Annotated in this window: 44 protein-coding genes (2 of these 44 only partly in view); 22 read left to right on the top strand and 22 right to left on the bottom strand. The window is 70.9% G+C overall.

Going from position 1 to position 57,671, the window contains the following annotated elements:
• The 6 genes from PPSIR1_RS03640 to PPSIR1_RS03615 all read left to right on the top strand — a co-directional run.
• Positions 1 to 764, top strand: partial view of a DUF6603 domain-containing protein gene (locus PPSIR1_RS03640; RefSeq protein ID WP_006969631.1) — the 3' portion only. Its footprint begins 9,718 nt before the window's first position; 764 of the gene's 10,482 nt are visible here — the last part of the coding sequence; the start codon falls outside the window, past its left edge; the stop codon is at positions 762 to 764.
• The gene (locus PPSIR1_RS03635; protein WP_006969630.1) at positions 761 to 2,392 is read left to right on the top strand and encodes a hypothetical protein; all 1,632 of its coding nucleotides are present in this window, start codon (positions 761 to 763) and stop codon (positions 2,390 to 2,392) included. The genes PPSIR1_RS03640 and PPSIR1_RS03635 overlap by 4 nt, the downstream gene beginning before the upstream one ends.
• A gap of 27 nt (positions 2,393 to 2,419) precedes the next feature.
• Complete coding sequence (locus PPSIR1_RS03630) at positions 2,420 to 3,688, top strand: hypothetical protein (RefSeq protein WP_006969629.1); 1,269 nt, start codon at positions 2,420 to 2,422, stop codon at positions 3,686 to 3,688.
• Positions 3,688 to 8,526 carry an OmpH family outer membrane protein gene (locus tag PPSIR1_RS03625; RefSeq protein ID WP_006969628.1) on the top strand — a complete coding sequence of 1,613 codons (4,839 nt, stop codon included), beginning with the start codon at positions 3,688 to 3,690 and terminating at the stop codon, positions 8,524 to 8,526. Before PPSIR1_RS03630 ends, PPSIR1_RS03625 begins: the two co-directional genes overlap by 1 nt.
• A gap of 323 nt (positions 8,527 to 8,849) precedes the next feature.
• Entirely contained in the window at positions 8,850 to 9,680 is an 831-nt protein-coding gene (locus tag PPSIR1_RS03620) for a hypothetical protein (protein WP_006969627.1), read from the top strand.
• Between the two features lie 30 nt (positions 9,681 to 9,710).
• A complete protein-coding gene (locus tag PPSIR1_RS03615) occupies positions 9,711 to 11,690 on the top strand; it encodes a M61 family metallopeptidase (RefSeq protein ID WP_006969626.1) in 1,980 nt (659 codons plus the stop codon).
• 5 nt (positions 11,691 to 11,695) lie between these two features.
• Here PPSIR1_RS03615 and PPSIR1_RS41725 read toward each other — a convergent pair whose 3' ends face one another.
• The 4 genes from PPSIR1_RS41725 to PPSIR1_RS03595 form a co-directional block, all read right to left on the bottom strand.
• A complete protein-coding gene (locus PPSIR1_RS41725; RefSeq protein ID WP_232296426.1) occupies positions 11,696 to 12,469 on the bottom strand; it encodes a response regulator in 774 nt (257 codons plus the stop codon).
• A gap of 126 nt (positions 12,470 to 12,595) precedes the next feature.
• Complete coding sequence (locus PPSIR1_RS03605; protein WP_269744682.1) at positions 12,596 to 14,005, bottom strand: cytochrome P450; 1,410 nt, start codon at positions 14,003 to 14,005, stop codon at positions 12,596 to 12,598.
• Positions 14,006 to 14,273: 268 nt separating this feature from the next.
• On the bottom strand, positions 14,274 to 14,936 hold the full coding sequence (locus PPSIR1_RS03600; RefSeq protein WP_006969623.1) for an SDR family oxidoreductase: 663 nt from the start codon (positions 14,934 to 14,936) through the stop codon (positions 14,274 to 14,276).
• 4 nt (positions 14,937 to 14,940) lie between these two features.
• Positions 14,941 to 15,801: an SDR family oxidoreductase gene (locus PPSIR1_RS03595; RefSeq protein WP_006969622.1), complete on the bottom strand. Its 861-nt coding sequence runs from the start codon at positions 15,799 to 15,801 to the stop codon at positions 14,941 to 14,943.
• Positions 15,802 to 15,896: 95 nt separating this feature from the next.
• On the opposite strand from PPSIR1_RS03595, the gene hemH reads away from it, so the two are divergent.
• From hemH to PPSIR1_RS03570, 5 genes are all read left to right on the top strand, one after another.
• Positions 15,897 to 16,991 (top strand): ferrochelatase, encoded by a 1,095-nt coding sequence (gene hemH, locus PPSIR1_RS03590; protein WP_006969621.1) that lies wholly within the window; start codon positions 15,897 to 15,899, stop codon positions 16,989 to 16,991.
• Between the two features lie 150 nt (positions 16,992 to 17,141).
• On the top strand, positions 17,142 to 18,227 hold the full coding sequence (locus PPSIR1_RS41720; protein WP_157595164.1) for a hypothetical protein: 1,086 nt from the start codon (positions 17,142 to 17,144) through the stop codon (positions 18,225 to 18,227).
• A 75-nt stretch (positions 18,228 to 18,302) separates the two neighbouring features.
• Positions 18,303 to 19,115, top strand: a complete 813-nt coding sequence (locus PPSIR1_RS03580) for a hypothetical protein (RefSeq protein ID WP_006969619.1) — start codon at positions 18,303 to 18,305, stop codon at positions 19,113 to 19,115.
• Positions 19,112 to 22,396: a TAXI family TRAP transporter solute-binding subunit gene (locus PPSIR1_RS03575; RefSeq protein ID WP_006969618.1), complete on the top strand. Its 3,285-nt coding sequence runs from the start codon at positions 19,112 to 19,114 to the stop codon at positions 22,394 to 22,396. Before PPSIR1_RS03580 ends, PPSIR1_RS03575 begins: the two co-directional genes overlap by 4 nt.
• A gap of 164 nt (positions 22,397 to 22,560) precedes the next feature.
• Positions 22,561 to 26,349 carry a serine/threonine-protein kinase gene (locus PPSIR1_RS03570; RefSeq protein WP_006969617.1) on the top strand — a complete coding sequence of 1,263 codons (3,789 nt, stop codon included), beginning with the start codon at positions 22,561 to 22,563 and terminating at the stop codon, positions 26,347 to 26,349.
• A gap of 27 nt (positions 26,350 to 26,376) precedes the next feature.
• Here the strand turns inward: PPSIR1_RS03570 and PPSIR1_RS03565 are convergent, their stop codons facing one another.
• The 3 genes from PPSIR1_RS03565 to PPSIR1_RS03555 all read right to left on the bottom strand — a co-directional run bounded on the left by PPSIR1_RS03565 (position 26,377) and on the right by PPSIR1_RS03555 (position 29,111).
• Positions 26,377 to 27,225, bottom strand: a complete 849-nt coding sequence (locus tag PPSIR1_RS03565) for a hypothetical protein (RefSeq protein WP_006969616.1) — start codon at positions 27,223 to 27,225, stop codon at positions 26,377 to 26,379.
• Positions 27,226 to 27,377: 152 nt separating this feature from the next.
• Positions 27,378 to 28,115, bottom strand: coding sequence for a sulfite exporter TauE/SafE family protein (locus tag PPSIR1_RS03560; RefSeq protein ID WP_006969615.1), 738 nt, complete (start codon positions 28,113 to 28,115; stop codon positions 27,378 to 27,380).
• Positions 28,116 to 28,121: 6 nt separating this feature from the next.
• Positions 28,122 to 29,111, bottom strand: a complete 990-nt coding sequence (locus tag PPSIR1_RS03555) for a sulfotransferase family protein (protein WP_006969614.1) — start codon at positions 29,109 to 29,111, stop codon at positions 28,122 to 28,124.
• 203 nt (positions 29,112 to 29,314) lie between these two features.
• On the opposite strand from PPSIR1_RS03555, the gene PPSIR1_RS41715 reads away from it, so the two are divergent.
• Complete coding sequence (locus tag PPSIR1_RS41715) at positions 29,315 to 30,316, top strand: GH12 family glycosyl hydrolase domain-containing protein (protein ID WP_006969613.1); 1,002 nt, start codon at positions 29,315 to 29,317, stop codon at positions 30,314 to 30,316.
• 95 nt (positions 30,317 to 30,411) lie between these two features.
• Entirely contained in the window at positions 30,412 to 31,983 is a 1,572-nt protein-coding gene (locus PPSIR1_RS41710) for an eCIS core domain-containing protein (RefSeq protein ID WP_006969612.1), read from the top strand.
• A 9-nt stretch (positions 31,984 to 31,992) separates the two neighbouring features.
• Here the strand turns inward: PPSIR1_RS41710 and PPSIR1_RS03540 are convergent, their stop codons facing one another.
• Positions 31,993 to 32,589 carry a hypothetical protein gene (locus PPSIR1_RS03540; RefSeq protein WP_157595163.1) on the bottom strand — a complete coding sequence of 199 codons (597 nt, stop codon included), beginning with the start codon at positions 32,587 to 32,589 and terminating at the stop codon, positions 31,993 to 31,995.
• Between the two features lie 9 nt (positions 32,590 to 32,598).
• Positions 32,599 to 33,174: a hemerythrin domain-containing protein gene (locus tag PPSIR1_RS03535; protein ID WP_086000979.1), complete on the bottom strand. Its 576-nt coding sequence runs from the start codon at positions 33,172 to 33,174 to the stop codon at positions 32,599 to 32,601.
• 88 nt (positions 33,175 to 33,262) lie between these two features.
• On the opposite strand from PPSIR1_RS03535, the gene PPSIR1_RS03530 reads away from it, so the two are divergent.
• The 4 genes from PPSIR1_RS03530 (at position 33,263) to PPSIR1_RS03515 (ending at position 38,570) form a co-directional block, all read left to right on the top strand.
• Complete coding sequence (locus PPSIR1_RS03530) at positions 33,263 to 33,763, top strand: hypothetical protein (RefSeq protein ID WP_006969609.1); 501 nt, start codon at positions 33,263 to 33,265, stop codon at positions 33,761 to 33,763.
• Positions 33,764 to 33,783: 20 nt separating this feature from the next.
• Complete coding sequence (locus PPSIR1_RS03525) at positions 33,784 to 35,097, top strand: radical SAM/SPASM domain-containing protein (protein WP_006969608.1); 1,314 nt, start codon at positions 33,784 to 33,786, stop codon at positions 35,095 to 35,097.
• A gap of 567 nt (positions 35,098 to 35,664) precedes the next feature.
• Positions 35,665 to 37,461 carry a thiamine pyrophosphate-dependent enzyme gene (locus PPSIR1_RS03520; RefSeq protein WP_086000978.1) on the top strand — a complete coding sequence of 599 codons (1,797 nt, stop codon included), beginning with the start codon at positions 35,665 to 35,667 and terminating at the stop codon, positions 37,459 to 37,461.
• 2 nt (positions 37,462 to 37,463) lie between these two features.
• Positions 37,464 to 38,570, top strand: coding sequence for a 3-oxoacyl-ACP synthase III family protein (locus tag PPSIR1_RS03515; RefSeq protein ID WP_006969606.1), 1,107 nt, complete (start codon positions 37,464 to 37,466; stop codon positions 38,568 to 38,570).
• Positions 38,571 to 38,595: 25 nt separating this feature from the next.
• Here PPSIR1_RS03515 and PPSIR1_RS03510 read toward each other — a convergent pair whose 3' ends face one another.
• A complete protein-coding gene (locus tag PPSIR1_RS03510) occupies positions 38,596 to 40,164 on the bottom strand; it encodes a hypothetical protein (protein WP_157595162.1) in 1,569 nt (522 codons plus the stop codon).
• A 56-nt stretch (positions 40,165 to 40,220) separates the two neighbouring features.
• A complete protein-coding gene (locus tag PPSIR1_RS03505) occupies positions 40,221 to 40,601 on the bottom strand; it encodes a hypothetical protein (protein WP_006969604.1) in 381 nt (126 codons plus the stop codon).
• A gap of 324 nt (positions 40,602 to 40,925) precedes the next feature.
• Here PPSIR1_RS03505 and PPSIR1_RS03500 point away from each other — a divergent pair, with 324 nt between their 5' ends.
• The 3 genes from PPSIR1_RS03500 (at position 40,926) to rarD (ending at position 43,695) form a co-directional block, all read left to right on the top strand.
• Positions 40,926 to 41,621 (top strand): CoA transferase subunit A, encoded by a 696-nt coding sequence (locus PPSIR1_RS03500; RefSeq protein WP_006969603.1) that lies wholly within the window; start codon positions 40,926 to 40,928, stop codon positions 41,619 to 41,621.
• A 3-nt stretch (positions 41,622 to 41,624) separates the two neighbouring features.
• Positions 41,625 to 42,293, top strand: a complete 669-nt coding sequence (locus PPSIR1_RS03495) for a 3-oxoacid CoA-transferase subunit B (protein ID WP_006969602.1) — start codon at positions 41,625 to 41,627, stop codon at positions 42,291 to 42,293.
• 472 nt (positions 42,294 to 42,765) lie between these two features.
• Positions 42,766 to 43,695, top strand: coding sequence for an EamA family transporter RarD (gene rarD, locus PPSIR1_RS03490; RefSeq protein WP_006969600.1), 930 nt, complete (start codon positions 42,766 to 42,768; stop codon positions 43,693 to 43,695).
• A 46-nt stretch (positions 43,696 to 43,741) separates the two neighbouring features.
• On the opposite strand, the gene PPSIR1_RS03485 is transcribed toward rarD, so the two are convergent.
• The 3 genes from PPSIR1_RS03485 to PPSIR1_RS03475 all read right to left on the bottom strand — a co-directional run bounded on the left by PPSIR1_RS03485 (position 43,742) and on the right by PPSIR1_RS03475 (position 46,684).
• On the bottom strand, positions 43,742 to 45,427 hold the full coding sequence (locus tag PPSIR1_RS03485; RefSeq protein WP_006969599.1) for a tetratricopeptide repeat protein: 1,686 nt from the start codon (positions 45,425 to 45,427) through the stop codon (positions 43,742 to 43,744).
• A 136-nt stretch (positions 45,428 to 45,563) separates the two neighbouring features.
• Complete coding sequence (locus tag PPSIR1_RS03480; protein ID WP_006969598.1) at positions 45,564 to 45,953, bottom strand: VOC family protein; 390 nt, start codon at positions 45,951 to 45,953, stop codon at positions 45,564 to 45,566.
• Between the two features lie 62 nt (positions 45,954 to 46,015).
• A complete protein-coding gene (locus tag PPSIR1_RS03475) occupies positions 46,016 to 46,684 on the bottom strand; it encodes an NAD(P)-dependent oxidoreductase (RefSeq protein WP_006969597.1) in 669 nt (222 codons plus the stop codon).
• A 131-nt stretch (positions 46,685 to 46,815) separates the two neighbouring features.
• Here PPSIR1_RS03475 and PPSIR1_RS03470 point away from each other — a divergent pair, with 131 nt between their 5' ends.
• Positions 46,816 to 47,754, top strand: coding sequence for a LysR family transcriptional regulator (locus PPSIR1_RS03470; RefSeq protein ID WP_006969596.1), 939 nt, complete (start codon positions 46,816 to 46,818; stop codon positions 47,752 to 47,754).
• Here PPSIR1_RS03470 and PPSIR1_RS03465 read toward each other — a convergent pair.
• Genes PPSIR1_RS03465 through PPSIR1_RS03455 form a run of 3 tightly spaced genes read right to left on the bottom strand, consistent with a single transcriptional unit; the run spans position 47,751 to position 49,217 of the window.
• Positions 47,751 to 48,161 carry a hypothetical protein gene (locus PPSIR1_RS03465; RefSeq protein ID WP_006969595.1) on the bottom strand — a complete coding sequence of 137 codons (411 nt, stop codon included), beginning with the start codon at positions 48,159 to 48,161 and terminating at the stop codon, positions 47,751 to 47,753. The genes PPSIR1_RS03470 and PPSIR1_RS03465 overlap by 4 nt on opposite strands.
• A complete protein-coding gene (locus tag PPSIR1_RS03460) occupies positions 48,162 to 48,773 on the bottom strand; it encodes a hypothetical protein (protein WP_006969594.1) in 612 nt (203 codons plus the stop codon). It lies immediately after the preceding gene.
• A gap of 18 nt (positions 48,774 to 48,791) precedes the next feature.
• Entirely contained in the window at positions 48,792 to 49,217 is a 426-nt protein-coding gene (locus PPSIR1_RS03455; protein WP_006969593.1) for a hypothetical protein, read from the bottom strand.
• Positions 49,218 to 49,417: 200 nt separating this feature from the next.
• Here PPSIR1_RS03455 and PPSIR1_RS03450 point away from each other — a divergent pair, with 200 nt between their 5' ends.
• Positions 49,418 to 50,653 (top strand): DNA polymerase beta superfamily protein, encoded by a 1,236-nt coding sequence (locus PPSIR1_RS03450; protein ID WP_006969592.1) that lies wholly within the window; start codon positions 49,418 to 49,420, stop codon positions 50,651 to 50,653.
• A gap of 59 nt (positions 50,654 to 50,712) precedes the next feature.
• Here PPSIR1_RS03450 and PPSIR1_RS41705 read toward each other — a convergent pair whose 3' ends face one another.
• The 5 genes from PPSIR1_RS41705 to PPSIR1_RS03425 form a co-directional block, all read right to left on the bottom strand.
• Positions 50,713 to 51,981: a sensor histidine kinase gene (locus PPSIR1_RS41705; protein WP_006969591.1), complete on the bottom strand. Its 1,269-nt coding sequence runs from the start codon at positions 51,979 to 51,981 to the stop codon at positions 50,713 to 50,715.
• Positions 51,982 to 52,069: 88 nt separating this feature from the next.
• A complete protein-coding gene (locus tag PPSIR1_RS03440; RefSeq protein ID WP_006969590.1) occupies positions 52,070 to 55,039 on the bottom strand; it encodes a serine/threonine-protein kinase in 2,970 nt (989 codons plus the stop codon).
• Between the two features lie 75 nt (positions 55,040 to 55,114).
• Entirely contained in the window at positions 55,115 to 56,923 is a 1,809-nt protein-coding gene (locus PPSIR1_RS03435) for an ABC transporter ATP-binding protein (RefSeq protein WP_006969589.1), read from the bottom strand.
• Positions 56,924 to 56,974: 51 nt separating this feature from the next.
• Positions 56,975 to 57,547, bottom strand: coding sequence for a SpoIIE family protein phosphatase (locus PPSIR1_RS03430; protein WP_006969588.1), 573 nt, complete (start codon positions 57,545 to 57,547; stop codon positions 56,975 to 56,977).
• 3 nt (positions 57,548 to 57,550) lie between these two features.
• On the bottom strand, positions 57,551 to 57,671 hold the final stretch of the coding sequence (locus tag PPSIR1_RS03425; protein WP_006969587.1) for a PAS domain-containing protein. Its footprint extends 773 nt past the window's final position; only the last 121 of its 894 coding nucleotides appear in the window; its start codon lies off the right edge, out of view; its stop codon occupies positions 57,551 to 57,553.

Genomic DNA, 57,671 nt, shown 5'->3' with positions numbered 1-57,671 from the left:
CCCAGGCCGCGATGCTCCACAACCCGCGCTCGCAGCTGGCCAACCTCCAGGGCGCGAAGCTCATGGCGAACGACCCGCGCAGGGCCGCGATGCTGGCCGAGCTCGCCCGCAAGCAGCAGCTCGCCGCCACGGTGCAAGGGAACCTGGCCAACGCCGCGGCGCAAAAGCAAAAGCCCATCAACCTCGGGCTGCCTCGCGGCCGCGGCCAGGGCATCTTCACCAGCCGCTACGCGCGGCGGGACGTCGCCACCGTCGGCTTTGACGAGGGCTCGCGCCTGGTCCGAGTCACCGGCCGGACCTTCCTCGCGCGCGGCTCCACGGTCCAGATCCTCGACGGCACGCCGCGCCTCGAGGCCCTGCAGGCCGGGCAGGCTCGCAAGCTCCTGCACGCGGCCAAGCGGGTGCGGGTGACCATGCCCGCCTCGGCGACCACGCTGATCGTGCTGAGCACGAGCTCCCTGACCGGCCACAGCCGGCTCAGCGACGGCATCCGCGTCGAGGCCGAGGGCGCGAAGCTGGGCAAGGCTCAGCTCGTGCTCATGCCCGGACAGGGCGCCCTGGTGTTCCCCGTCCAGACCAAGTCCGACTACAGCGTCGACATCACCATCGCCCGCGGCTTCCGCATCTTCGGAGTCGTCGGCGGTCCTGGAAACAACCGCGAGTGGGCCCAACGGCTCGCCTCCATGGGCGAGTGGGACATCGTCGAAGACGGCCCCCTCTCGTCCACGGGCACCACCCACATCCGCCTGGAGGTCCTGAAGTGAGCGAAGAAAACCCCAACCAGCCCCTCGATCGCGGCGAGATCCAGCTGTTCGAGAGCGCGATCCCGGACCTGCAAGCGGGCAAGTACACCGCGAAGATCGAGCAGGTCGTCGAGAGCATCACCGACACCAAGCTGATCACCCTCGCGGACGAGTTCGAGTTCGAGGTCGTCGGCCCGCGCTACCGCCTGTCTCCCCGGGACGTGCTCGGCGTGTTCCCGGCCGCCGGCGCCAAGGAGGCCAGCAACCTCCGCATCCCCCACATCGCGCTGCGCCGGCGGACCCTGCCCTGGGAGCGCCGGGTGCCCAAGGGCGTCGACGACGATCCGTGGATGATGCTGCTCCTGCTCGAGGTCCCCGAGCAAGACTACGACCCCAACGCCGACAAGCCGAGCCTGGCCCTCGAGTTCGGCTCGCAGCTCGTGCGCAACCACAACTTCCCCGGGGGTCGGGGCGACGTGCTGAAGATCAGCGGCACCGCGCTCCGGCGCATCGCCCCCAAGCGGAGCGAGCGCAGGCTGCTGACCCACGTCCGCCGAGTCAGCCTCAAGGACACCGAGGGTGAGTTCGCGGGCGACGACGACGGCTACGTCTCCATGGTCCTCGGCAACCGCCTGCCCCGGGTCGGGCTCAACTACGTCGCGGCCCTGGTCAGCATCGAGTTCGCGGGCAAGGAGAACACCGCCTCGGCGAACGGCGCGACGAACAACGACTGGGGCCTCGAGACCACCTACGAGCTCCCGGTGCTCCACTACTGGAAGTACAAGACCGCAGATCTGGGCGGCGACTTCCAGGCCTGGGCCCAGGCGCTGCACTACAACGGCGGCGTCCACCTGCTCGGCCAGATCCCCAACGAGGACCAGGCCGCCGCCGGCCCCGAGACCGACGGCCTCGGCGGCGTGAGCCTCGACCACCGCGAGCGCGACGGCCAGCCCGAGCGCGGCCACTACCACGGCCCCGCCCTCGCCGTGCCCATGCACCGCTCGGACGAGATCATCGTCAACGCCGACGCGGCCCGGGCCATCGTCGGCGGCAAGTACGACGTCAGCTACGCCGCCGCCTTCGAGCTCGGCCGGCTGCTGGCGATGAGCGACCGCGGCATCCTCCAGGCGCTCATCGCCTTCCGCCGCTCCCAGTTCACCATCGAGCGCGAGAGCCTGTTCCTGCCCCAGGCCCTGCCCGTGAAGGACTTCATCGAGCAGATGCCGCACAAGCTCGAGGAGCTGCTCGCCAAGATCAACGGCGACTGGGTGATGCAGCGCATCCTCAGCAAGCAGGACATCCTCATCAACCCCGTGCGCGACATGATCAGCCTCGAGCACGGCTTCCACCACGACCCCTCGGGCCTGATGCACGAGCTCGCGGGGCTCGAGGGCATGGGCTTCGATCGCTTCGAGGCCCTGGGCCTCGAGGGCCTGCACGAGTCCATGCACATCCCCGGGCTGCCCGGGCACGCCAACCACGAAGGCCTCGGCGGCCTCGGCGGCCTCGACTTCGAACACCAGCTCGAGTTCGAGAACATGGTCGACATCGTCGGGGGCAACTTCCTCGACGCCAACGTTCACGTCATCGAGGGGGCCATGGGTAGCCTCGTCATGGCCAACGACATGGCGATGCTGGACAAGCCCTGACCTCCACCCAACCGCGGGACGACTACCATGGCCAAGAACGACTTCTACATCGACGCCACCACGGTGCTGACCACGCTCAAGGACAACCGGGCTCCGGCTGGCTCCCTGGCGCGCTCGAACATCGCTGCGATCGGTCAGAACACCACACGCAAGGTCCGCGAGCTCGACGACGACCTGCGCAACTGGCTGCTCGGGCTCCAGCTGCTCGAGCGCGTGCCCTTCCACTACATCGTGCCCGACGCCCGCATGCTCCCCCCGGAGAGCGTGCGGATGTTCTACATCGACCGGACCTGGACCGATCGCCTGGTCCAGGGCGCGATCTCGGCAGGCGCCGTCAGCAACGGCGAGCTCAAGCTGACCATGGAGGCCGCCGTCGGCATCCGCAACCAGCTCGACAAACACGGCGGCCAGGGCGACCAGGTCACCGGCATGCTGCTGCGCTCGATCCTGGTCCGCCGCTGGCCCCGGATGGAGATCCGGGCCTTCCGCAACAAGCAGCGCCTGACCAACCTGAGGGTCGCGCGGATCTCCGAGGGCATCCTGCTGGTGCTGTGGCACGGCGTCCCCAACCTCGTCGAGATCGAGGAGCCCAAGCACGGCGTCCAGTTCGGCATCAACGCCGACCCCTCGCTGCCCGCTCCGACCCGCGAGGACCCCTACGCCGGCGGCTACGTCGAGCCCCGCGATCCCGACACCGGGGACACCACGACCCTGCGCGACGCGGAGCCCCGCGCCAACGTGATGTGGCGCGTGCCCCCGGCCACGCTCATGTCCAAGGTCGAGATCGACCGCGATCGCTTCATGCACCTGGTCAAGACCAAGAAGAAGGACACCGTCGCGCACGACAACGTCCTCGACATCGACGCCCTCGCCCGCCAGCTCGCCGCGGACTTCGAGGTCCCCTCCTCGGTCAACGAGAACAAGGTCCCGGCCTCGGTCGATGAGCACATCGACTCTCGCTACATGGCCATGGCCCTGCAGCAGTTCCCCTTCGTCCAGCCCTTCCGCTCGGACGCGAGGGCCAGCACGGACGAGCGCGAGCACTACCCGCCGCTGCCGCCCAAGCCCAAGGACCACACCATGTCGAAGGGCCTCATCGCCGTCATGCCCCTGCTCAAGACCTACTTCGACAACCCCACGGACGAAGAGGTCCAGATCAAGTTCATGGCCAAGCCGCAAGCTGACGTGGCCGTCGCCGCGCAGCTCGCCCTCCAGGGCGGCCTGAACGCGATCAGCGCGACCACGGCGATGCTCCTGGCAGCCAACAAAGACGACAACGACGGAGAAGACAGCTGATGGCCAAGGCGCTCAAGGTCCCCATTCACCTGGACGCGCTGCTGATCGAGCAGCGCTCCTCCCAGGGCTTCGCCCCGGCCTTCCGCGTGTCCGACCAGGGCAAGCTGTTCCAGGTCGACAGCAACGGCCTCGCCCCCGGCGTGCACCTGCACTGGGCCCTGCCCGACGCCCTCACCCAGGCGCACGAGAGCATCGACGGCTCGCGCACGGAGTTCATCGGCGTCCCCGATCTGTGGCTGGTGTTCCGCTACCTCCCGCCCAAGGCCAACCAAAAGCGCAAGCTCGTGGTCTGGGCCATCGACTCGGTGTCCGGCGCTCGCTACCTGCTCCAGGGCCCCAACACCGCGCCGCGGAGCTCGACCAAGAAGAGCCAGGTCGTCCGCCCCAACGTCCACGCTGGCGGCAAGCGTGCGCCGCTCTCGGCCGACCAGCGCACCGCCCTGCTCGCCCTCAGCAGCGACCAAGAGCAGAGCAAGGTCCAGCTCAGCGGACAGCAGCACCAGCTGATCAACCTCGCCAACAACCGGAACTGGCAGATCTCCGCGGGCCACCAGACCGTGCTCGAGCAGCTGCTCGAGAACTTCAACCCGCTGTGGTCGCTCGGGACCCCCGTCGGGGACCTCCAAGAGGTCCTCACCAAGCGCGACGAGGTCCCCCACCGGCTCACGGCCGCGGGCTTCCAGGCCGCGGACGGCAGCTTCCCGGAGCCCGAGCCCCACGAGCCCGCCCCCGGCCCGGCGTGGGCGGCCTACTACCCCAACGCCCGCAACCGCTTCGGCATGCACGATCCGCTCTCGGATCTGAAAGACGGCGAGGGCCCCGTGTCCTACCTGGTCGTGGGCTACTACCTCGACGCCGAGGACGACCCCCTCAACACCAGCAGCTCCCTCAAGCGCGACCAGTTCATCCGCGCGTGCAACTGGGACTACCCCATCCCCAAGTCCCCCCGGACCGTCCCGTGGGTGTTCGAGACGACCCCGCGCATCCGGGACTTCGACCACTACACCGAACGCATCAACCGGATCCTCGACGAGATCACGCCGGACGAGCTGTTTGAGGAGATCTTCCACGGCACGACGCCCGGCGTCGATCCGCGGGTCACCACGCCCGAGACGCTCCCGGGCGACATCCTCGACGAGTTCCCCGAGCTGCCCACGGACGTCGTCACCCAGCCGGACCACGGCGCTCGCTCGCGCCAGCCCGACTTCGTGCGCATCGGCGCCGAGACCCACGAGCTGGCCGTGGGCCAGGGCCGGGTGCTGACCGAGCACATCCTCTCGAACCACCTCCAGTCGAACCACCTCCAGGCGGGCATCCACGACGCCCACCTCGCGGGCAAGCAAGTCCGCGGCGGGCCGCGGCTGCTCGGCGGCAAGCCGACCATGGCCAACAAGGCCGCCAGCGCCCAGCTGCGCGGCGGCAACCAGGCCGACATCCTGCGCAAGCGCCAGGCCCTGCTCCGGCGTCAACAGCTGCTGCGCAAGCAGCAGACCCTCCGCAATCAGCAGGCCCTCCGCAACCAGCAGCTGCGCAAGCAGCAAGAGCTCGCCAAAAAGCAGGCGCTCGGCGAGAAGCAAGCGCTCGCCAACGAGCAGGAGCTCGCCAAAAAGCAGGAGCTGAGCAAGCAGCAAGAGCTGCGCAAGCAGCAAGAGCTCGCAAAAAAACAGGGCTCGCTCAACCCGGGCGGCGGCTTCCCGCGCAAGGGCGCCGGCACCAACGCGGCCGCCCTCGAGCACAAGGCCAACCGAACCATGGCCAGCGGCACGCGCACGGCCGCCCTCGCCAACGTCATCGACACCAAGACCAGCATCCTGCGGACCACTGGCGTCGACTCCCGGGAGCTGCTCGGGCAGGTGTCCGAGCTGGACATCCAGCTCGAGCGAGCCCCCAACGTCATCGACATCCTCGTCGGCTCGCTCGGGGCCCGGCACAGCGCCCCGAACCGAATCGTATGCCACGGCGCGGTCCTCGGCGTGCCCGTCAAGGGCAGCGACGGAGGCATCTACACCGGCGCGAGCAAGGGCATCTGGGAGAACAAGTCCGCCGAGACCGTCCTCGGCACGACCTACGCCGCGACCGTGGCCGATCTGCTCGGCCGTGACCAGAGCAGCTCGGCCCGCGCCGTGCTCGAGCTGCTCCACTCGGGGCAGCAGCACCGCGTGGGCACGACCTCGGGGGCCGAGCGCGCGCCCCAGCTGCTCCACCAAGAGAGCTTCTTCGCCGAGCACAACCCCGACGAAGCTCCGCGCACCCAAGCGGTGATGCTCGTCCCCGCCGTGCTCGAAGACGGCGCGACCGCGTCGATCGACGACGACGCCGATCTCCCAGGCAAGGCGGTCACGCGCAGCGCCTTCGACAACAGCTGGGCCGCGAAGATCGACGGCGGCGAGGTCGACATCGTCGAGATGCGGCCCACCTCCGACGGTCGCGTCGCGCTGCGCTGGCTGATGACCAAGCGGACCAGCCAGGTCCGCCGGACCTCCACCCTGGCGGAGGTCCCGAACTGGGGCCAGCGCAAGGTCCGGATCGTCCAGGACCCGAAGATCCGCTGGTGGGCGCCCGCCGACCCCGTGGTGCTGATCAAGGGCCCGCGCCGCAACGTCCGCCACGGCTACGACGGCCGCTTCGACGGCGACGGGAAGCTGCGCTGCCGGCTCAGCTCCCAGACCGTCAGCTCGAGCGGCCTGTCGGCCAAGCTCTACCCGCCGCCCTCGCCCCAAAACGAGGACAACTCGACCATCCAGGACGTCGAGGCCGCGGACCTCGTCGACCTCGGCGACTTCCTCGAGGACGTCGACGACTCCCTGCGCGCGACGGTGCGCGAGCTCGTGCTGGAGACGGCGCTGCTCGACCCGACCAACAAGCAGCGCATGGCCCGGCTGTGGACCGACAACACCAAGCGCTGGGACGAGGCGGCCAACGCCTTCGAGACCCAGTGCGAGATGTGGCGGGCGATCCACGCCCCCGACATCGACGAAGAGGCCGAGGGCAGCATCAACGCCGAGCTCGAGTTCGGCGGCGAGCTGCCCAGCGCCCTCGCCCTCAAGTTCTCGGGCGAGTTCTCCCACAACGGCGAGGAGCACGACGTCGGCGAGGACGTCTGGTCGCCGATCATGGTCGAGTACGAGGCGCACTTTTGGCCGGCCGCCAACCTCGACGGCGTGCTGACCACCAAGTGGGAGCTCGGCAACGTCGAGCACCAGCCGGGCCTCCACCCCGTCACCAAAGAGCGCATCAACGTGTTCTCGGGCGCCCCGTCCAGCCCGCGCGTGTACCGGGGGCGCACCTTCCCGACCCCCGCGGCCATCGAGAGCCTCGCCGACTCGATCAAGACCGCCGCCAAGGAGGCCAGCGCGACGCTCCAGAACAAGGCCAAGAGCATCGCCGCCGACCTCGAGCGCCTCGACATCCTGGGCTTCTCGATCCCCAACATCGACGAGGACGGCGCGGCCGAGGCCTTCCACGCCGGCAAGCTCGAGCTGCGCAAGATCCGGGTCATCGACACCTTCGGCCAGACCCGCACGCTGACCCAGCGCTCCGTCGCCAAGGACGAGCGGACCTCGGACACGAAGAACGCCAGCGGCCCCAACCAGCGCCTGTTCATCCGCCCCCGCATCCCCCACCTCGCCAAGCTGCACTTTCGCTTCATGGACGCGCGCAGCGAGGCCGCCCTCCGCGACGAACGCGAGGCGCGGCCGTGGCTGACACCGGTGTGCGGCTACCTGCTGCCGGACCACGTCGAGCACGCCATCGAGGTGTTCGACAACCGGGGCAAGGCCCTGGGCCAGCTGCGCCACGCCGAGCAGTCCCTCGAGGACGCCAACGACCCCGCCAAGCCCAAGCTCGAGTTGCGCTGGGATCCGGCCCCGGGCGTCGAGGCCCGGCTCGGCGCGGCGGCCACGGCCATCGAGAACCCGACGCTGCGCGGCGTCGTCCAGGGCATCCTCGACTACAACGCCGACGCCATCGCGGCGAAGATGGAGGCCGAGACCGGCGAGGCCGCGTCGCGTCCGCTGCCCCGGGAGAGCGCCCTGTCGGCGCTGATCCGGGCCATCGACACGGTCCAGGACACCGTCGACAGCCGGGTCGGGCGCAACGAGTTCGTCTCGACCCTGGTCGGCCGCCCCGTGGCGGTCGTCCGCGCCCAGCTGCGCGTCAACGTCCGCGCCCGCGAGCCCGAGCACACCGTGCACACGCCCCGGGGCATCGAGGCGCGCCTGGGCAGCATCACCCAGGCCGACGACGGCCTGTTCGGCTACTTCTCGAGCGACCCCGGCGAGGACAGCGGGGCCATCAACTTCCACCGCTTCTTCCCGCCCGACAAGGACGTGAAGTCAAACGCGTGGCAGCACATCGACGACGACCTCGGGGACCTCCCCGACGATCAGGACCGCAGCCGGCCCATCGACCACCCCTACGTCGACCCCGACGCCACCGTCGACCTGCCCCTGGGCAACACCGTCGAGCTGGCCCTGCTCATGGACCCGCAAGCCGGCGTGCACGCGGCCACGGGCCTGCTCCCGCGCAAGCGGCTGATGCTCGACCGCACCCAGTACGAGGAGGCCCTCGGCAACATCGCGCCGACCTTCAAGGTCGGGCCGGTGCTCCTCGACCCCAAGACCAAGGCCATGCCCGTGCCCGGCCTCGAGCGCTTCGACTGGGTCTGGACCCGACGCGAGCGCCCGGCCGCCGGCGCCGACGGCTGGTCGATCACCGAGGTCGGCACCCTGCCCGACACCGCCGTGCTGCCGACCGAGCCCCTGCAGATCCACGAGGGGTGGCTGCGCCTGATGCTCGACGAGGAGCGCCCCAAGGACGACGAGGACGCGGCCGAGTGAGCCCGCGTTCGTGATCTCGATCGCCGCGGGTCGAGAAAGTTCTGAACCAAACAAAGGCCCCGGAGTCGCGCCGCGCTCCGGGGCCTTCGCGTCGCGCCCTTCGGATCACGATCGGGGGAAGCCCTCCTGAACGAAAGCACGCGCGTCGACGTGCGCGTTCCTGGGAGCGCCGCGCTGTGACCATGACAATCGTGCCACCAGCCCTCTGACATCCGTGGCGAAGTTCCCCAGGGCCCGCGGATATCGGCGCTGCATCGAGAATCTGCGGTCCGGGCAAATTTGTCATCGTGGCGCCGCCGAAGAGCCGTGCTCATGCTTCGAGCATGCTTTCGCTTCCCAAGCTCCCCCGTCGCAACGCTTTCATTTCCGCGCTCGTCCTCGCCTCGCTGTCCTCGCTCACCGTCGCCTGCACCGACGATGATGACCCCGGCGCCGAGGAGGAGGTCGGCACCGAAGAGGCCGGCGAAGAGGAGGCCGAAGAAGAGGGTGAGGAAGAGGGCGAGGAGGCCGGCGAAGAGAGCGTGCCCGCCTGCGAGGACACGGCCTTCGTCCTGGCCGGGCCGGAGGCGGCGAGCCCCGAGGGCTACGCGGGCGGCCTGCTGATCGAGCGCTTCGCCCACCCCTACATGGCGACCGTCGCCTACATGCCTCAGGACGGCGAGCTCAAGGTCGACATCCAGCCGCCGGCCGAGGAGGCCCAGATGGCCCTGGCCGTCGAGTACGCCGAGGGCGAGCTGCGCTACATCGTGTCCGAGCCCAACGAGGCCGCGATCGAGGCCGGGGCCGAGCTCGACTGCCGCGAGCGCCTCGAGGCCGACGTGGAGCTCTACGTCGTGACCGACGACGACCTGCTCCAAGAGAAGTTCGACGCGGTGATCTTCGCCGAGATCGACCCCGGCGACGAGAGCCTCGGCGACGGCATGATCGTCCAGCCCCTCGACCTCGACGCGCTGACCGGCGGCCTGGCCATCGCCTCCGTCGAGCCCGCGGACCCCGACCTGTTCGAGGCCGAGCTCGCCCTGCGCTTCAGCTACGACGAGGAGGCCCAGCTCCCCGCGATGTCGGGCAAGCTCGGCGGTCGCGCGGAGTACCACCCCGAGGAGGGCGACGACGCCGAGGCCTCGTTCATGGACTTCCTGCTCGCCATCTGGTGAGCCCCGGCGGGGGACGCTACTGTCGGCGCCATGGTCCGCGCCGCGCACCGAGCCTCCCCCTCCGCCTCGCCTTCGGCTCCCCCCGGTCCCGTCCCCCCCTGCGCGCCCCCAGCCCTCGGCTGGCGGGCGCGCCTTTTTTGGGCCTCGCTCGCCGCCCTCGCCCCCGCCCTCGCGCTCCTGGCCCTCACCCTGCTGCCCGGCGTCGCCGAGGCCAAGCGCCCCCGCAAGCAAAAGCACGGGCGCTCGGCCATCGCCTACGCCCTCGAGCTGCCCGCGCCCGCGACCCGCTACGCCCACGTGCGCGCCCGCCTCGACGAGGCCCCGGGCGAGCAGACCACCCTGGCCATGGCCGCGTGGGCCCCGGGCTCCTACCTCGTCCGCGACTTCGGCCGCCACGTCTACGACTTCGAGGCGCGCAGCGTCGAGGGCGATCGCCCGCTCCCGGTCCAGCGCACGGACAAGCAGACCTGGGTCGTCGACAACGAGGGCGCCGCGTTCACCGTGTCCTACCGCGTGTTCGCCGACGAGCTGAGCGTGCGCACCTCCTACGTCGACGATCGCTTCGCCCTGCTCAACGGGACCAGCGTGTTCGTCTACGAACCTGGCGCGACCGAGCGCCCCGCGACCGTCGCCGTCCAGCCCCCCGCCGACTGGAGCGTGCACACGCCCCTCGACGCGGCCTCAGCCCAGACCCAGACTCGCTACACCGCCGTCGACTTCGACGAGCTCGCCGACAGCCCGATCCTGCTCGCCGCCCCCGAGGTCGCCCAGGTCGCCCGCTTCGAGGTCGCCGGCTCCCAGCTCGAGTTCGTGTTCGCGGCCCCGGCCGGCAGCAACGGCGAGCTCGCGCGCATGGCCCAGGACGCCGAGCAGGTCGTCCGCGCCTTCGCCCGCACCCTCAACGGCCTGCCCTTCGACCGCTACGTGTTCCTGCTCGTCGCCGACCCCGCGGGCGGCGGCGGCCTCGAGCACTTCGACAGCACCGCGATGATCGTCCGCCCGTGGATCTTCGACAGCGAGCGCGGCTACGAGCGGGTCCAGCGGCTGATCGCCCACGAGTTCTTCCACCTGTGGAACGTCAAGCGCATCCACGACGAAGTCCTCGGGCCCTTCGACTACAGCCGGGAGAACTACACGGAGCTGCTGTGGTTCCACGAGGGCTTCACCGAGACCATGGAGGCCCGGGCCATGCTGCGTGCGGGCCTGATCTCGCCCCGGCGCTACCTCGACGAGCTGGGCACGGCCTGGACCAGCTACCGGCGCAAGCCCGGGCGCAACTACACGCCCATCGCCCAGCTGTCGCGGGACGCGTGGATCAAGAGCTACAAGCCCTCCGCGAACTACGCCGAGACCGCCATCAGCTACTACGAAAAGGGCAACCTCATCGGCGTGTGCCTGGACCTGACCCTGCGCCTGCGCGCCCGCGAGCGCGGCCGCGAGGGCTCCATCAAGGGCCTGTTCCGCCGGCTGTGGGCGCGCCGGGATCCCAAGACCCAGACGGTGGCGATCACCGTCGACGACATCGTCGCGGCGGCCTCGGCCGAAGCAGGCGAGGACATGCGGCCCTTCTTCGAGCGCTACGTGTTCGGGACCGAGGAGCTGCCCCTCCCGGCGCTCGTCGCTGAGGCCGGCTTTGACGTGACCGCCTCGAAGCTGAGCGACGCGCCGTGGACCGGGATGAGCGGGGGGAGCAGCGTGCGGCTGGTCGCGCCCGACTCTCCGGCCGCCGGCGCGGGGCTCATGCTCGGCGACGAGCCCATCGCCGTCGCCGGCACCCGGGTCCGCAGCGTCGACGAGGCGAACACACGCCTGGCCGAGGCTGGCGACGACGGGCCCGTGCGACTGAGCGTGTTTCGGCGCGAGCGCCTGGTCGAGCTCGAGCTCGCGCCCGTCGACAACCCGCACCAGCGCTGGCGCTTCGCCATCCCCGAGAGCGACGCCGACGAGCTCGCGCCGCTGCGGCGGCACTGGCTGCTCGAGCACCTCGAGCGCGGGAGCACGCGGGACTAACCCGCTCAGCTAGAGGCGACCGGGGAGCGCTCCCACAAGAAGCGGATGAACTCGTTGCGCGACCGCAGGCCGAGCTTCGAGAAGGCCCCCGAGAGCAGCTGGCGCGTGCGGCTGTAGGAGACCTTGAGCGCCGAGGCGATGTCGGCGTCGGTCAGGCCCTCGGCGACACCCGCGATGGCCTGCGCCTGGCGGGCGCTCAGCCCGAACTCCGAGGCCAACAGCCCCATGCGCAGGCTCGACGAGGTCGAGGTCTGGGCCGACGCCTCGTCCATCGCCTTCGCCAGCCGACGCTCGACCGACGCGACGATCTCCGCCTGGACCACCTCGCCCTCGTGCGCGGCGAGGATCCGCCGCAGCACCGCGGCGCGCTCATCCGCGAGACGCACGGCTCGCTCCAGCTGCTCGAGCCCGATCGGCTTGTCCAAGAATTCCGCGACCCCGAGCCCGGACGCGGCCCGAGGCAGCGCGGAGCCTGGCGAGCCCGACATCACCACCACAGCGCACGGCTCGTCGCTCGTGCGCAGCTCGACGACGAGCTCGAGCCCGCTGACGTCGAGGAGCGCGAGCTGGGGGCGGTGCCGCGCAGCCTCGGCGCGCGCTTGCTCCACGGATCTCGCCCACAGGACCGTGGCCCCTCGGCTCTCGAGCGTCGCCCGCAGCCACGTGGCCGTGCTCCGGTCGTCCTCAACCAGCAAGACGGTCCGATCGTCGAAGTCCATTGCCTGTTCCATTGCCTGTTCCATTGCCTGTTCCACTGCCTGTTCCATTGCCTGTTCCATTGCTGTCATCGCCTCGCCAATCCCCTATGTCCGAAGGTCCGTCCGACCCCACCGCCAGGAGCGGCGACGCAGCCATTCGGGTTCCAGTGCCGGTCCAGACCCAGCGCGGTCTTCGGACACGCGGCGCTAGCGTGATCGGGGGTACACCTGCACCCGCGGAGAAGGGTCGGGATGCAGACAGATTCGCGCGCGCGCGCGAAGGGGGCCGGCCGCGAGCCTGCGCAGCTCGAAGCGATCGATGATCGTCGCAAGGCACGCGACCGAGGTGAGGATCGCCAGCGAGTCCGCGGGGCAGGAGCGTTCGCCGCGCAAAAAGGGCATGTACGCGAAGGGGTCAGGCGCTGGTCGCTCGGGGCCCCAGCGCTCGGGGTCGAAGCGCTCGGGGTCTCGCCAGAACTGGCGATGGCGATGGAGCACGTAGACGGGGATCGTGACCATCTCGCCCTCGCGGACGTCCACGCCGAGGACACGGCCGGAGACCCGCGCCTCGCGAGAGACCGCCGGGATCGGCGGAAACAGCCGCAGGGTCTCGAGGATGACCTGGCGCGTGTAGACCAGCCTGGAGATGTCTTCGAGGGTGGGAAGGCGGCCGGCCAGCACCCGGCGGACCTCGGCCACGATCTTCGCCTCGACCGCGGGGTCTTCGAGCGCGCACATCAGCGCCCACGTGATCGTCAGGGCGATCGTCCCGTGCCCCGCGAACATCAGCGAGCGGCACAGCGCCTGGAGCTGCGAGTCGCTCATGGCCTCGCCCGTGCGCGGGTCGGGCTCCGTCAGCATCGCCTCGAGGAGGCCCCGCCGTCCCTCGTCGGCGGCGGGCTCGGGGCTGCCCGCGCGATCAAAGCCAAAGGGGCAACGACCCTGGCTGTCGGGGCGCTGAGCTCGGCCGCCGCCGGGCTCAGGCTGGGCCTCCGGCCGCGTGCGCGCCTCCGCGATGAGCTGATCGATCGCCCCGCTCATCTGGCGCTCGGCCCTGCGCGCGCGGATGTTCCCGGGCGTCGGCATCCACGGCTGGAGCAGCCCGCCGCTCAGCAGCCGCCTCGTGCTCTGCTCCAGGCTCGCGCGCATGCAGCGGGCGATGAGCTCGAAGCTGTCTCCGACCGAGGACTGGAGCATCGTGGCGCCCAGCAGCCGGAGGCTGAACTCGCCCACGGCCCGCTCCAGGGGCAGGGGGACGTTGCACATCGCCGTCCCCCACCAGCGCGCGGTCAGGCCGTCCAGCTCCTCGTGGAGGGCGGGCAGCTGGGACTCGAGCCGCGCGGTCGAGAACTCGGGGTCGAGCAGGCGGCGCTGGCGGGACCAGGTCTCGCCGTTGCTCGCGAACACCCCCTCGCCCAGGACGCCGCGGACCGCCTCGTAGCCCCGCCCCTTCCTGAACTGCCCCGCCCGGTGGACGAGGACCTGCTCGACCAAGCGGGGGTGGCACAGGTAGAGGGTCCGCGCGCCCAGGCGGCGCTCGAACACATCCCCGAGCGCGCTGTGGTGATAGAGCGTATCTTCGGCGTAATTGTAAAAGAGCGAGGGTAGCCGCCGCAGCTCAATGTCTAGTCGAATGTGACGACGTGTAAACAGCCGCTCATATGGGAAATGAATGCCCATAGATCGATTACCTGCGAACTCCAGCGACACATTCATGTCAGCAGTATTGCACGACGCCCGCGGCGTTCAACGCCGCAGGCGAGCCGGCCCGCTTCGCAACGTCACGCCAGAAATTTGTTCGGGCGTGTCAAAACCACCGACTTCGCCGGCACTGGTTAATGGAAGGCCGCCGCGAGGTGGCCCGAGGGCGCTCGGGGTCCGGCCTCTACCAGGGCAGCTCGGACCCGTCTTGATGCCAAAAGCCCCCCGAGCGCTCGAGGTTCAGCCCATCCACCCGCGCCAGCAACCCCCGAGCCGAGGTCTCCGCGTCGATGTGCCCCGTCCCGCCGGTCATGTCGGTCTTCACCCACCCCGGGTGCAACAACCCGACCGCGATCCCCCGCCCACGCAAGTCGTGGCTCAGAGACACCGCCGCCATGTTCACCGCCGCCTTCGACATCCGATAGCCGTAGCTCCCGCCCGAGGTGTTGTCCGCCAACGAGCCCATCCGGCTGGTCACGATCGCTACCTTCGACCCCTCGCGCAGGTGCCCGAGCAGCCCCTCGACCACGCGCAGCGGCCCCATGGCGTTGACCTCGAACTGCTCGCGGATGCTGTCAAAGTCGAGCTCCCCGAGGGTCGTGCGCCGGAGGATCCCGGCGTTGTGCAGCAGCACGTCGAGCTCGAGCTCCCCGAGGCGATCGGAGAGCGCCGCGACGCTCTCGCTCGAGTCGACCTCGACGCCCGCCTCGATGCGCACGCCGAGGGCCTCGAGGGCCGCGGACGGCTTGCGACAAGCGGCGATGACCTCGTCCCCCCGAGCGCTGGCGAGGCGCGCGAGCTCGAGGCCGATGCCGCGGTTGGCTCCGACGATCAGGATGGTAGCCATGGGCTCAGACCGGCGAGTCCGCGCCGTTGGCCGCGTCGGCCTCGTCGAGGAAGAAGTCGATGATCAGCTTCTGCGAGGGGTCGACGGCGTAGCGATCGAGGTCGGTGATGCCCTCGGCGGCCAGCACCTCGTCGTCGAGGAAAAAATTGCCGGTGCAGCCCTTGGCCGCCCGCGTGAGGATGATGTGGGCCGCGTCCGACATGATGTCGGTGGTCCGCGAGCGCTGCATCATGGCGTCGCCGCCGAGCAGGTTCTTGACGGCCGCGGTGGCGATGGAGGTCCGCGGCCACAGGGCGTTGACGCCCACGCCCTTGCGCTTGAACTCCTCGGCCATGCCGAGCACGCACATGCTCATGCCGTACTTGGCCATGGTGTAGGCGACGTGGTCCCGAAACCACCGCGGGTTCATGTTCAGCGGCGGCGAGATGTTGAGGATGTGCGGGTTCTCGGCCTTCAGCAGGTGGGGCAGGCAGGCCTGGGAGCACAGGTAGGTCCCGCGGGCGTTGACCTGGTGCATCAGGTCAAAGCGCTTCATGGGCGTGGCCAGGGTCCCGGTGAGCATGATCGCCGAGGCGTTGTTGATCAGGATGTCGAGGCCGCCGAAGGCCTCGACGCCCTTGGCCACCGCCGCCTTGACGGCGTCCTCGGAGCGCACGTCGACGACCACGGGCAGGGCCTCGCCGCCGGCCTCCTCGATCTCCTTGGCCGCGGTGAAGATCGTGCCCTCGAGCTTGGGGTGGGGCTCGGCGGTCTTGGCCGCGATCACGACCTTGGCCCCGTCCCGGGCCGCGCGCAGAGCGATGGCCTTGCCGATGCCTCGGCTCGCGCCAGTGATGAACAGGGTCTTTCCCGCGAGAGTCGCCATGCCCCGGTGTAACACGGTTCTCTGCGAGTAGGCAGGGCGTGCAGGGAGGTCCGCGGCTTGCAGCCGCCGCTCACGCGGGCCAAAGTTGCCCGGCCTTGACCGCCGAACTCCACCGCACGGGCATCCTCCTGGTCAACCTCGGCACCCCCGACGCCCCCGAGGCCGGGCCGGTGCGCCGCTACCTCCGGGAGTTCTTGTCGGATCCCCGGGTCATCGACATCAACCCCGTCGCCCGGTGGCTGCTGCTCAACCTGATCATCTTGCCCACGCGCCCAGCCAAGAGCGCGGCGGCGTACCGCGAGGTGTGGACCGAGGCCGGCTCCCCCCTGCTGGTCCACGGCCAGGCGCTGACCGAGGCCCTGCGCGCGCGCATCGACGAGCACCCCATCGAGCTGGCGATGCGCTACGGCAACCCCTCGATCGCCTCGGGCCTCGAGCGCCTGCGCGCCCAGGGCTGCGACCGCATCGTGGCCTTCCCGCTCTTCCCCCACTACGCCTCGAGCTCGACGGGCTCGGCCGTGGAGAAGATCTACGCCGAGGCCGGCAAGCTGTGGAACACGCCCTACGTGACCATCGTGCCGGCCTTTTACGATCACCCGGCCTTCATCGAGGCCTTCGCCGCCGTCGGCCGCCCGGTGCTCGACGACTTCCAGCCGGACCACGTGCTGTTCTCCTTTCATGGCTTGCCCGAGCGCCAGGTGATCCGCAGCGCCGATCCGGGCCAGTGCCTGCCCAAGCCGCAGTGCTGCGCGTCGATCCACGCCGGCAACCGCAACTGCTACCGGGCCCAGTGCTACGAGACCGCGCGCCTGCTCGCCGACACCCTCGAGCTCGGCGAGGGCGACGGCAGCGGAGACACGGACTTCAAAGCGGGGCTGCAGTGGTCGGTGAGCTTCCAGTCCCGCCTCGGCCGCACGCCGTGGATCCGCCCCTACACCGACGAGGTCCTCGTCGAGCTCGCCAAGTCCGGGGTCGAGAAGCTCGCGGTCTACTGCCCGGCCTTCGTCGCCGACTGCCTCGAGACCCTCGAGGAGATCGGCATGCGGGCCGTCGAGGACTTCAAGGCGGCGGGCGGAAAAGAGCTTCGGCTGATCCCCTCCCTCAACGCCCACCCGAGCTGGGTCGACGCCACACAAGCGCTCGTTAGCGAGTGCCTGCCCCATCCCCGAGCACTGCCCGTCGTCCCGTGAACGAGGCTCCAAAACGCTGATGGCGAAGCTCTGCGGCAGCTTCGCCAGTTTCCACGTTCCTGGACGAAAAATACGACAGCGCTGTTGATTTGGTAGTTCGGCTCATGCTGAATTCACTGGATGGCAATGCGATGCGAGATGCGTTGGGCGGTGCCCGTGGCGGCTCTGCTGTTCCTGGGCTGCAGCGACGACGGCGGCACGGACAGCGGCGGAGACGCGGCGGACAACGGCGGGACGGCGGACGAGGCTGACGGCGCTTCGGACGAGGCCGAGGACGACGTGGGCACGGAGGCCTCGACGACCAACGGGACGACCGACACCGATACGGACTCCGGGACGGGGACGGACACCGACACCTCGACTGGAACGGACACCGACACCTCGACTGGAACGGACACCGACACCTCGACTGGAACGGACACCGACACCACCGGCGACGGTGACACCGACACCACCGGCGACGGCGACACCGACACAACCGGCGACGGCGACACCGACACAACCGGCGACGGCGACACCGACGAGAGCACGACCGGCGAGCCCGTCGAGCCGTGGCTGCTGAGCGTCAACAACCAGACCAAGCAGCTGCTCAAGATCAACCTCGCCGACGCCTCGACCGTCGCGCTGTGCACCATGGACACCAACGCGGGCTACCCCTCGAGCACCTTCGGCCTCGACGGCGTGCTCTACGGCTCGAACAACTCCAACCAGACCCTCGACATCATCGACCCCTGCACCTGCGAGTGGGAGACCGTGGGCCCGACCAACTTCGGCTCGATCCCCGGGATCACGGCCAACGGCATCGAGCTCCAGTCCCTCTACGGTGTGAGCACGAGCGCGGACGTGCTGATCACCTTGAGCACGATGACCGGCGCGGGCACGGAGGTCGGGCCCCTCGGCGAGGACTTCCACTACTCGGGCACGACCTGGGCGACGCCCATCTCCGGCCTCTACGCCATCAACGATCTGAGCAACTCGGTCTACGACGTCGACCCGATCACCGGCGTGGCCACGCCCCTGGCGCTCATCGACACGCCCATCGACTCCGTGGGGATCGAGTGGCACCCGCAGACCGAGGAGCTCTACTTCTGCACCAACGCCGGCGGCTCCTCGCGCCTGTACGCCCTCAACCCCGAGGACGGCCACGCGACGCTGATCGGCGACCTGCCCCACAACTGCAACAACCTCGCGGCGCCCTGGGTCCCCGTGGCCTGCGTCGACGAGGTCCCCTGGTAGTTGACTAGTCCATCCCCTGATCGTCCCCGGTAGTCCTTGACACCCCGCGAGCGGGCTCGGCACGCTCGCGGGTGAGTGGTCGATCCATCCAGCGCTCCCGAGGCCCCGCCGGGTGATGGCCCCGGCGTCGTCATCATCAACTGGGCCCCGTCCAACGCGGGCCTGCTCGACGCCCTCGATCGCGCGCTGCAGCCCGCGGGCGTCGAGCGCATCACCTGCGTGGTGTCCGAGCGCGGCGAGGGCGAAGGCGAAGCCCTGCCGGCCGTCCCGCCCGGCGCCCTCGAGCGCCGCCGCCTCGCCGTGCCCATGCGCTCGAGCTTCGCGGAGCTCGTCGAGTGGATGCGGGTCCGCCTGAACGTCGCCCAGGCCCGGGCGGTCATCGTCTTGCCCCACCTCGACGAGAGCGAGCCCGACTCGATCTCCCGGCGGACCTGCGCGGCGCTGCGCCGGGCCTGCGAGGGAGCCGTGCCCAACGTCCTCGTCGAGGTCGAGGACCCCGAGGCGGCCTTCGAGTTCGTCGGCCTGGGCGTGGCCACGGTGTTCTACTCGGGGCACCTGCGCGCGGCCCTGCTCGGCCAGGCATGCATCGACCTGGGCGTGTTTCAGTTCATCCTCGGCCTGCTGCGCGGGCGCCAGCGCATCCAGACCATCGCCGTGCCCGAGGCCCTGCGCCAGGGCAGCTTCGCCGAGGCCGCCCTCGAGCTCGAGCTCGACGAGCTCGGGCAGCCGATGACGATCATCGGGGTCGCGCGCCCGCCCGAGCTCGGCCCGGGCATCGAGGGCAGCGGCGTGCACATCAACCCCGGCCCGAGCACCCCCCTGCGCGACGTCCTCGGCCTCGTCGCCCTGGTCAGCGCGCCCGCCCCCAGCCCCAGGACCCGCCCGTGATCGCTCGCCTGCGCCTGCTCCCGGCCCTCGCGGTCCTGCTCGTCGCCCTGCTGCTCGCCGCGCCCGCGCGCGCGGGCGAGCCCCTGCGCTTTGGCGCGGGCAGCGAGAGCGGGCGGTTCACGACCACCGCCAGGGCCCTCGACGCCGAGCTCGACGGCACCCTCGAGCTCGACGTCCAGACCACCGCCGGATCCTGCGACAACGTCCGCAAGCTCGCCCGCGGGGAGCTCGACGCCGCCCTGGTCAAGTACGACGTCGCCGCCGAAGCCTTCGCCGCCGCGCGCACCCTGGAAGCGCGCGGGGATGAGGCCGAAACCAGCGCCCAGGCGAGCGGGTGGATGTGCGGCCTGCGGCCCGAGGAGCTCGCGGGCGTCGAGCTGCAGCTCATCGCGGCCGTCGAGGAGTCCGCCGCCCACCTGCTGCTGCGCCGGCCCGTCCGCCTCGACGCGCTGACCAGCCTGGGCGAGCGCCCGATCTTCGTCGGCCAGCACGGCTCGGGCAGCATGGAGACCTCCAAGATCCTGCTCGGCGCCGCCGGCCTGAGCCTCGACGACGTCAACGCCCTCGACATGAAGAACGGGGCGGCGATGACCGCCATGGCCGAGGGCGAGCTGCTCTTGCTGCTGCGCACCACCAAGGTCGGGACCCGCTCCGTCGAGGCCCTGCTCGGCACGGGCATGGCCGCCCTCAACCCCCTCCCCGACAGCGTCATCGAGCGGCTCAGCGACGGCTTCCCCTACTACCGCGTGTGCACCATCCCGGCGCGCAGCTACCCCGGGCAGAGCGCCGACGTGGCCACCGTGTGCGTGAGCACCGTGGTGTTGACGGCGCGGCGCAAGGGCGCGGACGCGCTCACCACCGCGGACGCGCTGACCCTCATCGAGGGCCTCGAGGGGCTCGAGAAAGCCGGCGAGGTCGGGCCGCTGCGCTGGCAGGACTTCGCCGAGCGCACCCCCGTGCCCCTGCACCCCGGCGCCGAGCAGCGCGACATCGAGGCCCGCGCCCGCGAGCCCGGCACGATCCGCTTCGGCGGCAGCAGCGAGGCCGGCGCGTTCACGGTCACCGCCAGGGCCATCGCCGAGGCCCTCGACCACGTCGACGCCGACTTTCGCCTGGACGTGCGGACCACCGGGGGCTCTTGCGACAACGTCCGCAAGCTCGCCCGCGGGGAGCTCGACGCCGCCCTGGTCCAGTACGCCGTCGCGGCCGAGGCCTACACGCCGCCAACGCGGCCGCGCGCACGGGGGTCGAGCAGACGACGAGAGCCGCGACAGCGGGTGGATGTGTGGGCTCACGCCAGCGAGCTCGCGGGCGTCGAGCTGCAGCTGATCGCGGCCATCGACGACGCCGCGGCCCACCTCATCGTCCACCGCCCCGTCCGCCTCGAGGACTTCTCGGCCCTCGGCGAGCACCCCGTCTTCCTGGGCCAGCGCGGCTCGGGCAGCATGGAGACCTCCAAGGTCATCCTCGGCGCCGCCGGGTTGACCCTCGACGACGTCAACGCCCTCGACATCAGCAACGCCTCGTCCATGGCGGTCATGCGCCGGGGCGAGCTGCTGGTGATGCTGCGCACCACCAAGGTCGGCAGCCGCAAGATCGAGGGGCTGCTGGCCACGGGCAGCGCGGGGCTCAACGCCCTGCCCGACAGCATCATCGAGCGGCTGATCGACGGCTTCCCCTACTACCGCGTGTGCCAGATCGACGCCAACGCCTACCCCGGACAGAACTTCGGCGTGCCCACGGTGTGCGTGAGCACCGTGGTCCTGACCGCCCGGCGTCCGCCGGAGTCAGGCGGTGAGGCCGTCGACGCCCTCAGCTCCGAGCAGGCCGGGCAGCTCATCGACGGCCTGCGCTGGCTCGAGCAGCACCCCAGCGAGCGCGTGGCCATCGACGTCCGCTTCCGCGGCTTCGCCGAGCGCGAGCCCGTGCCCCTGCACGCCGGCGCGCAGTGGGCCGAGCGGCGCGGCTACCTGATCGAGTGGAGCCTGATCGCCGTGGGCCTGGCCCTCGCCCTGGGCCTGGGCGCCATGCTGCGCAGCTACCTGCGCCGGCGCGGGCTGATCGGCAACCAGCTCTCGGGCAACCTCGAGGGCCAGCTGTCCAACCCCCTCGTGCCCTTCGTCGGCTTCCTGCTCATCGTCGGCCTGGCCACGCTCGCGGTCTGGAACATCGAGCACGACAGCAACGCCCGGGTGCGCACGCTCAACGACTCCTTTTGGGAGATGAACATGTTCGCCACGGGCAACTTCGACAGCGAGTCGCTCAAGACCTCGCAGGCCCGGGTGATCGGCGTGGCGGCGACGGTCGCCGGCTTGGGCCTGCTGGCGTGGTTCACGGCGGCGCTGACCTCGATCCTGTCGCGGGACCAGATGCGCCTGTTTCGGCGCACCCGCAATCACATCGTGATCCTCAACTTCCGCGAGGAGATGCTCCAGCTGATCCGGGTGCTGCGCAGCCCAGGGCCCCGGCGCCAGCGCTCGATCCACGTGGTCATCTCCGAGGCCCTGCCCGCCCGCGTCCGCGCCCAGCTCCGGCGCGTCCGCGGCCTGACCCTCTACGAGCTCAACCCCGAGGTGCCCGAGGACCTCGTCGAGCTGCGCCTGCCCCGGGCCGCCCGCGTGCTCGTGCTCCAGGGCAGCTACCACCCCCTGCGCGTCGCTCGAGCCGTGCACCACGCCTGCGTGCGCCTCGACCCCCAGGCCCGGACCGAGACCATGAAGCGCGCCCAGCTGGGCCTGGCCCCGAGCGTGCAATCTCCGACCATCGCCGGCGACGCGGTCGAGGGCGGCGCCCAGGTCCCGGTGACCCTGGTCGAAGCGGGAGACGACGACGCCGACGGGCTCTACGACCCCTTCGAGCGCTGGCTGATGCCCGTCCCGGCCCGCGAGCACGCCGACGCGTGGCTCGCCAACGCCTGCCTCGACCCGCAGTTCGGCGACGTGTTCAACGACATCGTCACCTTCCGCGACGAGCACTCCGAGCTCTACACCCTGCCCCTGCCGGCGAGCGTCCACGGCAAGACCTGGCGAGAGCTCCGGCGCTTGCTGTTCAGCGCCAAGTCGCGCTCGGGCATCGTGCCCATCGGCCTCTACCACGCCCACGGGGGCGGCGCGGGCCAGGCCTACGCCGCCGCCGACCTCGACGGGAGCTCGCCCCAGGCCGAGCTCAGCCGCCGGCTGAGCGTGAACCCGCCCCTGAGCCAGCGCCTCGACGCCGGCGACCGCCTGCTCGCCTTCGCCGAGGACGAGGCCGAGCTGCGCAAGGTGTTGCAGGGCTTGTAGGGGTGAGCGCGCGGCTCTCGGGGTCGAGCGCGCTGCGGTAGGGCTGCGCGCGAGGGGGCGGTCGCATCCCCGCGGGTCTTTGGCCTCGGGCAGCGGGGGAGCTATGGCATGGTTGAGCACCCCCAGCCCATCCCGACCCGGCGGACGACGCCCCCAACGGCGCGATGTCGACGAGCCCCTCCAACGAAGACGAGACCTACACCCACTACGGGGAAGGCGACGACGCGACCTACACCGCGCACCCCTCGCCCAGCGGCGTCGGCATGCTCGAGGGGCCCAGCGACGGGGTCCGGGTGGGCGCTTACGAGCTGCTCGAGCGCGTCGGCTCCGGCGGGATGGGCCAGGTCTTCATCGCGCGCAACGTCGAAGACGGGGCGGACGGCGAGGGCGGCGAGCTCGTCGCGCTCAAGTGGCTCGGCCACGACCGCGGCAACAGCCTGCACCGCTTCAAGCGGGAGTTTCGCGTGCTCGCCGACGTCCGCCACGAGAACCTCGTGCACCTCCACGAGCTGGTCGTGCTCGAGAATTCCCGGGCCTTCTTCACCATGGAGCTCCTCGACGGGCGTCACTTTCACAAGTACGTCCGCGGCCGGGCGCGGGACTCCGAGCTGCCCAACCTGATCCGCCTGCGCCGGGCCTTGCGCCAGCTCGTGGCCGGCGTCCGCCACCTGCACGCCAACGAGTGCGTGCACCGGGACCTCAAGCCCTCGAACGTGCTCGTGACCCAGGAGGGCCGGGTGGTGATCCTCGACTTCGGGCTGATCTCGGACCGCGAGTCCCACGCCATGACCCTCAGCCCTCGGGGCGTGCTCATGGGGACGCCGGCCTACATCGCGCCGGAGCACGCCGCCCGCGACCGCGCGGACAAGCCGGCGGACATCTACGCCATCGGGGTGATGCTCTACCTGTGCCTCTCGGGCCGGCTGCCCTTCATGGGCTCGCCCCTCGACATGCTCACCGACAAGCAGCAAAAGGACGCGCCCGACGTCGCCGCGCTCGTGCCTCGGGTGCCCGCGGATCTGGCCAGCTTGTGCGCGCGCTTGCTCAGCCGCGACCCCGGCGAGCGGCCCACGGCCAGCGAGCTGTTCGCCATCCTCGACGGCGACGCGGACTCCCCCGAGGCCGCCAACTCCTCGCCGACCGCGGCCGCGCGCTACGCCCTGGGCCTGGCCAGCCGCGAGCGCGTGCTCGAGGGCCTCGGCGAGGCCTTCGCCCGCCTGCCCCAGGGCCCCGTCCAGCTCCACCTGCGCCACGGCCAGGACCCGGTCAAGGGCGCGCTGCTCGACCACTTCTTCGACGAACTGCGCGAACGCGAAGGCGAAGATCCAGGGCAGCCCACGATGCTGCTGCGCGGGCGCTGCCACGCGCGCGAGTCCGTGCCCTACAAGGGCATCGATCAGATCGTCGACGCCCTGACCCTGCAGCTGTGCAACGCCAGCGAGGCCCTGCGCCAGTCCCTCGAGCCGACCAGCGTCGCGCCCTTGCTGCAGATGTTCCCCGTGCTCAACAGCGTGTGGATCCCCGATCGCCTGCCGCTCTACGGCGCGGAGAAGAACGAGCTGCGCGCCTTCGGGGTCGCGGCCCTGCGCGAGGTCCTCGTGCGCGCGGCGGAGCAGTTCGCCGTGGTCGTGTGCATCGAGGACTTCCACTGGGCCGAGCGCGACGGCGCCCAGCTGCTCACGGAGCTGTTCCACTCCACGGACAGCCCCCGGGTGCTGCTGGTCGTCAGCTACGACCCCTCGGTCCCCAGCGAGGCCCTCGAGCAGCTCGAGCAGGCCGCCGAGCTCGCCCACAGCGGCGCGCAGGTCCTCGAGCTCCCGCCCCTGCCGGCCGAGGAAGCCATCGCGCTGGCCCGCGCCCTCGTCGGTGAGCGCCTCGACGGCCTGTCCCCCGAGCAGCAGCGCGCCCGCCTCGACGGCTACGTCGAGCGGGCCCGGGGCGACACCTTCCACCTGAGCCAGCTGATCCTCGACGACCTCGAGGGCGCGCCCCCGGGCGAGAGCGTCACGCAGATGGTCATCCGGCGGGTCCTGGCCCTGCCCCCCCGCCAGCGCCAGCTGCTGGCGATCACCGCCGCTTGCGACGGGCGCAGCTCGCCGACGCTGCTGAGCGCGTGCGTCGAGGGGGCCATCGACGCCGAGCTCGACGCCCTCGTCCACGCGACCTTGCTGCGCCGCGAGGACCGGGACCACGTCGAGCTCGCCCACCACAGCATCCCCGAGGTGGTGCTGTCGGAGTTCGAGGGCGCCGAGCTCCAGACCATGCACCAGTCCATCGCGGACGCGCAGCGCTCCATGGAGGGCGCTCGCCTCGACGCCATCGCCCACCACCTCGAGCTCGCGGGCGCCCACGCCGAGGCGATCCAGGCCTACGCGCGCGCGGGCGAGGCCGCCGGCGAGGCGCTGGCCTTCAGCCTGTCCGCGTCTTTATTTCAGCGCGCCCTGACGCTCATCCACGCCTCTGGCGGGGCGAGCGAGGCCGAGCAGCGCCGGGCCATCGAGCGCCAGCTGAGCGAGCAGCTCGTCAACGCCGGCCGAGCTCGCGAGGCCGTCGAGGTGCTGCTGCGCATGGCCGAGGACAGCGAGCCCGAGCAGGCCTCGGCCTACCGCGAGCAGGCCGGCCAGCTCTACATCCAGACCGGTCGGGTGCCCGAGGGCCTCGAGCAGCTCGCCCCGACCTTCGCCAAGCTCGGCGAGACCGTGCCGCGCTCGCGCCTGGGCAGCGTGCTCTTGCTGCTGTGGCGTCGCCTCCGGCTGCGCCTGCGCGGCCTCCGCTACACCCCGCGGCCCGCCGACGCCGTCCCTCCCGAGCGCCTCGAGCACCTCGACACCCTGCTCTCGACCTACACCGGGCTGACCCACGAGGAGACCCTGCTCGCGGTGATGTTCCACGCCCGCTACTTCCAGCTGGCCCTCGACACCGGCGAGCCCGCGCGGCTGAGCCGAGGCTTCACCTACGAGGCCGTCATCCAGCTGTCCCGGGGCAACGAGGCGACCAGCCGCGCGCACATCCAGACCGCGCGCGAGCTCATCGCCAACCAGGACTCGCCACAGTTCGAGGCCGCGATCGACTACACCGAGTACTTTTGCATGACCCTGCGCCACGAGTGGCGCGAGGTCGCCGAGCGCTGGCCCCGGCTCATCGACGGCCTCGAGGGCGCCCCGGGCGTGCAGTACATCCGCGGGGTCTCGGCGAGCCGCTACAGCTACACCCTGGTCACCCTCGGCCAGTACCGCGAGCTCGACACCCGCGCGGCGCCGTGGATGCAGCTGACCCAGGAGCTCGGGCTGCAGCGCGAAGACGCCATCCTCTCGGCCATGGTCGGCGTCGCGCGCCTGGTCCTCGACCCCACCGACGAGGACCGCGGGATCCGCTCCATGCTCGAGCGAGCCCGGCGCTGGGACACGGCCCACTACAGCCTGCCGCACTTCCACGTCACCCTCGCCGACATCGCGCGGATGCTGTGTCGGGGGGAGTACCGGGCCGCGCTCGAGGCTTGCGAGCGCGCGCAGGTCGAGAGCAAGCGCTGGCGCCTCGACATGTTCGAGCTCGTGCGCATGTCCCTCGTCGAGCTCCACGGGCGGACCTGCGCGGCCGCCCTCGCCGAGGCCTCGGACTCCGAGCGCGCGACCCTCCAGGCCCGGGCCCTCGCCGACGCCAAGGTCCTGCGCTCCAGCCCCCGGGCGATGTACCGCGGGCAGGCCGACGTCATCGAGGCCGCGCTCTGCTCGAGCCGCGGGCAGCAAGCGCGGGTGCTCGAGCTGTGGAACTCGGCCGCGGAGGCCTTCGAAGCCGCCGGCATGCGCGGCCACCTCGCGGCCCTCGACCTGCGCCGAGCCGAGCGCCAAAGCGGGCGCCAAGGCGAGGACGCCCGCGCCCGCGCCCAGGCCTACTTCGACGCCCAGCGCATCACCGCCCGCGAGCGCTTCGCCCGGCTGTTCGTGCCGATCTGAAGCCCTCGAGAGCGTGTAGGCGCCCACTCAGGCCATGCGCAGCTCGCCGTCGTCTCGCCAGCGCATCACCACCGTCGCCTCCTGCCGCGGGTTGAGCAGCATGCCCATCAGCGTGCCCTCGATGTTCATCAGGTAGATGGGCTCGGAGATGACCAGCTCGCCGTCCTCGCGCTCGACCCCGGCCATGGTCCACGCGAGCAGGTACTCGCCCTTGGCGATGCGCTGGCCCATGCGCCGGGACAGCCAGCTCGCCCCCGGGTTGCGCTCGCTCGAGGTGTTGAGCTCGATCAGCGCGTCGAGGGCCTTGCTGCTGAAGGGGTCGGGGTGCTCGGACAAAAAGCGCAGGTTCTCGGCCAGGCGCGCCTCGTCGAGGCTCCCGTCGAGCTTCCAGTTGCCCGAGCCGCTGGCGTGCTTGGCCAGCTCGCAGCACTTGGAGATGGTCACGGAGCGCCAGCGCTTGAGCTTCATCCAGTAGAGCATCGCCGCGAACTTGCGCGCCCCCGCCTCGGTCTTGCCGAAGGAGTCCTGCATGTGGAAGGCGATCTCTTCGCGCTCGAGGGTGCCCGAGTTGTTGGTGTCGAAGACCTTGAGGTGACGCGCCGCGGGCTGGAGCTTGGCCATGGCGTGGAGGTAAAAGGGCCGCCGCGCCTCGAACAGCCGGGTCTTGGCGGCCAGGCGCTCCATCGGCGGCAGCCCGGTCGCGAACGCGTCCGCCTCTGCGAGCACTTTGGTGAGGGCCTCCCGGGTCAGGTCCTTGGGGATCGCCGCCAGCCCTCCGGCGGGCATGCACGCGCGGATGCGCCGCTCCAAGGCTTCGAGCTGACGCTCGCTCGCGTCGGAGAGGGGACCTTCGGGGTTGGCTGGGGGTGGGCTCATGGCGCCTCGCGTCGCCCTCAGAGCATAGCGAAGGCTCGCCGCGCCGGCCTCGCTCGTCGGCGCCCCTGGACCGCAGATCGACCCCAGCCCAGACATCGAGGAGAGGTGCTGGCCCCAGGTCCACTCCCCATCGAGGCGGGTCGCGCGGACGTCTACAGGAACACGCCGACGATCAGCCACACCGCCAGCAGCCCGAGCAGCACCTCGAAGGCGCGCTCGAACCAGTCGCGATCGACGCGCTCGAGGATCGCCCGGCCGATCAGCGTCCCGACGATGACCACGGCGATCAGCCCGAGCAGCAGCGGCCCGTAGCCGAGGAAGTCGAAGCCCAGGACCAGGAAGGCCGGGATCTTGAGCACGTGGGTCAGCGAGATGCACGCGGCCTTGGTCGCGATGACGTCCTTGGACTCGAAGTCGTCGCGCAAAAAGAAGGGGGCCAAGAGCGGTCCGACGGCGCCGATCCACACGCTGGCGAAGCCCGCGACGAGGCCGAGCAGGGCGTAGGTCCACAGCGGCGGCTCGCGCAGGCTGGGGGCCTTTCGGCGCACGATCAAAAAGGCGATCAGCAACACGCCCACGACCGGGCGCAGGTAGCTGAGCTTGTCCCCAGACCACAGCGCCGTGGCCCCGCCCACGCCCAGCAGCAGGGGCGGCGCGAACACGGCGACGATCTTCCAGGTCACGTGCCGGATCAGCCCGAGCATGCGCGTGAAGTTGGACACCAGCTGGACGACGCCGTGGAGCGGCACGACCACGGGCGCGGGCAAGATCGCGGTCATGACCCCGAGCAGGGTCACCCCGCCGCCCATGCCGAGGACGCCGGACAAGGTCGCGGCGCACAGCCCCGTGACCAGCAGGGCCGCCCACTCGAGCGGTCCCAGCTCAAGCACGCCGGCTCACCCCGGGCCGCCCCCCGCGAGCAGGCCCAGGTGGCGGTCGATGGCCGCCTGGACCAAGGCCCCGCTCGACCCGTCTTCGAGGCGCTGGAGGTGCAAGCTCGCGTCTCCACCAGCAGCCTCGGCCTGGCTGCGGCTCGGGTCTTGCGCGGCGTAGCCCAGCCGAGCCATGAGCGCTCCGGCCCCGGCCTCGACCGTCGCGACTTCCTCGGGGGTGAGGGTCTGGGCGTAACGCCCGCTGTTGTCGCGCATGAGCGGGCGGGCGAGGTTGCGCCAGGCCTCGGAGTTGTCGGCGGCCCGGCGCGCGTCCTCGCTGCCGTGAAACTCGAGCATGCCGGCCTCGTAGTCCACGCCCAGGAAGGCGCACAGCTTCGAGAGCACGGCCTCTGGGCTCGCCGTCAGGTCTTCGTAGCGGAGCGTGAACAGCTGCTCGGCGGGCAGGCGCTCGGCGAGCTCGAGGGCCGCCCGCTGGTCCGCGCGCCACATCGCCGTCGCGCCCTCGGCCGAGCCGTACTTGTAGCGGGTCATCCGCTTGCACGAGGCCACGACGTCGCGCGGGTCTCGGATCTGCAGCACGAAGCGCGCCTGGGGATGGGCGGCGAGGAACAGCGGCGCGCGCTGGGCCGTGTGGTTCTCCTTGATGAACAGCTTCGCCTTGCCCGAGCGCGCGAGGGCCTCGCCGTAGATGTGCCCGTAGATCGCCGCGAAGCTGCGCTCGCTCAGGGCCTCGGCGAGGCCGTCGAGCTCGAATTGCAAGCCCGCGCCGAGGGAGCCCCGCCACTCCCCCAGGAAGTCGACCACGGCCCCGAGCAGCGCGCGCCAACGGCGATCTTCGCCGAGATCGCCGAACTCTCCGGCCCGCTCCCAAAACGCCCCGAGGTGGATGGGCTGGGGGGCGTGGATCTGCGAGTGCGCGTTGAGGATCGAGCGCAGGAGGTTGGAGCCGGAGCGCTCGCTGCAGATCAGAAAGCTCGGATCGAGGTCGGGCACGGTGCGCGTCGAAGGTAGGCGCGGCCCTGGCGAAGGTCAAACTGCGTCCAGGGCCCCGAGACACGGCGTTGGTGGCCATTTCGGGCCCGATCGCGCGCTCCCCCCTTCCCTGGGGGCGAGCTTTTTTTCATCCACTCTGCCGACCCCGCCCCCACTTTGGGACCGCTCGCTGGATCTCCAGCGCCCTCAGCCCCTCTCTAGCCATGTCTCGCCGCACGCTCACTGTCTCATCCGCCGTCGTCGCCTCCGGCCTCCTGACCCTCGCGCCTGCCTGCAACAACTATGGGCCCGACACCGACGAGGCGGGCTTCGACGGCGAGACCAGCATCGACGGCGGCGACTCGAACTCCGACGAGGGCGGCAGCAGCAGCGGCGACAGCACCGACGACGGCGAGGGCTCGAGCGAGTCTTCGGGCACCGACTCCGGGGCGCCCACGCCCTCGGGCTTCGGCCAGCCCATCGCCGGCGGCGGCACCGTCGACGGCTTCACCACGATGACCATCAACATCGGGGACGACGAGTACAAGGTCCAGACCAACCCCTGGGGCGGCGCGGAGCAGGTCATCACCGTCGGCGGCGGCAACGTGTTCACCATCGACTCGATCGTCCACCCCGGCGGCGGCAACCCCTGGGACGTCGCCTCCTACCCCTCGGTCTACAAGGGCACGGCCTACGGCGGCGAGCCCACGGCGAACAGCGGCATGCCCATCGCCGTCAGCGAGATCAGCCACGTGTTCACCGGGATGATGTCCAACGCCGTCGGCATGGGCTACGCGGGCAACTCGACCTACGACGTCTACTTCACCAACGCCGAGAACTACTCCGGGGGTTCGCCGGACACCTACCTGATGGTGTGGTTCGACGGCAAGAGCCTCAACCCCATCAACGGGCCCGGGGAGGGCTGGAGCTGCGGGGGCGCGCCGCCGACCTTCGTCGAGTCCTGCTCCGCGGCCGGCTCGACGAACATCGGGGGCAAGACCTTCCACCGCTTCATCGGCCCCAACGGCAACGCGACGGTGATCAGCTACGTGCCCGAGACGACCATGGGCGTGTGGGAGTTCGACCTCAACGAGTTCATCCAGGACGCCGTCGCCGAGGGCGTGGTGACGCCCTCGATGTACCTGCAGAGCGTCCAGGGCGGCTTCGAGCTCGCCGACGCCGGCACCGGACTCACCATCGAAGACTTCTACATCGACGTGTTCTGACCCGAGGTGTCGCGGGAGATCGGCGCCGTAACCGGTGTCGGCCGCTCGAGCGGGCCAGCGCTTTGCTCAGACCCTCCCCCGTGCTCTGATGGGACATGCGCGCGCAACGGCTCCACCGGCCCTCGAGCTCCTCGGCGCCCCGGAGCGCGGACCCCAGCGACGGCCCGACCCGAGCGCCGCGCTACGCCGCGGACACCCTGGCCTACGTCCAGTCCGCCACCCAGGCGCCGATCCAGCGGGTCCGCGAGGTGAGCCCGGACGTCGACGGCAACCTGTCTCTGGCGCGGACGCGGCCGCGGACCACGAGCTTGCCGAGCTCGCTGCGCGCGGGCGTGGAGCAGCTCTCGGGCTTCGACATGTCCGACGTCCGCGTGCACCACGACTCGCCCGCGCCCAGCCAGGTCCGCGCCCGCGCCTTCACCCAGGGCACGGACATCCACCTCGGCCCCAAGGGCATGGACCACCTGCCCCACGAGGCCTGGCACGTCGCCCAGCAAAAGGCCGGGCGCGTGCGCGCGACCAGCCAGGCCGGCGGCGTGGCCATCAACGACAGCCCCAGCCTCGAGCGCGAGGCCGAGGACATGGGCTCGAAGGCGGCGCGCGCTGGGGCCTCCCGGTCTGGCGGGGAGCGCAGCGCTGGTGAGGGCAGCTCGAGCAGCGCGGGCCCGGTCCAGCGCTTCGTCACCAACAGCTTCGAGAGCTGGCCGGCCACGGACAAGTGGACCGACTACGACTCGAGCGAGGGCTTCAGCTTCCGCGTGTCCGACGACGGGCTGATGGCCGTCGCGCAGCCGTCCTACTTCGGCTCCAAGGACTGCTTTGCGACCGCGGGCGTGATGGAGGCGGCCAACAAAATTTTGAAGGAGCAAGGCGCCGGGGCCAAGTTCACCCCGGGCGACGAGGAGATCACCGTCACCGACGAGGGCCAGCAGACCCACACCCTCAAGCGCGTGGTCCCGACCAACCGGTGGAAGCAGTCGGGCAAGGACATCTCCTACATGGCCGACTGCGGCTACGCGGCCCACGAGATCATGGGCTCGGACGAGCACGGCTCGACCTCGGCGGTCTACACCAAGTCCGAGACCAAACGGAACTGGCACGGCGCCGTGAGCCGCTACGTCAAGGACGGCGGGGAGAAAGAGACCACCCCGCGCAAGTACGAGGACAAGTACACCTACACCGGCGGCGACCACAACGTGCTGCTCAACAGCCCCCACGGGGCCCTGCGCGAGATCTTCCGCGACATCACCGACGGGACCCTCAAGTCCGCGTGGAAGAAGTACATGAAGCTCTCGGACACGCTGCGCGACAACTTCGATCGCGTCGTCGGCATCAACAAGTACGCCGCCCCGGAGATCGGCGAGTCCCACGTGATCGTGTCCAACCGCGACGAGTACGCCTCGGGCACCAAGGCGGCGTGGATTTATCACTGGGGCGCCGTCGTGCTCGAGAGCGGCGGCGACATGGTCACCCTCGAGAACTTCGCCACGGGTACGCCCGGGAGCAACGAGGACTGGATGTTCCAGATGTACGGGCCGCACACCAAGGCCGGCCAGACCTTCCACGAGCAGCAGTCCAGCCGGACCTGGTACAGCGAGAAGCACAAAAAAGAGATCGACGACTACGGGCCCAACCCGACCACGCTGCGCATGCGCTTCAAGCGTTGAGCGCCCCGCTCACAGGCGCAGCTGCCAGCGCAGGCCCAAGCCGGCGGGGGCCAGGCGCGCCCCGGCGGGGACGGGGCTGGCGAGCACCCAAGGCTCGAAGCCGTGCTCGAAGCGTCGGCCCTGCGCCCCCCGCAACAGCCCGTCTCGACGCAGGCGCTCCCGTCGACGGCCCACGGCGATGAGCGTCACCCCGGTCGTCAGGCACACCGCCGCCGCGATCCCCCCGCCGAGGGCCAGGCCCGTCCCCAGGCTCACGCGCTGGGACTGGGCGGCGATCCGCTCGTCGTCCGGCATGGGCGAGGCCTCGGCGGCGTCGAGGCGCCGGCTCGCGTCGCTGCGCAGGACCAGGCCCGCGGCCATGAGCACGAAGCCCAGCCCGCCGACGCCGACCACGATGTCGCCCGCGAGGACCATGCGGTAGTTCGCGGGGTCGACCGCCGGGGCGGCGACGGGCGGTGGAGGAGTCGGCGCGGGCGCTGGGGCCACCTCGGTCTCTGAGCTCGCCTGCCCTTCCGCCGCCGGAGCGGCCCACACCGCGCTCGGCGTCCCCAGCCCGAGGACCACGCAGATCGTCAGACACAGGGCGGGACGAGAGCGCGCTTGCACCCCACCACGCTACACCACGGCTCGGTCGACAGCGAGGCTCGCGGGCAGCAGCGCGTCGATGGGCTGCTCGACGTAGCGCTCGAACTCCGCCCGCTCCATCTCCAGCAACAGCGGGATCACGGCGTCCTCTTCGGCCTCGAGGTGCGCGTCGAGCATCGTGTCGTGGACCCGCAGCGCGGCCGCGAGGGTCTCGCCCTCCACCGTCTCCTCGAGCGCGACGACGCCCTCTCCCTCGACCTCGAGCCCGAGGCTGCGACCGAGCGCGGCCCAGACCCGGACCTGAGCCGCGCGCAGCTGCGCGTGGCCCTCCCGCAAGTGCTCGAGGGCCGCCCCGTGCCGAGCCTCGAGGTAGGGGTAGAGCTTGCCCTCCTCGTAGCCCTCGTGGGAGTGCATGCCCATCAGCCAGCGCTCGAACACCCACGCGATCCGGCGCGCGTCCACGCCCTCGTCCGCGGCCTCGATCAGGCGCTGGCTGATGGACCGAAAGTTCCGGTGCGAGCCGAGCAAGAGCAGCTGAGCGGGGTAATTGCGGTGCGAGCTCCACTGAGACCGGGGGATGCGCGGCGGTGGGTGGGGCGTCGTCATGGCCGGGAAGGTAGGACCAAGCCGATCGATCGCAAGCGAGCCCCCGCCGCCGCCCGCTCGATCGAGGGGGGCGTGTTAGGATGGAGCCGTGCCGCGCCTGATCCAGTGTCCGAGCTGCCGTCGCCACGTCCTCGCCAGCGAGCCCGACTGCCCCTTTTGCGGCCAGCCCGGGTTGACCACCGGCGGGCGCTTTGGGGCCGCGTCCGCGCTGCTCCTCGGACTGTGCCTGATCGGGAGCGTCAGCTGTGACTCCGGCAAGGACACCAAGCCCGAGCCCGAGCCCGCGTCGACGGCCGCGCCTGCCGACGACGGCTCCAAGCGAGAGGTCGAGACGCCCACGCCCGCGGAGCCCGAGGCCGCCGACACTGGCTCCGACACGACGGGCGGAGCCGAGACGGGAGCCGAGACCGGGGCCGAGACCGCCGGGGGCGGCAGCGAAGGCACGGACACCGGCGCGACGGCAGACCCCAAGCCCGACCCCAAGGACCCCAAGGCCGACAAGCCCAAGCTCCAGACCAAGTACGGCGCGCCCCGACCCAAGAAGAAGTACGGCGCCCCCTCGCCCGTGAACGACGACGGGCCCTTCTGAGCGGACCCCGAGCGGAGCCCATGTCGACCTCGAGCGACTCCCCCGCGCGCCGGGGCCCCTCCCTGCCCGTCCTCGACGGCCGTGGCCGATCCGACGGCAAGCTCCGCCTGCCCCTGGCCGAGCAGACCCGCGAGTGCGACACCCTCGCGCGCCCCGAGTACGCCGTGTGGGAGCTGACCCTGCGCTGCGACCTGGCCTGCCGCCACTGCGGCAGCCGGGCGGGGAAGGCCCGCCCCGACGAGCTGAGCACCGAGGAGGCCCTCGAGCTCGTCACCCAGATGGCCGAGATGGGCGTCCAGGAGACCACGGTCATCGGCGGCGAGGCCTACCTGCGCGCGGACTGGCACCGCATCGCCCGGGCGCTCACCGACGCCGGCATCTCGACGACCATGACCACCGGCGGCCGCGGCCTCGACCCCGAGCGCGTCGCCCTGGCCAAGGCCGCCGGGATCCAGAGCGTGTCCGTGTCCATCGACGGCCTCGAGGCCGAGCACGACTACCAGCGCAACCTCAAGGGCAGCTACGCCGCGGCCATGGCCGCCCTCGACAACCTCGCCGCCGCCGGCATCCCGCGCTCGGTCAACACCCAGCTCAACGGCTCGAACCTCCGGGACATCGAGGCCCTGCTCGAGGTGATCGCGACCAAGGGCATCCACAGCTGGCAGATCCAGATCACCGTGGCCATGGGCCGCGCCGCCGACCACCCCGAGCTGCTGCTCCAGCCCTGGCAGATGATCGAGCTCATGCCCATGGCGGCTCGGATCGCCCGGCGCTGTCGGGAGCTCGGCATCCGGCTGTGGCCTGGGAGCAACGTCGGCTACTTCGGACCCTACGAGGCGCTGCTGCGCTGGGATCACCCCGACGGCCACCAGACCGGCTGCGAGGCGGGCACGCGGACCCTGGGCATCGAGGCCAACGGCGACATCAAGGGCTGCCCCTCCCTGCCGACGGCCGACTACGTCGGGGCCAACGTCCGCGACCACAGCCTGCGCGCGATCTGGGAGCGCTCGAGCGCGCTGCGCTTCAACCGAGAGCGGGGCACCGAGGAGCTCTGGGGGCGCTGCGCCAGCTGCTACTACGCGCCGATCTGCAAGGCCGGCTGCACCTGGACCGGGCACGTGCTCTTTGGTCGCCGCGGCAACAACCCTTATTGCCACCACCGCGCCCTCGAGCTCCTGCGCGAGGGTCGACGCGAGCGCGTCGAGCTGCGCGAGGCGGCCTCGGGCGACCCCTTCGACCACGCCATCTACGAGCTCATCGAGGAGCCCTGGCCCGAGCCCGAGCTCAGCCGGGCGCGGGCCGTGGCCGAGTCGGGCGAGGGCTGGATTCGCTAACGCCCTGCGAACGCCCCCAAAAACCCTGGGTGTTCTCGTGTTGAAATAGCGGGCCGAATCGGGCCACTCTTGTCGACCTTTTCGAAGGCGCGCGCTGCGACGCCCACTCCGAAGCCCGAGTTCGCGCGCCGCGAGGGGTCGACCCACCCCCGAGCGCCACCGCCGAGTCCGTCAGCTGGACCCGGACGATTACAGTCGTCCTGTGCCCGAGCCCGCGGTCACTCGAAGGGCGTACAAACCTGATTCAGAACGATCTTCGCTAGCCAAACTATGCAAACATCCCGCGAATCGGCAGCAAACACACTGCGATCATGTCGATCGAAACATTGCGGACACTTGAACTGCCCCCCCTCCTTCTCTCGCTCGGCCATCCGGCCGGATTGCGATGATTACAGCCTCGACATAATCGAATGACTATGTCCCGAATCGCCCCACTCAAAAAATATTGCTTCGCCCGTGCGCGCCGAGAAAAGCCGTGTCAGGAGTGTGATCGAAAGGACAACACCGCTCGCTTTAGCCCACACATGGGGCAAGGAGCCCCACTTCACCCCGAGCGCCACCTCCGCCATGTCCCGCCTGCTCCCTCCCCAACACGCCACGCCGCTCCCGTCCCTGACGGAGCACCCGGCTCTTCGCGACGTTGGACCCCGCCCACCCACGGTCAGTGAAGTGTTCATTGAAGGTCTCCGCTCCATGGGCCTTCAGCACGCTTTCGGAATCATGGGTGGTGCGGTGGTCCCATTTCACGGGGCACTCGAACGCTCACCGGTGGGCGTGTTCAATTGCCGACACGAAAGCGGGGCTGTATTCGCTGCCCTCGAGGCCTCGGTGACCAGCGACGCGCCGGCGCTCGCCTACACGACCACCGGCCCCGGGCTGACCAACGCGCTGACCGGCGCGATCACGGCGCGCTGGGAGGGCGCCAAGCTGCTGCTCGTCTCGGGCTACACCCCCGCGGTCCACCGCGGCCGCTTCGCCATGCAAGAGAGCAACGGCCACGCCCTGGCCAGCGAGCTCTACCTGTCCCGGGGGATGTTCGACTACGCCCTGGCCCTCGAGGATCCCGCCGAGCTGCCCCAGGTCATGCGCGCGCTGGTCCGCGGCTTCGCCAACCCCCGCGGCTTCGTGGCCCACATCGCCATGCCCCTGGCCGTGCAGTCGAGCCCGGCCCCCACCAAGCTCGCCATGACCCTGCCCGCGGTCGAGGTCAGCGCCAACTCGGCGACGCTCTCGGAGGTCGTCCACCGCCTCGCCGATCCCTTCGCCATCTGGGTCGGCTGGGGGGCCCGGCACGCGTCCAAGCGGGTCCGCGAGCTGGTCGAGCGCACCGGCGCGCCGGTCCTGACCACGCCCCGAGGCAAGGGCATCTTCCCCGAAGACCACCCGCGCCACCTCGGCGTCAGCGGCATCTTCGGCGGCCACGAGGACCTCGCCGAGCGCCTCGCCGCCGAGGGGGTCGAGCGCCTCTTGGTGCTCGGCAGCCGCCTGGGCGAGGTCAGCAGCGGCTACGACGAGCGGTTGATCCCGCCGGGCGGGCTGATCCACGTCGACCTCGACCCCGCGGTCCCGGGCGCGGCCTTCCCCGAGGCCGAGACCCTCGTGGTCCAGGCCGAGATCGACGGCTTCCTCAAGAACCTGCTCGAGCGCATCGAGGGGGACCCGAGCGCGAGCCGCTCGATGATGCGGGTCCAGGCCCTCGACATCCTGCGCACCCGCGAGGCTCACCCGCGGCCCAGCCCGCCCAAGCTGGTGCCCCGCGACCCCGACAGCAGCGAGGCCGTCCGGCCCCAGTACCTGCTGCAGTGCATCCAAGAGCGGGTCGTCGAAGGCAGCCAGAGCGTGATCCTGGCCGAGTCGGGCAACTCCTTCGCGTGGACGGCCAACTTGCTGCGCTTTCGCGAGCCCATGCGCTACCGCCAGTCGGGCTTGTTTTGCCCCATGGGCCACGTCTGCGCCGGGGCGATCGGGGCGGCCGCGGCCACGGGTCGACGCGCCGTCGCGCTCGTCGGCGACGGCGCCTTCCTCATGCAAAACGAGATCAGCACCGCCGCCAGAACGGGCGCCAACGTGACCTGGATCGTCCTCAACGACGCCCGCTTCGGGATGATCGACCAGGGCCTCCACGCCCTCGGCAAGCCCCCCTCCGACGTCCACTTCCCCGAGGTCGACTTCCTCGCGGTGGCCACGGCCATGGGCGCGGACGGGGCCCGCGTGACCCGCGAGAGCCAGGTCCAAAACGCCCTCGAGTGGGCCATGAACGGCCGCGGACCCTTCGTCCTCGACGTCGTCATCGACACCCACGAGCGCGCGCCCTTTGGTCGCCGCGTGCTCGCCGTCAACGACCAGAGCCAGGGAGCACCCTGACCATGCACAGCACCAAGCACAACCGCCGTCGCGGCGCCCTGCGGGCCGTCGCCGTCGCCTTCCCCGAGACCGTCCGCCGCAACCAGTGGTGGGAGGACCATCACCCCGCGCTCGTCGCCAACGCCCGCGAGGCGACCCTCGCCAAGCTGTGGGACAACTTCGCCGACCCGAGCACGCTCGGCGCCTACGACCGCGCCTTCGCGCCCTACCTGCGCGACCCGTGGCGGGGCACCGTCGAGCGCCGGGTGATGGGCCCCGAGGACACCGCCCGCTCGCTCTCGGCCCGGGCGATCCGCGAGGCCATGGAGGCCGGCGGCTACGGCCCCGACGACATCGATCTGATCCTCGTCAACGCCCTGCGCCCCGACTCCCACGTCGTCGGCGACGCGGCCTTCCTCGTCGGCGAGCTGGGCCTGCGCGCGCCGGCCATCGACTTCGAGACCGCCTGCTCCTCGGCCCTCGTCGGCGTGCACCTGGCCAGCGACCTGATCGCCGCCGGGCGCTACGAGCGGATCCTCGTGGTCACCTGCTGCACCTATACCCGCGACGTCGACCAGGCCGACTCCTTCTCGTGGTTCCTCGGTGACGGGGCCGGGGCGATGATCGTCGAGGCCGTCGAAGCCAGCCCCGCACACGAAGGCCTGCTCGCGGCCCACACCATCCCCACCGTCGAGACCTGCGGCGCCTTCGCCTACCACCTCGAGCTCGTCGACGGGGCCCCCGCCCTGCGCATCGTCGGCAACAAGAAGCTCGCCGGGCGGAGCATCCGCGACCACTCCGAGCGCTACCTCCGGACCTGCGTGGACGGGGCCCTGTCCGAGGCCGGCGCGTCCCTGAGCGAGGTCGACTTCCTGGTCTGCAACACGCCCACGGCCTGGTACGGCCCCTTTTGCGCCGACGTGCTCGGCTTCGAGGGTCGCTTCGTCGACAACTACCCGCGCTTCGCCAACTGCGGCCCGGCGCTGTGGCCCAACAACCTGCACACCGCCCTGTGCGAGGGCCGCGTGCGCCCGGGCGACCTGGTCCTCGGCTACTCGATCGGCAGCGTCAGCACGGCCTGCGCGGTGCTCTTGCGCGTCGGCGAGGTCGCCGTCGGAGCCCAGCCCTGACTCGGGCCCTGACTCGGGTCCTGACTCACAGCCAGATCACGAAGCCAGGCCGCGCCACCGTCACCGTCTCGTCGAGGGCGAAGTCGTGGATCAGCCAGTTGCCCTCGAGGTCATCGACGGGCGGGTGCGCCACGCACTTCCCGTCGGCGCCGAAGCGTCCGTTGTTGAACGAAAAGCCGTTCGGATCCGGCTCGCCCCCGTAGGGCAGGTAGACCGACTCGGTGTCCCCGTCGGGGGCGTAGATCACCTGCAAGGACGGACCGGCCAACGCCTCCGCGGGCGCGCCCGTCCAATCTCCGCCGCCGCTCGACACCCACAGCGACACCACCCCGGGCGCCCTCGACTCGAGCCGGCCGCTGACCGCCTCGGTGATGGGCGCGCCCAGGGGCTGGCCCGGGCCGCCCAGGTCCACGGCCGGCTCGTACATCCACACCCAGGCGCTGCCGCCGTCCCGGAACATGCGGAACAGCCGGCCCTGGTCGTCGATGGCGTCCTCGTTGGCGTCGAAGTCGAACAGCTCCAGGCCCTCGGGGGTGGGCAGGTCGGAGACGTCGATGACCCCGCCCTCGGGCGTGACCAAAAAGCCCGCCTTGTCCTCGGACTGGCCGTCGTAGGCCGTGGCCATGAACCAGTCCCCGGCGAAGTCGAAGCGGTCGATGAACCAGCCCATGTCCTCGAGGGCCTGGGCCTCGGGCACGGGGAAGACCTCGGGCGCGTTCGGCTCCTCGCGCACGAAGCTGAACACCCCGTCGACCTTGGCCGGGTAGCGGATCGAGCCGTCGGCGCTGGTGACCGCGCCGCCGGTGTCGAAGAGGGTGAAGTAGGTCGGGTCGAGGGTCTGCGAGCCGTCCCAGCGGCGCCAGTCGACGTCGGTCAGGCCCGCGGTCAGCACCCAGCCGTCGTCTCGGGCCACGCTCTGGACCAGCCGCGGCTCGACCCCGGTGAGCGCCATGCCCTCGGGCGACAGGGCGATCCACGAGCTGCTCTCGGCGTTGCGGTCGGGGTAGGCGCCCACGGCCACGCGACCGCTCGGGTGCACGTAGGCCGGGTTGACCGGCCACCAGCTGCTGTCCAGCTCCCAGATCTGCGTGCCCGTGTCGCGGTCGACCGTGCGGTTGACGTAGGTCCCCGGCCCCGTGCGGTAGCCGTAGTAGACGAACTCCCCCGCCCCGCCCGCCGTCAGCGAGCTGGCCCCGGCCGTGTCGAGGGCCGTCGTGGTCCCGTCGGCGTGCAGCAAGGACAGCTCGTCGTCCCCGAAGTTGACGACCAGCGCGACGGTGCGACCGGGATCCCAGCCCCCCGACGAGCAAAAGGGCTCCGCCGGGAGCTCACCGGTCGTCGACTCCGACTCCGACTCCGACTCCGCCTCCGAGGACTCGCTGCTGGAGTCGGTCTCGCTCGAGCCCGACGAGTCCTCCGCCGTCTCCGTGCCCGTGTCCGTCGTGTCTGTCTCGGTGGTCTCGGCCTCGTCGGTCCCCGTCGAGTCCGCGCCCTCCTCCGCCGCGTCGTCCGCAGACGGACAGCCGAGGCTCAGGGCGAGCAGAGCGCACGATGGCCACGCGAGGGTCCGCCCTCGAGACATCGGTCGAAGCATGGGTCGAGTGTACCGCGGCGCCCACGCGCATCCACGCGAAGGCGCGCGCGCCGGCCTCAACGGCGGCCGGCTTCTTTTGGGGACACCATCCCCGCGGCGATGAGCTTGTCGACGAGATCATCCGCGTTGATGTCCAGGACCGAAGCCGCGACCCCGGCCATGGCCGGGATGGACTTTTCGATGATGAAGCCCTGACCCCGCAGGCCCGTGGCCAGGGTCATCGCCGTCATCACGCTGCGCATCAATCGGCGGGAGATGGAGTTGCCCAGGATGACGAAGCGCATGGTGTCGATGCACTCGAACACGACGTCGTGTCCTTGCAGCAGCGCCTCGCGGGTCGCCGGGTCGGGGGGCGGACAGTCCACGCCGACGATGGGCGCGAAGAACAGATCCCCGACCTCGTCATGGATGCGCTCGACCTCGTACGCCAGCTCCACCGCGACGTCCGGATTCGGAGCGATCCAGCGGATCGAGACGAAGCGTCCATCATTGAAGAATCGGTGTGTCTCGTTACTCACAGTGGAGTTGTGATTGTCGGCTACGTGTTCTCGCCGCGCTAGCGCGGCGAGCTCTCGAAAACACCATGTTTTTGGCCTCCATGCGCATATTTGCGCGAGAAAGGCCTCAGACCGTCCGGATCCGGGACACCTCGGCGGGAGGGGAGATCGTCCGGCTTCGGGCCACAAATGCTGACACGAGGCGTCACACGCAGACTACCGAACCCAACCTACATGAGGGCCCGTGTGAGAGACTCTGCCTCCATGGACAAGACCTTTCCCTCCGCGAGCGCGGCGATCGAGGGCATGCACGACGGCATGGCCCTGATGTCTGGAGGCTTCGGGTTGTGCGGCAACCCGGAGAACCTCATCCAGGCGATCCACGCCGCCGGCCACAAGGACATCGACGTCATCTCCAACAACTGCGGCATCGACGGCAAAGGCCTCGGCATCCTCCTCGACGCCGGCCAGGTCCGCAGCATGACCGGCTCCTATGTCGGGGAGAACAAGACCTTCGAGCGGCTGTTCTTGTCCGGCGAGCTGAAGGTCACCCTCGTCCCCCAGGGCACCCTCGCCGAGCGCATCCGGGCCGGCGGCGCCGGCATCGGCGGCTTCTACACGCCGACCGGCTACGGCACCCCGATCGCCGAGGGCAAGGAGGTCCGCGAGATCGACGGGCGCTGGTACGTGCTCGAGACCCCGCTGAAGGCCGACTTCGCCATCGTCAAGGCGTGGAAGGGCGACCGCCACGGCAACCTCGTCTATCGCTACACCGCGAACAACTTCAACCAGGCCATGGCGACGGCGGGCGCCGTCACCATCGCCGAGGTCGAGGAGCTCGTCGAACCCGGCGAGCTCGACCCCAACTTCATCCACACCCCGGGCATCTTCGTGGACCGCATCATCCAAGGTCCGTCCTACGAAAAGCCCATCGAATTCCGCACGACCAAGGAGGGCTGAGCCATGGCCTTGACCCGCGATCAAATCGTCAAGCGCGTGGCCAAAGAGCTGCGCGACGGCTTCTACGTCAACCTCGGCATCGGCATGCCCACGCGCATCGCCAACCACGTCCCCGAGGGCATGCAGGTCGTCCTGCACAGCGAAAACGGCCTGCTCGGCATGGGCCCTTTCCCCGCCGACGCCGACGTCGACGCCGACCTCATCAACGCCGGCAAGCAGACCGTCACCGCCATCGCCGGCGCCAGCTTCTTCGGCAGCCACGACAGCTTCGCGATGATCCGCGGCGGCCACCTCGACCTGTGCGTGCTCGGGGCCATGGAGGTCAGCGGCGCCGGCGACCTGGCCAACTGGATGATCCCCGGCAAGAAGGTCAAGGGCATGGGCGGCGCCATGGACCTGGTCGCCGGCGCCAAGCGGGTGATCGTGACCATGGATCACTGCAACAAGGCCGGCGCGCCCAAGCTGCTCGAGCAGTGCAAGCTGCCGCTGACCGGCAAGGGCGTCGTCCACGAGCTGGTCACGGACCTGGGCTACTTCCGCCTCGGGCCCGAGGGCGCCAAGCTCGTCGAGATCGCGCCGGGGGTGACGGTCGCGGAGATCCGCGAGAAGTCGGGCTGTGCGATCCACGTCGACGGTGACGAGGCCGCGCTGCCGGTCATCGCTGCCGACTGACATCGAAAAGTGGCGGCTCCGGCTGGGGCCTGAGCATGGCACCCGGGCGGCTGGTTCGAGCCGTCGACTTCGCTCGTCCGCCCCACGCAATCGGGTCAGCTGGCTGAGTCGCGCGCCATGGCAACCAGGCACCGACGCAGCCCTCACCTAGCGCGCGGCGCCTGAAGCCTCGGTGCCAACTCGGCCCGCGCCTGTGCGACCTCGGCCTGCGTCGCAGCCCCTTCCGCGCGCGCTCGAGCCTCGGCCAGGGTGAGCAGCTCGAGCAACGCCTCGTCGTACATGGCGATGACAAGCACTCTTGTCCACGACGGCTAAAATAAGCAGAGGGTCGGGCAAAACTCGTTTTGGCCGACCCTCTGAGTCGCGGACGTGGGGCAGGGAGGGTGTGGCGTCGTCCACGACGACTAAAATAGACAGAGGGTCGTTTGACTGCGGGGGGTGACTCTGGCGCGGACTCTGCGATAGTGCGCCCGTGACCCCCACGAGCGAGGCCGATGGCCCCTCCAACGGCCCCGCGCCGCTCACGCTGGCGTTGGCCGCTTATGGCTCCTGGGGGGTCCTGGCGCTGTTCTGGAAGCAATTACACCACGTCCCGGCGAGCGAGCAGCTCGTGCATCGGGTGATCTGGGCGGCCGTGGTGTTCGTGATCCTCGCGGCCTGGCGCGGGGATCTCAACGCCGCGAAGGCGGCCTTCGTCGACCGAGCGCGCCGCCGCCGGCTCCTGCTCTCGTCCACCCTGCTCGCCATCAACTGGTTCGTGTTCGTCTACGCCGTCGCCACCGATCGGGTCCTCCACGCGAGCTTGGGCTACTACATCAACCCCATCGTCAGCATGCTGCTCGGCGTGTTCGTGCTCCGCGAACGCCTCCGCCCGCTCCAGTGGTGCGCCGTGGGAGCGGCCGCCCTCGGCGTGGCGTTGATGGTCATCGGCGCCGGCGAGCTCCCGTGGATCGGCGTGACCGTAGCCCTCGCCTTCGGCTTCTACGGCCTCACCCGCAAGACCGCCGAGGTCGAGGCGCTACCAGGCAACACCATCGAGACCGCCCTCCTCGCCCTCCCCTGCCTCGCGGTGCTGGGCTGGATCGAGCTCGGGTCTGGCGACGGCGGCCACTTCCTATCCGTCGACTGGAAGACGACGCTCCTGCTGCTCGCCACGGGTCCAGCCACGGCCTTCCCGGTCCTGTGGTTCACCGGCGCGGCCCGACGCCTGCCCCTCTACGTCATCGGCTTCATCCAGTACATCACGCCGACGACCCACTTCCTGTTCGCCGTGCTCCTGTTCGGCGAGACCTTCACCTCGGGCCACGCGGTGGCCTTCGGGGCGATCTGGAGCGGGGTGGGCCTGTTCGTCCTCGACCAGGTCCGCGAGCTCCGGCGCGAGCGTCGAGCCACCCACAATTGAAAAGGGAGCAGCCGCGGCCGCTCCCTTTCGAGGTCGAGCCGAAGGTTCAGAGCTCGACGATGATGTGGGCGTGGCGCTCGACCAGGACGCCCTTGGTCGCGCCGCCGTACTCGAAGTAGACGATGCCGACGTTGGGCACCTGGACCTCGGCGGAGTTGTCGGGCGAGGTGATGGCCGTGCCCTTGAGCCAGCGCGGGCCCTTGAACTCGACCTCTTGCTGGCCGCCCTTGGACACGAGCTCGACGAGGCCGCCCTTTTTACCCTCGTACCACTGCACGGCGTAGGGGTAGAAGGCCAGCTTGGCGCGCAGGTCGGTGACCCGCTTGTCGAAGCCGCCGCCGCGCCAGGGGTGCAGCACGCCCTGCTCGACCTTGAGGGCCTCGGCCCGGGCGAGGTGGGCGAGGGCGCCGGGGACCTGGTTGACGCGGCCCGAGGGGTACTTGAAGCCGGCGATGTCCCGGGCCTCCTGGAGCTCGGACTTCTTGAGGTCGTCGGAGCGGGTCTCGGCCAGGATCATCGCCTGAGCGAGGTGCAGCTCCGGGTTGCTGGCGACGTAGCCCTCGGCGCTCTCGAGCGCGGACTCGGCCTTGGCCAGCTTGCCCTCGTCGATGTAGGCCATGGCCTGCATCGACCACAAGATCGCGGCGACCTGGTCGTGGTCGTCGCCCTTGCGCATCTCGCCGAGCTTCTTGAAGGCCAGGGGCAGGCGGCCGTTGGCGGCGATGGCCAGGATCTGCTGGAACTTGAGGCGGCTGTTGTCGGGGTCGAGCTTGAGGCCCGCGCCGATGTCCTTGGCCGCGCCGACGGGGTCGCCCGCGCTGAGGTTCTGGGCCGCGCGCGCGCCGTACATCACGACCAGGGCCGCGCCCATGACCTCGCGCTGGGTCGGCTCGAGGTACTGGCCGGACTTCTCGAGCAGCGAAGAGATGCGCTGAATCGCGGGGGTCGAGTCGCCGTTGCGGAACTGGGCCTGGGAGATCTTGAAGCGCAGGTCGAACTCCGGCTCCTCCTGAAGGCTGGCGGTGCGGATCCGGAACACCTCCTCGACCAGGTCGGTGTTGCCCGCGGCGGCGCTGGCTTGGAGCAGCTGGATGCGCTGCTCCTGGAACTTCTGCTCGAGCTCGACCTGGCCGCGGGAGATGAGCTCCGCGGAGGCCTGGAGCATGGCCTTGGCCTTGTCGAGGTCCGCGGGCTGGACCATCAGCGCGCACTGGACCAGGCCGAGGGCGTCGGCGGGGTCGTTGCCGAGCTCCCAGGCTTCCTGATAGGCGGCCTGAGCCGTGACGAACTCGCCGGTCTGGATGGCGCGGTCGCCCTGGTCGTGGAGCATCATGCCCATCAACCGGCCGCAGCCGTGGCAGTCGGCGACCTCGAGCAGCTTGCGGGCGTCGTCCATGAAGCCGCGCTTCATGAACAGGCGAGCCAGACCCAAGCGGGCCTCCTCGTTGCGCGCGTCGAGCTTCATGGCCTCGGTGAACTTCGCCTCGGCGCCCTTGGGGTCCTTGGCCGCGATGTCCTCGGCCTGCTGGGTGAGCAGGACCGAGAGCAGGCGCGAGGCCTCCGCCTGCGTCGAGCTGGACTTGAGAGCCTTGCGCAGCTGCTCCTCCGCGGTGGTCTCGTCGCCGACGGTCAGCGCATCTTGAGCGCGAGCGAGCGAACCACCACAGCCCGGCGCCACGGCGATGAGGATGGACAGGGAGAGGAGTGCAGCTTCGAGCTTGCGACGGGCCATCAGATTCCGCGGGTATAGCCTCGCCGCTGGGCAATTCCAAGGCACGGGGCCGCGTCTCGAGTATGCGCCAGCCCACCCTAGGGGCCGGCATCGACCGCCTTCGGGCGCCGCGCGACACAGCGGTCACCGCGCGAAGCTAGGTGGGGGTCGCCGCCGGCGGCTCCCACAGCTCCACCTTGTTGCCCTCGGGATCGAGAAACCAGCCAAACGCGCCGAACTCCGATCGCTCCCTTTTCTCCATCACGGTCGCACCCGCAGCCGCGACCTGGGCGAGCATCGCGTCGAGATCGCGGACGCGGAAGTTGATCATGAAGCTCGCCTCGCTCGGCGAGAAATACTCGGTGTCAGCGGCGAAGGGCGTCCACACCGTGTAGGCCTGGTCGGCGTCGGCCTGTTGTGCCCAGGGAAATACGGCGCCGCCCCAGTCTTGGGTTGGGACCCCGAGGTGCTCGGCGTACCACTGCGCGAGGGCCTTGGGGTCCCGTGCCTTGAAGAAGATGCCGCCGATACCTTGGACGCGCTCCATGTCGGCATCATCGCACGGCTGGAGCCAGGACCGTCGCCCACGGCGGCTAAAATTGACCGGGCTCAGCTGCCGGTAATCGCCACGCATTCGTGCTCGTAAGTCGGCGCGGCGAGCTGGTCGAGCATGAAGCTGGCGACGTCGGCCCGCGGGACGTGCATGCTCACGCGGCCGGCATCGCCGGAGAAGCCGTGGCGCGGTCGCCCGGTGCCTGGCTCGTCGCTGAGGTTGGGCGGGCGCACGATCGTGTAGTTGAGCCCGCTGTCCAGGATCACCGCCTCCTGCCCCCGGTGATCCGCGACCACGCGGCCGAGGAGGATGGGGATGACCACGGCCTTGTACGCCAGCGGCAGGTTGTTCCAGGTGTCGCCGAGGCCCATGACCGACAGGCACACCAGGCGCTCGACGCCACGCTCTCGCATGCCGGCGACGATCGCCTGGGTGCCGTGGGTGCGCAGGCCCGAGCGGTCACGCAGCGGCGCCCCGAGGGCGACCAGCACGGCGTCGTGACCCGCGATGGCCCGGCTGACCGCCCCCGCGTCGAGGGCGTCGCCGGCGATGGTCCGCAGCTTGGGGTGATCGAGCTCGAGGCGCGCGGGGTTGCGGCAAAAGGCCGTGACGTCGTGGCCACGCGCGAGGGCCTGGCGGACGATGAGCTGGCCGACGGAGCCGGTGGCGCCAAACACGATGATGGAGTCGTGGACGTGGGGCAGGGAGGGCGTGGCATCGTCCACGACGTCTAAAGTAGACAGAGGGTCGACCAGAACTCGTTTTGGTCGACCGTCGGAGGAGGTCTCGGGCTCGTTCATGGCTTCACCATGGGCCCGTGGCAGGCATGATCCAAACGATGTAAGTTCATGCTCGCATGAGAACCATTCATGTCGACGAGCTCGCGCAGCTCGACCTCAACCTGCTCGTCGCCTTCGACGTGCTCGCCGAAGAGCGCAGCGTGACCCGGGCCGCCGCCCGCCTCGGCGTCACCCAGTCGGCCATGAGCCACACCTTGCGCCGGCTCCGGGGCGTGCTCGAGGACGAGCTGCTCGTGCGCACCCGGGGCGGGATGGCGCTGACGCCTCGGGCCGCGGCCCTCGTCGCCCCGGTCCGCACGGGCCTGACCACGCTGCAGCGCGCCCTCGCCGATCCCGAGGGCTTCGATCCGGCGACGAGCGAGCGCCACTTTCGACTCACGGGGCCGGACCTGTTCGAGCTGCTCTACCTCCCCCGGTTGATCGCCGGCTTCGGCGCGAGCGCGGGCCGACTGAGCGTCACCCTCGCCCACGTCGCGCCCCGGCAGCTCGCCGACCAGCTCGAGACCGGCGAGCTCGATCTCGCGATCACGGCCCGCATGCTCGACGGGCGCGAGCAGCCGGCGCAGCCCGGGTTGATGCGCCGCGTGCTGCTCCGCGACGGCTGGCGCTGCTTCGTCCGCGCGGGGCACCCGGCCCTGACCAAGCGCGGCCGCCTCAGCCTGCCGCGCTTTTTGGCCGCCTCCCACGTGATGGTCTCGCCCACCGGGCGCGGGCAGGGCATCGTCGACGTCGTGCTCGCCGAGCAGGACGAGCAGCGGACGGTCGCCGTGCGGGTGTCGAGCTTCGCCACGGCCCCGGTCGTGGCCGCCAGCAGCGATCTCATCCTGACGGCGCCGGCCTCCCTCGAGGCCGTGGTCGGGCACCTCGGGCTGGTCTGCGTGGCGCCGCCTCTGCCCCTGCCCGAGCACAGCGTGGACATGACCTGGCACCAGCGCTTGTCCGAGGACCCGGGGCACCAGTGGCTGCGCGAGCAGCTGGTCGCGGCGACGCGCTAGCGGATCACCAAGAACAGCTCGTCCTGGCTCGGGTCGCAGGCGTAGAGCAGGGCCTTCGAGCTGTGCCAGTCCGTCCGGCCGTAGCGCACGAAGCTGCTCGTGCCGACGTGGGTCTTGGTCGCCACGGAGTGCACGGACTCGTCGAGCACCGCGCCCACGTTCGCGCCGATCTGCACGGCCCGCTTGCGCAGCACCAGGTCCCCCTGGAACTCCTCCATGACCTTGAACTCGCAGTTGTCGCGGAGCCACTTGGTCGAGTCGGGGGTCGCGGCGACGACCTGCACGGCCCGCTCGGCCTCGCTCAGCTCGGGGATCACCACCGTCGACGAGGCGCAGGCGCCGGACAGCAGCGCGGCTGCGAACGCCAGCGCGGGCGCGCGAACTCGGGAGGGCGCCCGGCCAGCCACCTAGAGCGCTCCCCCGTCCACGGACTCGGGCGAGGCCTCGCCCTCGGGGGTCTCCTCCGTCTCCTCCATCTCATCGGGGCTGAGGGCCGCGGGCACCTCGGGCACGGGCGAGCTCTCGTCCCAGGTCCCCTCTTCGAGGTCGTTGGCGGCCACGGACACGCCCTCGCGGGTCATCACGTCGCCGCTCACCCACACCTTCACGCAGCCCGGCCAAAAGGGGAGCAGGATCATCGGGATGACCATGTTGATGCCGCAGCTCTTGGCCGAGACCTCGAGGTTGACCACGCCCTCGCCCTCGCCCTTGGACACCGCGGCGTTGACCTCCTCGGAGAAGTCGAGGCGCTTTTGAAAGCGCACGCCCGTGTACAGGATCGCCCAGCTCTTCTTTTCTTCGGTCTCGAAGTGGCGAACCACGCGGTAGTCCTCGCTGTCGACGAGCTCCCCCGCCTCGTCGTGCAGGGCGCTCGACATCGAGACCGGCACGGTCGTGCCGTCGAAGCCGACCTCCGCCTTCGAGCCCGCGCACGCGCTCGCGCTCAGGAGGGTCGCCGAGACAGCCAGGGACGCGAAGCGCCTGGAGTTCGAGGGAAGAATCCTTGAATCGTGCATCATGTCGCTCCTCGTTCGCGCTCAGTCCCGAGCGGGGTAGGTGTTGCCCTCGACGGTCAGTTCCTGGTTGATCCCAGCCGCGGCGATCCCCCACCAGTAGCGGCCCAGGGCCTCGAGGCGGGTGATCTTCACCCCCAGGCTCTCGTCCATCTGGGTCTGCTCCATGATCTCGGAGTCCAGCCTCGACTTGGTGTCGGCCTCGACGATGGTGACCGAGTCCGTGCCCTGCCTGCCGCCTTGCGAGTTCGTCCCGCCGCCGCCGGTGGCGATGGAGGTCGCGCCCATCTTGATCTCGACCTCGAAGCTCGGCTCCCCGGCGGTCGCCGTCTGCTCGCCGCCCAGGCGCGTGACCGGGCCGACGAGCACGGGGTTGCCGACGAGCTCGGCCGTGGCCGTGGGCACGAAGGCCTTGCAAGCGCCCAGGCCCACGCACGCGAAGGCGCCCAAGCTGAGCGCGAGGCAGGCTCGCCGTAGCGCGGTCCTTGGACGATGGGGGGGATTGGCTGGGTTGTTTCGCATCATGGGGGTGCTCGCCTCTCGACGGGCGGTTCCACCCGACCACCATCCGTTTCGAGCCGTGCCCGTCACGACTTGTGAGTTTTTTCTCACTCTCTCGACGGCCCTGGCGCCCTTGCTAGGCTGCCCGCGTGACGGCTCCCTTCGACGTCGACGCCCACCTCGCGTTCCTGGGCCTCGCGGGCTCCCACGCCTACGGCACGGCCCGGGCCGGCTCCGACGTGGACCTGCGCGGCTGCTGCGTCGCGCCCCTGCCCGCGCGCCTGTCCTTCCGCACCCACTTCGAGCAGTTCTCCTGGCTCGGCCACGAGCACCCCGAGGCCGCCGGCCCGCCCCTGGGCCCGAACTACGCCGCGGCCATGGAGCGCGCCCGGGCGCACCCCAGCGCCGGGCCGAGCCTCGAGCACGACCCGGTGCCGGACGTGGTGATCTTCGACCTCGCCAAGGTCGTGCACCTGTGCGCCCAGAGCAACCCGAACATGTTCGAGCTGCTGTTCATGGACGACCGCGAGGTGCTGTTTGCGACGCCGGTGTTCGAGGCGCTGCGCGGGCGCCGGGAGCTGTTCTTGTCTCAGCGGGTGCGCCACACCTACTCGGGCTACGCCCAGGGCCAGCTCAAGCGGATCCAGCGGCACCGCGAGTGGCTCTTGCACCCGCCCAAGGCCGCGCCGACCCGGGCCGAGTTCGACCTGCCCGAGACCAGCACGCTGTCCGCCGACGATCGCAACCGCATCGAGGAGGCCATCGCCAAGATCATCCGGGGCTGGACCGTCGACGAGGCGATCGAGCTGCCCTCGGCCGAGCGCGACGTGCTGCGCGAGCGCCTGCGCGAGTTTTGGTCGGCGGCCCTGGCCGCGGGGGCCACCTTGGACTCGGTGGTCGCGGCCAGCCGCAGCCCGGGCGCGGACCCGGTCGACGACGACAGCCTCGACGAAGAGGTCGCCCGCATCGCCGGCGCGCGCGTGGGCCTGGGCGCCGACGTGCTCCACCTGCTCCGCCAAGAGCGGCGCTACCAGGGCGCGCGCAAGCACTGGCAGCAGTTCCAGCGCTGGCAAAAGGAGCGCAACCCCAAGCGCGCCGCCCTCGAGGCCGCCCACGGCTACGACACCAAGCACGGCATGCACCTCATCCGGCTGCTGCGCATGGCCGTGGAGATTCTCCGCGACGGTCGAGTCCGCATCCACCGAGACGACGCCGAGGAGCTCCTCGCCATTCGCGACGGGAAGCTGCCCTACGAGGCCCTCGTCGGCGAGGCCAAGGGGCTCGAACGCGTCATGCGTGAGGTCGTGATCGCCAGCCCGCTGCCGGTCCAGGTCGACGAGGGAAAGCTCGACGACCTGCTCTTCGAGCTGCTGACGATGGCTTGAGCCGAACCATCACCGAGGTCGAGACTTCGACCGAGCGGGCACAGCGCCACGCCTTCCCCTCAGCCCGCGCCGCACAGCGGCAAGAGCAGCCGCACCTGCGTCCCCTCGCCGAGCCTAGCGTCGAGCTCGATGCTCCCCCCGTAGCGCCGCACGATGCTCTGGCAGGTCGCCAGGCCCAGCCCCGTGCCGCGCTCGCCCTTGGTGGTGAAGAAGGGCTCGAAGGCCTGCGCGATGACCTCCTCGCTCATGCCCGGGCCGCTGTCGACGACGCTCAGGCAGACGTAGGGCTCCGCGAGCGAGGTGCTGACGACCATGCGCCCGCGCCCCGCCATGGCGTCGCGGGCGTTCACGACCAGGTTGGTGAGCACGCGCTCGAGCTCCCCGGGGTCGGCGAGGATCCGGCGACCAGGGGCCTCGAGCTCGACGCGGAGCTCGACCCCCTCCCCGGCCAGGCTGAACAGCAAGGCCTCGACCGAGCCGACGAAGGCGTCGAGCTCGAGCTCGGAGAGCGGGCGCGCGGTGTCTCGCCCCACGCACAGCAGCTCGGCGCTCAAGCGCGTGGCTCGATCGACCGTCTCGCGCAGGTTGCCAAAGTCCTCCGCGGTCGCGCCCCGGCCCTCGATCTCGAGCAGGTCGATGGTGCTGGAGATGGCCATGAGCAGGTTGTTGAAGTCGTGCGCGACCCCGGCCGAGAGCCGCCCGAGGGCCTCGAGCTTCTCGACGTCCCGCTCGCGCTGGGCCGCCCGAACGAGGAGCTCGGCCTGGGCCTGGTGCTCCTTGCGCGCGGCCTCGGCGATGAAGCGCAGGGCGAAGTGCAAGATGAGCGCGGCCGTGAACAGCTGCGCCATGAGCTCGCCGAAGTAGCGACCCATGGACGAGCCTGGCGGCGAGGCCAGGCCCAGGGCGTCGGCCCACACCAACATCGCGCCGGCGGCCATGCCCGACAGGACCACGAACACCAGCGCCGCGCGGACGTCCCAGAAGAAGCCCGCGCACAGCACGATGATCACGAACGAGCCCGTCGCCGAGCTGCCCAGCCCGCCCGAGCTGAGCACGTTCAGCGAGGAGCTCAGCCAGATCGAGAGCAAGAACAGCCCGACCGCGGGCTTGAAGCCGTCGCGGCGCAGCAGCGCGAGCACGATGATCACGACGACGAGCTGGGCCCCGTAGAGCGCGCCCAGCTCGACCTCTCCGTTGAGCGTCGTGACGGCGCTCAGGACGACCAGCAGCGGAGATGTGAAGGACAGGACCCGATAGAGGAGCTTGCCTCGACGGGACTGGCTCGGGTCCGCGAAGGTCGGGGGCTCGAGAAGCGCCGACAGACCCACGGACACCAATGTAACACGGTGGGTCGGTCACCATCGGGCACCTCACCGGGCTTGCCTCAGCCCAGCTCCGCGGGCTGGCCTCGATCTCTCAGTGTTCGGCGAGCCACCCGTCGAGGCGCGCGAGCACGGCCTCGCTCGCCTCGGACGAGGCCGCGTGCTCCTCTCGGGTGCGCTCGATCAACCCGCGCGCTTGCTTCCCCCGGCCCGCGACGACGAGGGCGTCGGCCAGGGTCAGCTGAGTGACCGCCACCTTCGCGCTGGCCTCGGGGTAGTGGGCCTGGGCGGTCTGCGTGGCCCGCTCGGCCCACTCGAGGGCCTTGGCGCCGTCCTTCTTGTCGACGTAGATGTCGGCGACGTTGCTGTAGTAGGTCACGCTCTGGGCCGCCTCCGGGCCGAGCTTGGCGTCGAGGATGCCCGCGGCCTCGAGCATGTAGCGCTCGGCTTCGTCGAGGTCGCCGAGCTCGCCGTAGGCGTGGCCGAGGTAGTTGGCCGTCGTCGCCCGCTCGAGCTCCCGCCCCTCCCGGCCCTCGCCGAGCTTCAGGGCCCGCTCGAGGTGCTCGATGCCGGTCTGCGGCTCGCCCTGACGCAGCACGACCATGCCGAGCATGCTCAGATCAGCGGCCACGCGCATGTGCTCGGGGCCGAACACGCGCTCGTGGATGGCCAGGGCCCGCTCGAGGTGCGCGCGGGCCTCGGGCAGCTTGCCGAGGTTGAGGTAGATGCCGCCCATCGACATGAGCTCCTCGGCGACCTGGCTGTGCTCGGGGCCGAACTCGGCCTCGGCCAGGCGCAGGGTCTCGACGTGGACCTCGAGCGCCCGCTCCATCTCGCGCCGGGCCATGAAGTGGCGCGCGAGGTTGCGGCGGGCCGCGAGCACGAGGCGGTGCGAGGGTCGGCGCTGGCCGTCGAGGATGTCGAGGGCGCGCTCGGCCAGGGACTGGCCGTGGTCGTGGCGGCCGAGGACCAGGGCGTTGTAGCTGAGGCTGCTCAGGGACTCGGCCACGCGCACGTGCTCGGGCCCGAGCACCTCCTCGCGCAGGCGCAGGGCCTCCTCGCCGTGGTGGCGCGCGGCCTCCATGGCCCCGCGGGCGGTCTCGACCTCGAACATCGCGGCGTGGAAGTTGGCCCACTCGAGCGGCTCGCCGCCGCGCTCGAGCTTGGCCTCGACGATCTCGGCCCAGGAGTCGAGGGCCTCGAGGCTCGCCGCGCGCTGGCTCATGATCGGCAAGCGGGCGATGCCGGCCTCGCGGACCAGGGCCGCGTGCCCGGCGGCCTCGGCCGCGAGGTAGGCGGCCTTGAACTTCGCGTCGGCCTCGTCGGTGCGGTCGAGGTCGAGGGCGAGGCGGGCCTCGAACAGGGTGAGCTCGGCCGAGAGCGCCGGGAAGTCGAGGGCCTCGACGCGCGCGCGCAGGTCCCCGAGGCCCTCGCTGGCCTCGTCGGCGTCGCCCAGGCGCCGCTTGGTGTCGAGGCGGGCGAGCTCGCGGCGGGCCAGGCCCACCTCGCGCTCCTTGGTCGGGTCGTCGGGCACGGGCTCGGTCGCGCGCAGGTAGTTGCCCTCGAGGCAGCGGGCGATGGGCGGGAGCGCGTCCGCGGCCTCGAGGGCGCGGTCGAGGGCCCGCGCGTCGGCGTTGCCGGGCGCGCTCGCCAGGAGCTCGTCGCGGAGATCGCCGAGGGCCTCGCGGCGGACGTCGAAGCAGCTCAGGCGCTGCGCCACGAAGGGGTCGACGTTGCGCCGCTCGCAGGCCTGCACCCCGCCCTCGCGCCACGCCTGGGCGTAGCCGTCCAGGCGCTCGACCAGCGCCGCGGCGGCCTCGCCCCCAAAGTGGGCGCGGATCGCCTGGCTCGACTCCGCCGTCCAGTAGTCCCCGATCGCCTCGTCGACCTGCTCGGCGCAGGTGATGCCCGCCGAGTCCGAGTCGGAGCCCGCCCCGAGCTCGATGGCCGCGGCGAAGCCCGCCCCGGCCGCGACCACGCCGATGCCCACGGCCCAGGCCAGGCGCTTGCGTCGACGCGCCCGGGGTCGCCGGGGGTCGCTGCGCAGCGCGTCGATCAGCTCGACCATGCTCGGCCAGCGCTCGTCGGGCTCGCGCCGGAGCCCGCGATCGAGGGCCGCGACGACGTGCGCCGGGACGCCGTGGTCCGGGGGCACGGGGCTGCGCTCGCCCAGGGTCACGGCCCGCATCAGCCGGGCGAAGTTGCTGGTCTCGAAGGGGCGCTGATCGAAGAGCGCGGTGTACAGCGCGACGCAGAAGCTGAACTGATCGCTGCGCGCGTCCGTGGCCGCGCGCACGAACTGCTCGGGCGACATGAACAGCGGCGTGCCCATGAGCTCGCCGGTCCGGGTCATGTACAAAGGCGCGGGCCGGGTCCCGTCCTCGGAGCAGTCGAGCTCCCCGGCCTCGTCCCACTCGCGGACCATGCTGGCCACGCCGAAGTCGGTGACCTTGACCACCCCGTTGTCGCCGACGAGCACGTTGTCGGGCTTGAAGTCGCGGTGGACCAGGCCGGCCTCGTGGGCCGCGGCCAGGCCCTCGCCGGCGGCGCAGAACACCTCGGTGATCGCCCGCCGCGAGCGCTCGGTCTTCAGCCAGCCCCCGAGGCTCGGGCCCTCGACGTACTCCATGGCCAGGTAGAGCTGGCCCTCGTGGGTGCCGACCTCGTAGATGGTGACGACGTTGGGGTGGCTCAGCCGCGCCATGGCCCGAGCCTCGACGCGCATGCGCTCGCTGGCGCGGGCGAGGCTCGAGGGGTCGAGCAGGCGCGGGTGCAGCAGCTTGACCGCGACCTTGCGATCGAGCTCGGGGTCGCGGGTCAGGTAGACCTCGCCCATGCCGCCGGCGCCGAGCTGACGGAGGATCTCGAAGCGGCCGATCGCCGTCGTCACGCGCACGGCCTCGGGCGCCGGCCCGACGCCGCCCGAGTCCGCGCTCAGCGTGGGCGTGAGCGCCATGTCCGAGGACGACGCGCCCGTGTCGGCGCCGGCCGGGATCGTCTCGTCCAGCTTCCTCGAGGGCGCTCGAAGGGTCTCGCCGCCGCTATCGTCGAGCTTGCCGTCCATGGTCGCTCTGGTCGTCTGCGGCCCATCATAAGGGCCCGCCCCACCGCTGTCCCCCAGGTCGCGACCAACGGGCTCCTAGGCGGCCTCGCGCTCCCCGGTCTGGACCCGCCACAGCCGCGCGTAGATGCCGTCGAGGGCCAGCAGCTCCTCGTGCCGGCCCTGCTCGACGATGTGCCCGCCGTCGAGCACGTGGATGCAGTGGGCGTGGCGAACGGTGCTCAGGCGGTGGGCGATGACCAGGGTGCTGCGGCCGCGGGAGACCTCGGCGAGGGAGCGCTGGATCGCCGCCTCGGTCTCGTTGTCGACGGCGCTCGTGGCCTCGTCGAGGACCAGCAGGGCCGGGTCGCGGAGGATCGCCCGGGCGATGGAGATGCGCTGGCGCTGCCCGCCGCTGAGCTTCTGGCCGCGCTCCCCGACCAGGGTGTCGTAGCCCTTGGGCAGGCGCGCGGCGAAGCTGTCGACGTCGGCGAGGCGGGCGGCGTCGAGGACCTCGGCGCGCGCGGCTCCGGGGCGGCCGTAGGCGATGTTCTCGTAGATCGTCCCCGAGAACAGGTAGACGTCCTGGCTGACCAGGCCGATCGAGCCGCGCAGGTCCTCGAGGGCCAGCTCGCGCAGATCGACCCCGTCGAGGCGGACCGCCCCCTCGGTCGGGTCGTAGAGGCGCAGCAGCAGCTTGACCAGGGTCGACTTGCCCGAGCCCGTCGAGCCGACCACGGCGTGGGTCTGCGTCGCCGGCACGCGCAGCTCGAGCTTCGTGAGCACCATCGGGCCGCGCTCGCGCGCGTCGCCGTAGGCAAAGTCGACGCCGTCGAAGTGGAGCTCACCGCGGACCGCCGGCAGGCGCTCGGGCCCGGACACGATCGCCGCGGGCGTGCGCAGCAGCCCGAGCACCCGGCGGGTCGAGGCCATGGCGCGCTGGTACTGGTCGAAGGTCTCCCCGAGCCGGGTCAGCGGCCACAGCAGGCGCTGGGTCAGGAACACCAGCAGGCTGTAGCTGCCGACCTCGAGCTCGTTGGCGAACACCTTGTGCCCGCCGAGCACCAGCGTGGCCCCGAAGCCGACCAGGATCGCCATGCGGATCATCGGCACGAAGGCCGAGCTCAGCCGGATGGCCTCGGCGTTGGCCTCGACGTAGCGCCGCGAGACCCCGTCGAGGCGCTCGACCTCCCGGGCCTCGGCCGTGAAGGCCTTGATCGTGGTGATGCCCGCGAGGTTGTTGGCCAGGGCGGTGTTGAGCTCGCTGACCCGCTCGCGGACCGCGGCGTAGCGGGGCTCGAGGCTGCGCTGGTAGCGAAAGCTGCCCCACAAGATCACCGGCACGGGCAGGACCGCGAGCGTGGCCACGTCGGGGGCGACGATGAAGAAGGTCGCGCCCACGGCGAGCACCGTGGTGCCCAGCTGGAGCATCGAGTTGGCCCCGTGGTCGAGGAAGCGCTCGAGCTGGTTGATGTCGTCGTTGAGGATCGCCAGCAGCCCGCCGGTGCTGCGGTCCTCGAAGTAGGCCAGCTCGAGCTCCTGCACGTGGGCGTAGCCGTCGAGGCGGGCCTCGTGCTGGATGGTCTGGGCCAGGTTCCGCCACGCGACCTGGTAGAGGTACTCGAACACGGACTCGGCCCCCCAGATGACCACGTTGAGGCCGGCGAGCAGCCACAGCTGAGCCATGAGGTCGTGGACGCCGAACCACTCGCCGATCAGCGAGCCCTCCCGGCGCACGACCACGTCGACGGCCATGCCGATCAAAAAGGGCGGCGCGAGGTCGAAGACCTTGTTGAGCACCGAGCAGGCCGAGGCCCACAGGACCGCGCGCCGGTGGCCTCGGGTGTAGGTCCACAGGCTGCGCAGCGGGGAGTCGCCGGCGGGGACGGGGCGTTCGGGCTCGGCCATGGGCCCCGCCGGTCTACCCCGCGAGCTCCCGGCCGTCAGCTCGGCGGGCGCCTACCCGCCAAGGTAGGTCACGTGGACCACCGTGGCGTCGTCGCGGCTGAGGCTGTGGTTGTCGACGAGCTCGCGGCACAGCCGGGCGCCGTCGAGGTGGAGCATCGCGGCCAGCTCCGTGCGCCGCTGGATCCCGTCGGTGAAGGCCAGCAACCGCACGCCCGGGCTCAGCGGCACGAAGTAAGCGCGCGGCTTGGGCATGCGCCCGCCGAGGATGCCGTTGGTCGGCACGAAGGGCAGGCTGGGGCCGGACAGCGCGCGCAGCTCCACGTTGCCGACCCCGGCGACGTGCATGCCCTTGGCGTCGAAGCGCGCGAGCACCACGGCGGCGCCCCGGGTCCCCTGGGTCCGCTCGTGCATGCGGCTGAGCCCCCGCTCCACGGAGGTGCTGGCGTCGAACTCCCCGAAGGCCGCGACCGCAGCCTGCGAGGCCTCGGCCGCCCGCGGGCCGTGGCCGAGGCCGTCGGCGAGCATCATCCACACCACCTCGTCGAGCACGCGCACCGCCCCGGCGTCGCCGCTGACGACCTCCCCCGGCTTGGGCCGACCCAGGATGTGACTCTCGACGAGCACGGGCTACTCGTCCATCTCGCGCATGTAGAGCAGGCAGGCCCGCAGGGAGTTGTCGAGGTCGCGGAAGGTCGGCGCGTCGCCCAGGTCGACGCCGAGGTCCGTCAGCGTCAGCGCCATCTTGGGG

Source organism: Plesiocystis pacifica SIR-1, assembly GCF_000170895.1.
GTDB lineage: Bacteria > Myxococcota_A > Polyangia > Nannocystales > Nannocystaceae > Plesiocystis > Plesiocystis pacifica.
This window is presented reverse-complemented; position numbering and strand designations above follow the sequence as displayed.

What these genes read in the sequence shown, in the direction of transcription:
- PPSIR1_RS03630 (WP_006969629.1), top strand. Translation starts at nt 2,420, where the DNA reads ATGGCCAAGAACGACTTCTACATCGACGCCACCACGGTGCTGACCACG.
- PPSIR1_RS03625 (WP_006969628.1), top strand. Translation starts at nt 3,688, where the DNA reads ATGGCCAAGGCGCTCAAGGTCCCCATTCACCTGGACGCGCTGCTGATC.
- PPSIR1_RS03620 (WP_006969627.1), top strand. Translation starts at nt 8,850, where the DNA reads ATGCTTTCGCTTCCCAAGCTCCCCCGTCGCAACGCTTTCATTTCCGCG.
- PPSIR1_RS03615 (WP_006969626.1), top strand. Translation starts at nt 9,711, where the DNA reads ATGGTCCGCGCCGCGCACCGAGCCTCCCCCTCCGCCTCGCCTTCGGCT.
- PPSIR1_RS41725 (WP_232296426.1), bottom strand. Translation starts at nt 12,469, where the DNA reads ATGGAACAGGCAATGGAACAGGCAGTGGAACAGGCAATGGAACAGGCA.
- PPSIR1_RS03600 (WP_006969623.1), bottom strand. Translation starts at nt 14,936, where the DNA reads ATGGCTACCATCCTGATCGTCGGAGCCAACCGCGGCATCGGCCTCGAG.
- PPSIR1_RS03595 (WP_006969622.1), bottom strand. Translation starts at nt 15,801, where the DNA reads ATGGCGACTCTCGCGGGAAAGACCCTGTTCATCACTGGCGCGAGCCGA.
- PPSIR1_RS03570 (WP_006969617.1), top strand. Translation starts at nt 22,561, where the DNA reads ATGTCGACGAGCCCCTCCAACGAAGACGAGACCTACACCCACTACGGG.
- PPSIR1_RS03565 (WP_006969616.1), bottom strand. Translation starts at nt 27,225, where the DNA reads ATGAGCCCACCCCCAGCCAACCCCGAAGGTCCCCTCTCCGACGCGAGC.
- PPSIR1_RS41715 (WP_006969613.1), top strand. Translation starts at nt 29,315, where the DNA reads ATGTCTCGCCGCACGCTCACTGTCTCATCCGCCGTCGTCGCCTCCGGC.
- PPSIR1_RS41710 (WP_006969612.1), top strand. Translation starts at nt 30,412, where the DNA reads ATGCGCGCGCAACGGCTCCACCGGCCCTCGAGCTCCTCGGCGCCCCGG.
- PPSIR1_RS03535 (WP_086000979.1), bottom strand. Translation starts at nt 33,174, where the DNA reads ATGACGACGCCCCACCCACCGCCGCGCATCCCCCGGTCTCAGTGGAGC.
- PPSIR1_RS03525 (WP_006969608.1), top strand. Translation starts at nt 33,784, where the DNA reads ATGTCGACCTCGAGCGACTCCCCCGCGCGCCGGGGCCCCTCCCTGCCC.
- PPSIR1_RS03520 (WP_086000978.1), top strand. Translation starts at nt 35,665, where the DNA reads ATGTCCCGCCTGCTCCCTCCCCAACACGCCACGCCGCTCCCGTCCCTG.
- PPSIR1_RS03515 (WP_006969606.1), top strand. Translation starts at nt 37,464, where the DNA reads ATGCACAGCACCAAGCACAACCGCCGTCGCGGCGCCCTGCGGGCCGTC.
- PPSIR1_RS03510 (WP_157595162.1), bottom strand. Translation starts at nt 40,164, where the DNA reads ATGCTTCGACCGATGTCTCGAGGGCGGACCCTCGCGTGGCCATCGTGC.
- PPSIR1_RS03500 (WP_006969603.1), top strand. Translation starts at nt 40,926, where the DNA reads ATGGACAAGACCTTTCCCTCCGCGAGCGCGGCGATCGAGGGCATGCAC.
- PPSIR1_RS03495 (WP_006969602.1), top strand. Translation starts at nt 41,625, where the DNA reads ATGGCCTTGACCCGCGATCAAATCGTCAAGCGCGTGGCCAAAGAGCTG.
- PPSIR1_RS03485 (WP_006969599.1), bottom strand. Translation starts at nt 45,427, where the DNA reads ATGGCCCGTCGCAAGCTCGAAGCTGCACTCCTCTCCCTGTCCATCCTC.
- PPSIR1_RS03480 (WP_006969598.1), bottom strand. Translation starts at nt 45,953, where the DNA reads ATGGAGCGCGTCCAAGGTATCGGCGGCATCTTCTTCAAGGCACGGGAC.
- PPSIR1_RS03470 (WP_006969596.1), top strand. Translation starts at nt 46,816, where the DNA reads ATGAGAACCATTCATGTCGACGAGCTCGCGCAGCTCGACCTCAACCTG.
- PPSIR1_RS03460 (WP_006969594.1), bottom strand. Translation starts at nt 48,773, where the DNA reads ATGATGCACGATTCAAGGATTCTTCCCTCGAACTCCAGGCGCTTCGCG.
- PPSIR1_RS03440 (WP_006969590.1), bottom strand. Translation starts at nt 55,039, where the DNA reads ATGGACGGCAAGCTCGACGATAGCGGCGGCGAGACCCTTCGAGCGCCC.
- PPSIR1_RS03435 (WP_006969589.1), bottom strand. Translation starts at nt 56,923, where the DNA reads ATGGCCGAGCCCGAACGCCCCGTCCCCGCCGGCGACTCCCCGCTGCGC.